This is a genomic window from Nostoc sp. KVJ20, from assembly GCF_001712795.1.
GTDB lineage: Bacteria > Cyanobacteriota > Cyanobacteriia > Cyanobacteriales > Nostocaceae > Nostoc.
Map to the genome: position 1 here is coordinate 1 of NZ_KV757626.1, position 57,671 is coordinate 57,671.

Sequence of the window (57,671 nt, forward strand, 5' to 3'; positions counted from 1 at the left end):
GAAGAAACCAACACTGGAACTGGTTGTAAATTTTTCTGTACCGAAGCTTCGCATAAAGCATCAATAACTATAGTATTCCCCGCTAAATAATGAGCGCGGTAGAAGAGGATGCCGATTTTGGGCATGGGGCATGGGGCATGGGGCATGGGGTATTGGAACCCCTGAGCTTCTGAGGTGGATGAACGGAGTTCTGAGGTGGATTCATCCAGTTCAAAGGTGGATGAACGGAGTTCAAAGGTGGATTCATCCAGTTCAAAGGTGGATGAACGGAGTTCAAAGGTGGATTCATCCAGTTCAAAGGTGGATGAACGGAGTTCAGAGGTGGATGAACGGAGTTCTAACTCTCCCTTACTCCTCTGCCCCTCTGCCCCCCTGCTCCCCTGCTCCCCTGCTCCCCACTCCCCACTCCCCACTCCCCACTCATACAATCCCACACGCGGAATCGGCTGAGGTGGTGCAGGATTATATGCAGTTAACAAGCAACTATCGGAGATAAATTGCAGAGCATTAACGAAATTTTCCACGCCGCCTTCGCTAAAATACTGCCATACCTGGTTAACAACACCCAAGGGCACGGTAGACTGGGAAATTAAATCGGGATCAAAAGCGTCATCCCCTGGCATTACAATGAGGGTTCTACCATTACGTTGCACAATTTCTTGCACTACTTCTAAGCCATAACCCCAGTAAGAACGTCCTCCTAATAGGCGCAAAATAATTACTTGGGCAAGTTCCAAAACTTGCTCACCGTAACTATCAATGCTTAACTGTTGCTGCAACTGCAACAGGTTGGCGACTCTTAATGCCGGAAAGCTTGGGGGTAACTTTGTCACCGCAGCTGCCAAGGTTTGAATGTCAGTATCAGCAGCCGTAATCAACACGAAAGGCGCGGGAGTTTGTTCTAAAAAAATTAAACCCTCTGACTGATTCCATCCACCCGATGTGCTACTTATACGATGCATAATCCTGTGTTACCGTTTTAAACTGTTGGTTAGTAGATAATCAAAACAAACTTTTTTCCCTGCATTCTGCCCCCTCTTACCAAAATGATTGAAAATGCTTAGTTCTCCTGATTTGAGCTTTTCTCGAACCTTACCTATTGTTGTATTTAATCAGCTTGGGGAGTTGTTAGAACAGATGGCTCAAACGGTGGGAAGTGCCGCCCTGATACTGACAGAAGCTATGTTGGTGCGAATTTGCATACCTGTAGAGTGGCAAAGGCAAAGGTTTACGCTAGTGGTTTCTGAGCAGTTTAGTGCGCTCTTGATAGGAAACTGTGAGGAGGAGCAGGGGAGCAGGGGAGCAGAGGAGCAAGAAATTTACTCGGCACTCAATGCTAAGTTGACGTTTAATTTAGAGGCGATCGCAACATTTGTCTATGAATTGAGAGACTTGTTTGAGTGCGATTCCTATACTCACCAAAATCTCGAACGTTATCGCCAAATTATTAAACCCAATGATGCCACGCTCCAAAGTCAATTTACGCTGTTGTTATTAGAATATCTCCTAACTCAGCCAAACCAAGAAATCATAGCACCTCCAAGCCCAACTGCGCCGGCAGTTTATATCTGTCAGCCAGTGGAAGATGCTTTAAAAAAACAGATTTCCCAAGAGCGGTTGTTAAATCAGGTAACAACACAGATCCGCAAGAGCCTAGATTTGCCAGTGATTATGGCAACGGCAATTACACAGGTGCGTGAGTTTCTGGAATTAGACAGATTAGTAATTTATAAATTTGAAGTTTCCAAAGTCAAGACTCAACAATACCAGTCTTCTACAGACGAGGTAAATGGAAAATGCTCAACTTCTATCTCAGTAAATAATCAACCCATACTAGAAGATTACCAACAGTATGGGGGTTATATTGTCTATGAAGCCCGTGCTACAGATGCTATTAGCTCGGTATTGAATTACACAGAAAAAAATTGCTTTATCCGAACCTCTCAATGTTGGGAGAAGTATCGCCAAGGTTTTACCTTAGCTGTGGATGATGTCGAAAAAACGTATGCTTTAGAAGAGTGTTTGTTGAATTTTTTAAGGGAATGCCAAGTTAGGGCTAAGTTTGCTGCACCGATTATCTTTGAAGACAAACTGTGGGGATTGCTGATTGCTCATCAGTGCAATGAGCCACACCAGTGGAATGATAGCGAAAAAAACTTGCTAATTGCGATCGCAGAACAATTAGCGATCGCTATTCACCAAGCTGAGTTAATGCAAACCCTCACCCAAGAAAAACAAAATCTCGAACAACGAGTTATTGAACGCACAATGGCTCTGCGTGATGCTCTCCTCGCCGCTGAAGCTGCTAGCCGGATCAGAAGTGAGTTTCTCGCTACTATCAGTCATGAATTGCTCACGCCTTTAACTTATGTGATTGGAATGTCTTCGACGTTATTACGCTGGCCTTTGGGTGAATTGAGTCAACGACAACGCGGTTATCTGCAAACCATCCACGATAGTGGAGAACATTTATTAGAAATGATTAACGACATCCTCGATTTATCACAAATCGAGGCTGGTAAAACAGCTTTAAATATTTCAGAATTTTCTTTGGTGAATGTTGCCGAAAGTGCTATGGAGTCACTGCGAAAAAAAGCAACAAGCGAACAAATTAATCTTATACTTGATTTGCAAATCGATCCCAGGCGCGATCGCTTTACCGCCGATGCCGAACGAGTAGAACAAATTATCTGGAATCTGTTAACTAATGCCATTAAATTTACCCCTGAAAATGGCAGCGTCACCTTACGTCTTTGGGTAGAAGATGATACTGCTATTTTTCAAGTCGAAGACACCGGAATCGGTATTCCTGATGAACAATTACCATTACTGTTTGAAAAATTTCAGCAACTAGATACACCCTATCGCCGCCGCTACGAAGGCACTGGACTTGGACTAGCTTTAACTAAACAACTGATAGAACTCCATCGCGGTCGAATTGAAGTAGAATCAACTGTTAGTATTGGCTCAATTTTTACTGTATGGATACCAACTCAGGCAATGAGAGTGGTGAGTTAGGAGGCAGGAGGCAGGAGGCAGGAGGCAGGAGGTCTTACCTCAGTTGGGGATTCAGACCCGTCCTGAATAAAAGCCAAATTAAAAATTTGGTGGGATCTTAAACCCAATACAGTTCAGATAAGACCAAAACACTTGTAGAGACGGCGATTTATCGCGTCCCAAAAACCCACAATTTTGTACTATTAGCCCTTAACCCAAGCGTATTGATTTTAAGCCCTTCTTCCCTAATGTCACGGTGGAAGCATTATTCCTTCTGCCCTCTGCCTTTCTTGATAAAAAAACGAGGAAGTGATACTTCCTCGTATTAGCAAAATCGCTACAGTTTAACTAATTTTGAATGTTGCAGTTTCGGCTAAACGACACTAGCAGAAAAAACGAAATCATTTGCTGTGAGGCTAGTTGAAGTAATTCCCAGCAATGAAGCTAACTCTGTATTTCCAGTTTTCACTAAGGTGTCACTACCCTGTTGCAATAGGGTTAGGGCACTAAACTGAGTAACGCCAATCCCACCCAGACCGATTTTATCAATGCCGATCGCAAAATCAGTCACGATGTTTTTGCTAGTTGGCAGACTGGCGTTAGCAATCCAGAACTGATCAGCACCAGCACCACCACTCAGGCGATTGCCGCCTCCTTGACCAGCAAATAAAATATCATCACCATCGCCACCAGATAGAGAGTCATCGACATTGGAGAAGAGTTTGTCATCTCCAGAACCACCATAGAGACGGTTATTACTGCCGTTACTGGTGAGGGTGTCTTTACCTGAGCCACCGAAGGATAATTGACGAGAACCTTCAATTACTGTCAGGGTATCAGCACCAGCTGCCCCAAACAAATTATTACTACCACTGGCTTCAATTACGACAACAAGATCATCGCCATTACCACCATTGGCACTGGTATTTTGAGCCGGGCCATTTTGACCAATGAATATTTGATCGTCACCGTCTCCTGTGGACACTGAAGAGTCATTACCCACAAGCACCGTGTCATCCCCGTTCCCGGTTTGGATGGTGTTACCTTGAGTAGCCTCGACAAAATCTGCTCCATCGCCTGTAAATAAGGTTTGATTTGGCTGGGCTGTAATATCATCACTGGTTGTGGAGCCAAATTTAATTTCTTCGGCTTTTGGTTGACCTACACCAGGAGCAAGGTTGAGGGGATTCTCCAGCTTTAAGAGAATAATTTCATTATTGTCTATGACTGGATTCTGAGGATCACCTCCAGGACGACCTGTTGAGAAAGGATAGTTGTTGTCATTAGCTACCAAAATAGTGTTTTTGTCAACAACTAAAACATTTTCAATGGTTACAAACGGGAAGTCAAAAGTGGTTTTACCATCTCCATTGAGGTCGTTGGGGTCTTGGATATTCAACAAGTCTGCAACTTCTTCTTTGACTACATAGCCATTAGAGTCTGTTTTAGACAGGTCTATTTTGAAAATCTTTTTGAATTGAGCAGAAGTTCCTTGACCACCATCCCGCTCAACGACTAAGTATTCATTGTCATTGATGACTGCTAGATCACCGATCGCATACGCGGGATTTTCCAGCTTGTAGTAAAGTTTATTATCGGTGTACTTGCGGCTGGCAATATCAAATTCGTTAATCCGCAACGCACCGGGAGCATCACCTTGAACCGTACCCTCTAGCAGCATATAGAGCTTGGTTTTGCTGGCGTTGATTGCTCCACCTTCAAAACCTTTTGAGCCACCCAAGTTAGCAAAAGCGTCTCCTGAGAGAACATCGGGGTTTTGTGGCGATCGCACTAAGTTATTCTGAGGATCACTCAAGAAATCTCGAACTTTATCCCCTGTATCTGGGAAGTCTGTGAACAGTGCATCTACCCCTAATTGAAAAAATTGCTGAAATTCTAGTTCTGGATTCCCTTGGTAATCTGCTGCTAAATACAGGTCTTCATCGCGGAAGGTGTAGGGATGAACCTGTAAACCTGCATTGTGAGCATCTTGAACTAAAGTAGTGGGAGGTAACAGTGTTCTGTCAGCTTCATTTACTGTGCCGTCGTTGTTGATATCATCTGCCAAACCATCATTATTAGCATCAGTACCTTTAACACTGACAATTAACCGCTTCCAAGGGCCAATACCATCAGCATAGGTAGCGATTTCAGCCAAACCTTCTGGAGTCCTTAAGTCGCCATAAGTCCGAAGGTCGTTACTGACTTCAAAATCATAAGGCTGAGTCTCTATGATCTCACCGTTTAGCCTAATTCCAGCGGCATCGAAAAGTTGAACCAGGGGAATATCTACCCCTGCCTCTGGCATAATGCGATCGTGGAGATCCTTGAGATTACCCACTTCAAAGGATTGGATGAAGATGCGACTGGGATCGGTAAAATTCTCAGCCTTAAGTGTATCGATCAGGATTTCACTGATGTTTCTGTTAATTTTCTCCGTAGTGCCGACATAAGTAGCTTCTTCGGCAGAATAGGTGGGATGCTTAGTTTCAGGATAGATGCCAATCTTTTTACCCGTCTCGGCTTCTACTTCCTTAACCAAGTCGATGATTTCGGCGAGGGTAGGAATTTCAAATTGACCATTGAAGGATTGGTCGCGGAAAGGTACACGCTGTATCGCTTTTAAAGTCTTGATTTCTTCTAAAGTGAAGTCTTCAGCGAACCAACCTGTGATTTCAGTTCCATCTAGACTGACTGTTTTCTTGCGATCGGCAAACTGTGGATATTTGGTAATATCGTAAACGTCTGTGGTTGTATTGCTTAAATTAAGAGTGCCATCAGCATTCAAAATTGCCAAAGCAGGTTCATGACGAGCAATCAACACGCCATCTTTTGTTACTACTAAGTCAGGCTCAATAAAATCAGCACCGTCCGCAATTGCTTGTTTGTAAGCTTCTAGAGTATGTTCTGGAAGTTTTCCACTAGCACCTCTGTGACCAAGAATTTTAGGTGCTTTTCCATCTAGAGTTTTGAAGAAGTCAGGTGTAGCAATGGGAGCTTCTAACAGCTTACCAGCGGCATCAAAATGTAGTAGGTAGGGGCCAAACTCTTCTCCAATCCAAATTGTCCCGTCTTTATCAAAGACGAATGACTCTACATCCAAGTCTGCACCAGTTAGTAATCTATCGGTAGTTCCTTCATTAACTATTTGGAAAGGAATCTTGTTATTGGGATCAGATAGTTGAATGTAGTCTAAAACTTTAACAGTGCCATCTCCATTTTCTGTTCCCTTAAAACTTGGGTCTAGACGATGGATGCGTAACAGAAAGTCTTCACTATTATCTTTGCTGCCGTAACCATTATCTGACAGAAAGTATAAAGAGTCATTATTAGCAAACTGTACACCACTGAAGCCTTGTATTGGCTGTCCTGGGAAAGGCCCCGTTCTGCCATTGGCTGAAATTCCCTCACCAGAAACAGGCCCATCACCATAGGTATCAGCAGGTAAAGAGGCAAAGCCTACTAATTCAATTGCCATAATTAGAATGTTGGTTGGGTATTTGGATTTAACTGGTTCGCAAACTAATCAAGTTCTCTCATTGCATCACTTGTGAGAAAAACAAATCATGTTCTCACGCTAAAAACCGGAATTACGGGTAAATTTCAGAATTACAATACTACAGTTTGGGCAAGTCCGTTAAGTCCGATTTTGTCATTAACACCGAGAATGCATTTATAAAAAGTGTATTCTCTCAGAGTTATTGAAAGCTTGAGAAATGAGAATGAGATGTCAACTGCTAATCAGTGTTAGTGAGTAATGAGTTTAGATACAGAATTGAAATCTGTTGATAGTAGTAGGGAGAACTTAGCTAGCAGTAAAGATATTTTCATGAGAAGATTAAGAAAACAATAAGCTAGCTGGAAGAAATGATTAAAATCCACTCAATCAAAAAATGGTAATAGTCTTAGAGGTTGTTTGAAAAGTATTTCTCTGTGACTTTAGGCACTTTTAGATCCCCCCTAACCCTCCTTAAAAAGGGGGGAACCGGAGTTAAAGTCCTCCTTTATAAGGGGGATTTAGGGGGATCTAGAACGTTTTGCTACCAAGAAGAGGACTTTTCAAATATCCTCTTAGGTTAGTACCAAAATTTCAGTCTGCTGAGGTTGGTTTGATAAATGAAATCCACCAATTGACGTTTAATCTTGATAGTTTGGCTATTTAATTATTTCTTGATATATTTGAAAATATAAAACTTAATTTTTCAGTCTGAGTTGGCTAGCGATCGCATATTTTTATAAATTGTAAGGGCTTATAAATCAATACGCTTGGCTTAAGGTTTATTGGTGTAGGTAATTGGTATTTGAAGACGCGATAAATCACCGTCTCTACATGAGGGTTTTGTTGCTCATTCTGAACTGTATTGGCTTATAAATTCATGAAAATTTTTGCAATACATGAAATATTTAGATCCCCGACTTCTTTAAGAAGTCGGGGATCTCGTTGTTTAGAAATGATTTAGGACTGGGATAACGCTAGGCAACAAATTAAGCCACGACGCTAGGAGAGAAAACAAAGTCATTTGCAGTCAGGCTAGTTGAGATAATTCCCAACAATGAAGCCAACTCAGTATTTCCTATTTTCACCAAAGTGTCATTACCCTGTTGCGACAGCGTTAGCCCACAAAATTGAGTTACGCCAACACCACCAAGCCCAATTTTGTCAATCCCGACTGTGAAATCAGTCACGATGTTATTACTAATTGGCAGACTACCATTAGCAATCCAGAATTGGTCAGCACCAGCACCACCACTCAGGCGATTACTACCTCCTTGACCGGCAAATAGCACATCATCACCATCGCCACCAAATAGCGAATCATTGATATTTGAGAAAAGTTTGTCATCTCCAGAACCACCGGAGAGACGGTTATTGCTACCGCCACTGCTAAGGTTATCATTACCGGAACCACCGAATAATGATTGGCGAGAACCTTCAATTACTGTGAGAGTATCATCACCTGCCCCACCAAATAAATTATTACTGCCACTGGCTTCTACCACGACAATCAAATCATCACCATTGCCACCATCAGCATTGGTATTTTTAGCCGGGCCATTTTGGCCAATAAATATCTGATCATTACCCTCTCCCCCAAATATTGAAGAGTCACTCCCTGCAAGTACGGTGTCATCACCGTTCCCAGCCTCGATTGTGTTACCTTCAGTACCTTCTACAAAGTCTGCACCATCACCTGCACTAAAGAATTGTCCTGGCTCAAGATTGACAGTATCACTGTTGCTAGAACCAAAACCGTTCGGGAAAGGAGGCTCTACAACTGTTAGGTTATTGGGTAATTCGAGAATGCCGAGTTTTTCAGCAGGTGTATTACCCGTAACGTTAAAGTCGTTGTCGTTAAGCAAAGCCAGAGTGTTGGGTGCTACCAGCGCCAAACCTTCTAATTTTTCTACTCCGGTGTAACCCAACTGAGCGGCATTAGCGATTAGACTTTTGGTGACAGGGGTAATATTGGCAGTAGCTAACTCGGCAGAGGTAAGTTGTTCAATGGTTTTATCAGCCGGTAAGGTAAAGTTAGCAGGGTTGTTGATGTTAGTCGCCCCGGCTAAATCAATTTGGTAAATTAGTTTATTGCCAGCAGACGTACCATTGTCATCTCGCTCAATTACCGCAAATTTGCCGTTACCCAAGGAAACTGCATCGCCAATCTTATCGGTTGCTGGTAGACCTTCTAAGCGATATAAATACTCTCCTGTTACCTGCTTGGTGACAATATCAAACTCTAGAATTCGCAGGTTGAGAGAACTTCTGGAAGTCGCATCATTGGCGACATCTGGATTATCAATTGGACTCTGGATAAAGGCGTATAATTTATCACCTTCCAGGGCGACAGCTTCAAATCCTCGGTTATTGCGGCGTTGGGCATAAACTTCTGGCAATACCTCAGTGCCAAAAGTTCCCACTGGTTGATCTGGGTTGGGTGCTGTGGCGGTTCCTTGAGGGATAAAGCGGTCAATTAATTTACCATCAACATCAAAGTGATAAATTGCCGGACGGTATTCATCTACCAGCCAATAATCTCCATTTTCCGCAATTACAATTCCCTCTAAGTCAGCACCCAAAGGATCGTTAGCGAGAACATTGCTGTCTAAGTCAACGGCAATTTCATCTGTGTAGGCTAAACCGTTTCCTACAGCTTGCAAGTTAGGCAATCCAGTTAATGGCGTTGTCCCATCTTGACGGAATAGCCCCGTTCTCTTGGTAATATTGATTTCACCTGTGGTGCGGTTGAGTTGAAAGCTGACTATTTCTGGTTGAAAGTCGGGTAATAAAAATGGTCTGTTTACACCATCAGGTTCTCCATTGGGGCCCCGGTCTGTGTGAGTGACAAACTTCAGATTCCCATTTGCTGCAAACCCTTGGAAATACAACCCAGAGAAACCACCTAAGAAAATATCTTGATTTTCAGAGGTTGTTCCTAACTTGGGTAGATTTTCAAATTCATAGATAGTCAGTTTGGGTTGAGCAACAGGATTGCGTGGATCGTAACTAGTGGTGTCAATAGTTAGAGAATTAGGGAAAACATTGGCAATATTTTCCCAAGGCACTAGCTTGAAGTTAGAACTGATATTTTCTTCTTCACCTTCATCACTGACTATTGTGGCAGGTTCATTGGAACCATCTTGAGTGACAAATAAACCAAATGGAAAGTTAGGCCCCAGTGGCACGTTAATTACTTCTGCACCATCTGACTCTTGTACGCTGTCAATTGGCCCATTGTTTCCAACGGCAAAGTTACCCACGTATTCGTTGTTACCTTCACGGGTGTAGGCAACAAAGGTATTGTCACCTTGGCTAGATGCTAATAAGTAGCCTGTACCATTTTTGCCGTAATAAATGGTCAGTCCTTCTACGTCATCAGTAAGGTTAGTACCGCCCAAATCTCTGACTTGATCAATTAGCTTGCCAGTTGTGCCGCCGTTTGGTTCTGCTTGGAATTTCCAGATACCGACATTTTCCTGGCCGATGTAGAGGAAACCAGTTTCCTGGTCTACTACCATACCCTCTGTTTGCGGATCGCGATCGCCAATTGTTGGTACAGTAAATTCTCGGACTCGTTCAATACCAATTTTGCCATTACCTTTATCAATCAGTTTAAACTGAGCGACATCTCCAGTTTCGCGGCGATTGGCAAAGACATAATAATCATTGGTGATTGGACTACGGTACAATGCCAGTCCGTAAGCACTCCGAGAAGATGAGGAATAAGGTTCTTCAAAAGGTAGCCCTTGGAAGAGAGTACTAAGACTGCTGTCGGTAATATCTTCCAGGTAATTGCCGTCAGCACCAGGGTTGGGGTTAATTTTGAAGATTGCTAGTTTATCATTGTTGCGATCGCTAGCTACGGCAATATCAATAGATTGATCGCCTAATTTAAAACCGTATTGCAGGTCAATGTTGTTGTAGCGAATACCACCCGGATTAACTGTCTCTAACAAATTACCAGACAAGTCATAAACCCGCAGTCCGCCATTTTTCACTGAGGTTAATACTAGGCTATCAGCAGAATTTGTAGCATTAATATAGATGGCAGGATCATCAGCATCGGCCCGTTGATCGACTGGGAGTGTTTCATCATCCAACAAATCGGGACGGGTTTCTACTGTGGGTGCAGCAGTTGGAACTAAGTCTGCATCGAGCGTGAGGATTTGGGTAAATTGGCTCTGGTTGAAGTTGTTATCACTTACCAACACAATCGACTGACTACCATCTGCTAATTTGGGGCCAAAGGTGATGCCTTCGATGTTATCTGTACCGTTAGGCAAATCCAGATCATTTAAATTTAATAGCAGGCGTTTTTGAGCGGGTTGGATAGCTTCTAGTTGCTCAGTACTCAGATTATTGAGAGAATCGTAGAAGCTAATATCTGTTGATCCTTGCAGAGAAACTTCGTAAATTTTGATAGTGTTGCCTACACCTTGGGCAAAGGAACGCTCTACCGCCAGCAAGGTTCCTCGGTTATCGATCGCAAGTAAATCTACTAAACCATTGTCAGCAAAGCCTGTGCTAGGGTTGGGTACATCCGCGATCGCATCAGTAATGTAGAGGTATTCTTTTTCTGGTTGCCCACTAAGCAGATTGTATTGCAGAATTCGGGAAGGACTGCCGCTGGTGAGTGAAGCCCTTAATCCATCTTGAGAAAGTGCGTTTTCGGTAGCGGTGAATAGGGTTTTCTGGTCGGGTGTGATGGTGAGGCTTTCAAATCCCAAATTATTGTAAACACCCGATGTCTGCGTGTCACCTGCATCGACAAGACCGTTACCGTTGGTATCCTGAACTACTGGCAGGAATTTGCTGGGGACAAATAGCGATCGCAATTCTTGCCCTGTTGTCAGGGAAAATTCCTTAATAAAGGGATCGCTAACTCGACCTGCACCAGGATTAACTTCACCTTCAGAAGAGATGAAAACAGTCTCATTGTTGGTTAAAGCAATGCCTTCTGGGTCAATACTAAATGTTGCAAATAAGTTGTTATCACTATCTTTCAGAGGTGTGACATTGGTAAAAGTCACCTCAGTATCAGCAGTGAAAGTATAGAAGCGGGCGGGGCCAAATTGTGAGCGATCGTCTGAAATAGCGTAGTAGCGGTTATTTGCAGCGTCGTAAGTGACACCAGATAGTCCTCCCAGTGGAGTCTGTACACCATTCACAGTACCCGCCATACCAGCAGGAATAAAGCCAGTAACAAAGGTAGTTTCTTCCACAAATCCTGCACGAGGAATGGTTTTACCTGGTTCATTTGGCCCAGTTTGCACATCTGCGAACACCAAGCGATGGTCGGAACTGGGGAAAGGAAAGGTACCTACCAAGGGGAATGTTGGGTCAGTATTTAGAGGCCAAAATACTCCTGAGTTGGCAATTGTCAGATCAGCGGAGGGCAACACGTAATCAGTCCGCAGATTTCCGGGAGTATTATCAGCAAAGTCTGCGGTGTCAAAGCTAGGATTACCGTTTTGGCTAGCGTTTGCACCACCCTGCAAATCTGATTGTTGGGGCGCACCCAGACTGGTAGGGATGACATTAGTATTGATATTGGGATTTTGCAATAGTTGGCGAATAGCATTGTCAAAACTATCACCATCCAACGGATCAGCATTTTGATCACCCACAATCACAAAGCTTGATCCAGCAGCAATCCCGCCCGTTTTGCCCTCATCATCATAGATGTAATTACCTTTACCAGGAGTAATATAGTCTGACCAAAAGCGAATCTCGTCATGGTTGCGCTTACCGTTGCGGTCTTCTGGCCCATCAAATACTGGTGGTGTGGGATGGCTGGCGAGGATGTGAATTGTCTCCCCATTCACCTGAATGGGTACATCCCAATGACTCTTGGAGGAAAGACGCACAACTTCGAGTTCCTCGTCAGAATACCAATCATTTGGCTGTGGTGTTGCGGGGTCATCGGGAAGCAAGGCATTGGGCATATCCTTCCAAAGGAAGTTTTGGAAGGTGCGAATATTGGCAGTGTCAATGGGATATTTGGACAGCAGCAGCATCCCGAATTGACCAGGAAAATTACCGAATCCCAAGGCATCATCGCCATATCCTGGTTCGCCTGGGGTTGTAACTGCTGTACCGTCGTTGTTTAAGTCAAACCCAGAAGCAATACCCGTATTGGAAGGAGCGATGTAGAAGTAGGGGTAGTCAACGGGAGTTGTACCGTTTTGGCTGATGGCTAGATAATTTTGCTGGAATAGTTGAACTGCCTCCGGGGAGTAGTCAAACTCGTTAATTAGTAGCACATCTGGGTTATTGCGCTGGATGATTTCTGCAACCGCCTTTGCCTGAGCATTATCGGGGGTAGATAAATCACTTAATAACTGACCTTCAGCGTTCCGATTCAAAGAAGCATTGAACTGGGAAAAGCGAATTGTGCTTGTAGTTACCATAGTTGAATTCTCTGGTAGATTCCAGACATGAGACTGCTTTGAAAATTGGGAGTGCGGAATGGGCGTTTCTTGCATTCCAACTCTTACTCACTGGGACTCTGCGCCGAATGGCACTAAGAAAAGATACAGCCCTTGTTCTGACTGGTTCCCAGCCTCCAGGCTGGGAACGAGACGACACAACCTTTTGGGCTTTTGTGCCATTCGACTCTGCGCCTCTGCATGAGCCAAGCGATCGCAGGAATCTGCGTTAAACAAAGACGAAACGAGTATCTGTTGCCAAATTGGTATTGCGGTTTAACCCGTTTTCCACAACAGCAATCAATTCCGCTCCATTGTTGGTGAAAATGCCCACATCCGATCTAACTGACCCTAGTGAGTAATTGTTAGCAACTCCCTTAAGCTGAATCTGATCGTTTGCTTGGAAGTTGAGAATATAGGCGTAGTCACTGTTGCCGGAATTGGCATAGAAAACTGAAGTCACATCACCCAAGACGTAAGTATCTGCACCTTGCTCGCCGTTGAGGAGGTCGATTTCGTTTGTGCCGCCCCCCCAACCAATCAGGCGGTCATCACCATTACCCCCAGAAAGTGCGTCACTGCCAAGTCCACCTAAAATTGTGTCATTGCCATCGCCGCCAAGGAGTACATCTATGCTTCCCTTGCCATCCAGGTAATCATTACCTGCTCCACCATTGATTAACTCACTGCCATTAGTGCCGATAACGCGATCGCTTCCAGCTAGAGCATTGACTATGTATCTGTTCAAACCCGTAAGTTCGCTAACAAAGATGATATCGTTGCCAAATGTCGCCTTGTTATTGGCCACAGTCAGGTCAAAGGTATCGCTAACATTAGCGCCTTTGCCATCAGCAGCGGTAACTGTGACTGCAAAAATCCCAGTTTGGGAGATATTGCCAGATATTACACCTGTGTTTGCAACGATGCTAGATCCAGCGGGTAAGCCCGTAGCACTGTAGCTGAGGGTATCGCCTTGATCGATGTCAGCAAATTTGTTACTGACATTGAAAGAGAAGGGTTTATTAGTAGAGATGATTTGGTCGTCAATCGGTTGTACTACCGTGGGGGCATTGTTTTTAGGGAGATTAAACCGAGCCACGCTAGGGTCATGATCGCTATCCTGATCAGCAAACTCTGAGTTAATGTGAACGACATCATACCCATCTAGCTTGTTGAGCAAGTTGTTACTAACTAAAACGTGGTCAAGGGTTTGGGCGTTACCTTGAAAGTTGTAGGTGTAACGCTCATTTTGCGGTAGCGTTTCAATTAAGGAAGTCAGTCCAGCGCTTTCTATGGTGTTGACGGGGTTGGAAAACTCAAAGTCATTTAAGTCACCCGCCACTACGACATTGGCATTGGGGTCGATCGCTAAAATACTGCTGACAAAGTTTTTTACCAGGGTAGCTTGTTGCTGACGCTGGGTTTCGCTAGTGAGAGTTGGTGGTTGATTCGGCCCAAATAATGGTTGGTCGCCACCTTTAGAGTTAAAGTGATTGCCAATTACATAAACAGTTTCACCGTTGAAAGTAAATTCACCTACTAACGGCTTACGACTGCTGGTAAAAGCGGAGTTGGTGGGGTCGATTAAGCCAGGACTATTAGAAACTGTGGGAACACCAGAGACATTGGTAACTGTGGTACTGGCAGTAGAACTACCACCGGGGCGATCTACAAAGTTGACACGACTGGGATTAAATAAGAAGCCAACCCGGATATTTCCCCCAGGTTCACCGCCGTTCGTATCGTCTACTGGGTTAATTTGCCGATATTGATATGTGGGGCCACCAGCAGCAATGATTGTATCAATTAATTTTTGGAAGGTGGCACTGGCATCAACTACGCTATCATTTGTCGGCCCGTTATTGTCCTGAATTTCTTCCAAACTAATGATATCTGGGGATTTCAGATTATTAACAATGCGGTTAGCCAGGTTGTTAAACTTGGTTGGCTCATCACCTGGGTCAAGGTTTTCGACGTTGTAGGTAGCAACTGTCAGTTGGTCGGTAGTAGGAGTTAAATTAGTTACTTCCCTGGTCAGCGTGTTTGAAGTCACTGTCACTGAGGTAGGTAGAACTTCATAGTTGCTGAAGTTATAATCCACCACACCTGTAATCGTGTCCAAAGTAGCACCGACGTTAACTTTGGGTGAGCTACCAGAGGTAAACAGCGTGTCATCAATTTGGATACGCTCTGGATTAAAATCGTTAGGGCTAATTACGATACCGCCACGGGCTGTACGTCCGGTGGCATTAGCACCATCGTCTGCGAGTACCCAAATTTCCCCAAAAGAATTTGTCGGACTAACTGCCACAGGATTATTTATCTGGACTAGCATTCCTTCTAAGCTTTCGTAGAAATCAATGCCATCCTGGGCTGGGTCAAAGGTGGTTGTTCCAGTTTCGATATTACCAGTAGTATCGTTATCAATTACCGTTGTTGGAATAGTTCTGCCGCCATTACCCAAAATCGTGGCAGTTGGCAAAGCATTTCCACTGGAGAGTTTGACTATCGTCGGGCTAGTAATTTCTGTGGTCGTCAGGTTATTGGCATTATTACCTGGACGAAACTCTGTAACTGTTCCACTGACTAATATGGAATCACCGACGGATACAGTTGGTGCTGATGATGTGAAAACAAAAATGCCTTCGGAAGTGCGATCGTCGCTGTCTGGAGTGGGGTCTTGCAAGTAAAAACCGTTACTTGTTTTAACCGTGACAATTCCCGCTACATTATTGACAGTCTGATTTCTAAAGGATGAAATATGCCCCGTTCCCTGAATATCGCTAATCCGAACGGATGGAGTTACTTCAAACACCGCAACCGTTTTGCTGACTTCGTTTGTGGTAACTAACAAAGGCTTGCCTGTGGGACTGTCAGCCGCCGAGACAAAGGTTAGCCCTTCGATCGCAATATCTTCAGGAGTGTTGATATATTGAACGAAGCTTGGCGCTTGCGGATTTGTCACTTCATAAACGATGACATCGCCAGTCCGTTCTAAACCAACAAAAGCATAAGTGCGGTTGTTGATGACTCCGATCACTACGCCTTCGGGTTCGGGCCCCTTGTTATCACTGCGGCTGTCAAAAGTATCAGCTGCACCATCTGAGTTAAACAGGGTTGGTACTTTAGTTGCGGTGATTTGTTCAAATTGGTCGCCACTGTCGAATATCTGATTACCGCTTGCGTCCCAAATCGAAAAGGAACGCGCCCCCAATGCTTCAATCCGATCGAAATCTCCGTCTCCATCGATATCACCCGTGGCCCCGGTTAATTGCAACCGTCCCAGATTGGTGTTTTGTTTTAGGGTAGCCGCATTTGGGAAAACAGTTGGATCTAAAACATATCCAGCTGCACCCACCCGGATTTCCTCGCTAAAACCAGTGTAGTCGCGGGAATCTCCTTCGTTGGCGGTAATGTAATAGGTTTGTCCGTTGGCACTGAAACTAGCGATCGCATCGGGTTGATATAACCCAAATATCGGCCAATTCTGAATATTGATTTTACCATCGCGATCGCTAGCATCTAATCCATTACCTGGGAGATTGTGATTTTTCGCACCCAGAGGCAAAATGCTGGTGATGGTGGCGCTAGCAATATCCAGAATAGCGATCGCATTGTTTTCTTGCAATGTAATCCGTGCGGTTTTACCGTCTGGATCTACTGCAATGTATTCTGGTTCTAAATCTTGTGCTACCGTCGAGCCGGGCCCAGTAATCCGCACGCCTGCGGCTTTGAGTGTAGCCATCTGGCTATTGAAGCTGGTAAATGAGGCTTGGGCAACGGTTGCGTTAGCCACGCCACCAGAAATATTAATAATACTGACTGAACCTTCAGGATCTACCGAATTTGGTTGCCCGTAGCTGTTGGGTTCTCCTTCATTTGCTACTAATACCTTCGTACCATCGGGGGTAAAGGTGAGCATATCTGGTAATGCACCCACCGCCACCGAGTTCAAGAAGTTGCCACTGGCGGCATTGTAGAAACTCACCTGTCCTATCTGTTGGGCGTTTGTGGTGGTGTTTTGGATGGCGTAAGCGACTGCGACAATGCCATTTTTCACCGCCACGCTGTTGGGAATGGCTTGCGTACCTGCGGGGGGAGTAAATCCTGTTGTCAAAGTACCAGCCGAGGTTACCGCACCTGTATTGCTGACGTTATAAATTTCAATTATGCTGCCAGCAACCACAAACAGGCGATCGCTTCCAGGATCAAAGGCGGATATTTCGGCTCCATTTGTACTGGTGAAACCGCCAATTTTCTGCAAAAAGCTGGAGTTATTGTTGGTAATCGTAATATTTTGGGAAGTGGTGCTGCCCAGGATAATACCTGCGGAGGGTGTACCAATGGTCAATGTTGCGGTTTCTGTTCCTTCTGCGATCGCATCATCGGCAACGATAAAGGTAACAGAACCAGTGGTTTCTCCGCTAGGAATGGTGATGATATTGTTGGTGAGGTAAAAATCTCCGCTAGTGATGCCTGTTCCCGAAACCCCTAAATTAACGGTCTGATTCCCAGATACGGCACTGGATGCAGTAGCCGTAACGGTGATTGCTGTTGTGTTTGCTTCCAAGCCAGTAGTGCTGCTGAGGGATAAGTTGACAATTGGAAACACAGCATCGTTATCAGCGATCGTGATATTTTGGGAAGTAGTGCCCAGTGTAATACCTGCGGAAGGATTACTGATGGTTAATGTAGCGGTTTCTGTGCCTTCAATTACAGCATCATCTACAACGGTGAAGGTGACGGAACCTGCGGTTTGTCCGTCAAGAATTGTGATGATATTGTTGCTGAGGTTGTAATCTCCGGCGGTGATGTCAGTTCCGCTTACGCCTAAGTTAACTGTTTGATTACCGGAAACAGCACTAGAAGCAGTAGCCGTAACTGTAATTTGGGTTGTACCTGCTTCAGTTCCGGAGTTAGCGTTTACAGATAAATTGACTGTGGGATTTCCACTAGCGATCGCAAAGTTTGTGGTATCTGGGACTGTTGCAGCATAACTACCATCTCCACCATCGAACCAATTGGCGATGTTGTTAACCAGCGGTTTGTAGTTGGCAAAACTGGCTTGTCCACTGCGTGAACCATTATATACCCCATAGTCAGAGTCATTCGAGAGTGCGATCGCATTAACTCCATTACTTAGCCCAGCAGGAGTCAGATTTGTTGTCCCCTCACTTGACACACCAGCCAGAAATGTGGTGGGAGCAGTGGCGCTAGTGCCGAGATAAGCATAAAGAGTCTCATCAGATGCAGCAAGACCATAGTTAGCACTACCAGAAACGCTAACCCTACTGAATGTACCAATTGACGCTGCTAGATTAGCAGCATTGTCAACTGCGCTGAAACGAATTACAGTACCAGCAGTAATTGTACTAGCTCCTGAATTCCACTGAAAATAAGACTCCCCAGTGTTAAAAGCTGTCAGGCTAGTAGCTTCGTTATCAGTGAAGTAAATGATTGTATCCGGGTCTATGTCTACAAACGTGACAATAGACCAACCATCTTCATCGGCATTGAAAGAGATAAAAGCAATATCGCCTTGTGTCAAAGCCATTAATAACGTCTCCTTCAATTTATTTTGTATTGTTTGAGAACCACCTGAAAAGCTGATATTCAGGAATAATTGGCAAGCATAATCAAGTCACATTGACAATCGCAATATCACTATCAAAAAAACCTATTTTTTGGTCAAAAAAGCTACGGATTTTACTAGCATTAATCCATATTCAGCAACCTCAAGTTATCTCGGCAACATTAAGAAACCGCTAGCAAAAGGTTAAAAGAACAAATATTTGCTAGTCAGTTGCTCTGAGAAATAAACCTGGATTTAGTTGAAGAAGTCGGAGGGGCAGCAATTTTACGCCCATAAAAAAGCAATAAAGTTCATGTAGAGACGGCGATTTATCGCGTCTTGAAAACCCACAATTTTGTACTATTAGCCCTTAACCGAATGGCACTAAGTTAAGCTGAATGGTAGGCAGCGTAAGGATTGCAGAGGAGCAGAGGGGCAGGGGCGCAGAGGGGAATTTCTAAATATCCGAACGCAATACCTAAAACTTCTTGTTTCTCCCCTGCTCCTTTGCTCCTCTGCACCCCTGCTGCCTCAACGATTTTCCCTTTTCTTAGTGCCATTCGCCCTTAACCCAAGCGTATTGCATAAAAAAGGCGGACAAGATGCCCGCCCCAGAATAAGTAGTTGGATATTTTTTATTTGAAAGTCATTTTGTATTAAAAGCCACTCTTGCTTTACCGGAACTTACCAGGAGCTAGACGAGCACCGTTAGGTTGAGACTGACGACGAATTGCTACTCCACTCCGCAAATTATTTCCAGTACCACCATCTTGGCGATCGAGGAAAGGTTTCAAATTAATCCCACTTCTAGATGAACTAACCCGATTATTGCCACTACCCAGAAGTGTGCGTCCTAAATTATATATTTCGTTGCTTCCACTATTGCGATTGCCATAAGTATTAACAGCTATGGTTTGCTGTCCACTATCAGCAGTAGTCAAGTTTTGAAAAATGCTATTGCGGATAACAAAGGGGTCTTTTCCACGGGGGACTGTCAGCACAATTCTACAGTTTGGGTTCGTTTCAGTTGTGACGCAGACAGTATTTTCGTTATTTTCTACCGATGTCTGGAGTTCTTGTAAGCCATCTGGGCGATAAAGTTCTAAGCGACTAGCGATCGCTGCACAACGCTTTTGTGCGTCCCAACCACCACCCAAAGCCGCAGGTGCCGCCCAAGGAAAGAATTGTCCTGGTTGACTTTGTGGCTGATACATGACAGTATACTGTCCATTGTAAGTCTGACAGCTAAACCGAGTTGTACCGTCAACTGAGGGTGAAGGTGGTATGCCTGTAGATGTGTCAATTGGTACTGATGAGCCACCTGATGGTATTGTTGGTACAACAACGCCATCGCCAGTAGAATCATATTGCGCGATCGCTGCCGAATTTCCCAGACACAAAGATAAGCCAATACTGCCCAAAGAAATCAACCGAATCAGTTGTGATGACATAAATCATCCTCCAGTAGAAGTAAGTAGGGAATTGATAGTTTAAGTGACGAATAATTCTGGCTTTTGATTCAGCAAAAACGCTATTTTTTTCCTCTCTAGCTTTTTTCTCTGCGAGTAGCTTTTTCACCCGTGCTTGAATTTCTGTATGACGCCTGAATCCTTCATCAGCGTAACGGTTGTAGCTACTACGGGTAATCGGATTTTCTAAATCACTCGCTCACCCCCGCCTGGGTGCGAAGAGTTCGTTTCATGCTGGGGCTGGCTACCTATGCATATATGCTAAGGCAAATTAGTTGGATCAATACCTTGAGATTGTAAATAGGCAATTAGCCGTTCTTTTTCCTGGCGTTCCTGTTCAATTTGTTCCACTGCCCAAAGTAACAAATTACCTGCCTCATCCCACCAGCGTAACCAGTAACCAGTTCTGGCTTCTTTTGTTCCTTGCCAAGTTCCCAGAAATAAACCCATTGAATCAATCCAATGACGACCATGTTCATCAGGTTGCTGTAACTCGTAGCGCCTGTTTTCGAGTTGGTAAAATTCTAGCAAACCACCATTTGGGTCAAAAATTACGTAAATTGGAACTTGAAGAATCTGCTCGTAAAAAAACCATTTTCCTGGTGGATAGGTTCGTTTAAAAGAGTATTCTCCACCCTCTGTGTCAGATAGAAATTCCATCACAATTGCCGGAATATCTCCATCTAAATTGGGTGTATAACTTTTGCGTTCTCCTAAAATCTGATTTACCGATGGCACATAAACCCAGTCGGGTGCTTTAGCAACAAATTGCCCGTTTATCGTTGCACAAAGTCCAAAATTTGAGGCTATCAACATCTGCGGTTGGATGAAACCACTTATCTCAAGGCTTTCGCGCAAAGCACCAGCCAATAGTGGCTGACCTGTATTTTCCACTGGTTCATCCTCTAGGTGAAAATCTGCGGGCAATGCTTCCCAAGATATTACCAGTTCTGTTGAAGATTTAGGTTCACCGAGTTGGGTTGCCATAAACACCCTCTTTTATTGATTTGTCTTTATTTTATGGCTGACCAGTGGCTTGTTGTCAGGCGATCGCTGTTATTTGACAACGCAATATCCCATCGGGTTTTGGGGAAAAGGGTAAGGGGAAAGAAAAAACCTTTAACCTTTACCCTTTAACCTTTACCCAAAACCCAATTCCGAGTTCAAAATGCTTTACCCAAGCAGAATTGATATCCCACTCACTTTTTGCGATGTATAAAACACAAAAAACCCCGGCTAAATTAGCCGGGGTAAAGTCGAGAAGTGAGAATGACGATGAGATACAGCGATACCGAAATCAAAAATCTTAGCTAACGGTAAAACCAACCAAAACTAAAGTGGTGACGATTAAGGTTGCAAAAAGACCCTGTAAAACGTATTTACGTTGTTCCCAAATTGCTGGGTACTCAGCGTAGTACATCTTGGGTTCTGCTGCATAGTTGTTGAGAATGCCGTCTTCGTTAGTGGTGGTATACATGGTTTTTTTCTTTGTTTTGTTATCTTATGTAAACAAATATAACAAGTTTGTTACAAATTGTCAATGAGACTTGACAAAAAAAGACTGATGCCAGCGATAAAGCTAACTTATCTAATAACATAATGAAAATTACTAATTTTCAGACTATTTATATCGCACAAACCTCTGAACCATCGCCGTCCCCAATGCCAAAAAGGGAGCAGGAAGGAGTAAACCTACTAGGTGCGAGTTGGGTTCCTTTCTGGCAAACCATAGTCTGCACCGTAAAACCTGCGAACATCGACCACCTGAAGGTGCGAGTTGGGTTCCTTTCTGGCAAACCATAGTCTGGTTAGTGTTTTGGGTTTTTATAATCAGATATATTAATAAAAACTTTAGCGCACAAATTAGTAGCTTGTTTAATGCTTTTATCGCAAGAATCCAAGATGGTTCTCCAGTTAAATTCGGAAATTTTGTGGAGCTAGATGCTCCACTAGCGATCAAAAATGCACAAGTAAGGACTGCAACCTCGGAAGGTGTGAGTGGTATAACTATCCCTGAAAACATTAATGAAAAAGTTCTGAATTATCAAAAACACTCTACAGGAATTGATGAGAGTGTCTATTTAATTCATACATCTGAGGTGATTGTACCCAAAACTTTAGAAAAACGTGGACTTTACCGGGTTAAGGTTTGGCTAGAGGCTTATTCAGAAGTTGATTTTAATAATTGCATTCGCGTTACCTATCGCTTACATGACTCTTTTAAAAAGCAAATTATTGCTACTGAGTCACATAATAATCAGTTTGAACTATGGCTGAATGTTTGGGGAGAGTTTACGCTCATTGCATACGTTGAACGAAAAAATCAAGAAGCGTTATGGCTGACTCGCTATCTCGATCTACCAGGACGCCCACCAGAGTAATTAACACACCCTACTAACTATTAGATAATTTATTTTTTAGGATTCCCTAGATATCTAACCCAACTACCATTAGGTCAGGAGGATGTTCTACATTAAACTGGTAATATACCTCTCGTCGCTCTTGGGGTGGAAGAGTTAACTGCCATTCTAAAATCCCCATTTCACCAACTTGAATCTGTGGGTTGCTGCGACTGAGACGCACTTTAATTTGCTCGTTGCGGCTAACTGGCAATTGTTCAGTTAGTTTCAAATTTACTTCTTTATCGAGTAAGTTAGTAATTATCAGCCGATAACTATAAGTAATCCGGCGCTGGTTGCTAATCAATCTTTTGTCTACCAGACGTTCAACTAAGTCGCGCTCAATTTTTAAACCTTCGTCAATTCCTAAGTTCAGTTTGAATTCTTGCCCTGGTGCAATATTCTCTAACTGAGTTGTCCCGATAAAAACGTTATCGCGGAAAATATTCGCTTTGCCTGGTAACAAAGTCGCACCGTTGGGATTATTTTTCACATTCGCTTGTAGATAAGCAAAGCTTACCAAGCGTGGCATTGCTACATAATCGAAGCTACAAGGATAATCGTCATTAAAAATCGTAGTTTTATGGGGTGCGCCATCACTGGGAATATTGCCACCACTATTCAATTTAAAGGTAACTACAGTCCCTTCTTTGGATACTTCTGCTGTAACGGTTTCTGCTGGGATAAGACTATCCTCTGCAACTTCATCTTGTTCTTGCCAATCCGCTCTGGCAGCAGAAGCAGGCGGTTCTGCTATGGTAGGTAGCAGTGGTGGCTGGGCAGTAAATCGGTGTCTTTGTAACAGTTGTGGACGTGGGGCATCAATATACCAGGGTTCAAGTTTAGGTGGGAGTGTACCTAATCCTGGTTTAGCGGTAGAAAGGGTGAGATTTGCCCCAATCCAGTCTTCGCCAGTGCTTTGAATGATTTCTGCAAGGTAGCTCAGATGTACAATATCGCTGGTAGTGCTAAAGCGTAAGTCATAAAGCGGATTCCAACTAACGCGATTTACTATGTAGGATACCTCTAATTCAAATTTTCCTTCACCCGCTACTTCAACTGCTACAACTAAGTTAAAACTCTCTTTGGGATGGGGCGTTTGAATTTTTTGCAATGAGGTGTGGAGTGCTTGCAGTTGTTTGTCTAATTCCTGCTGTTGGGTTTTGCACTCTCCAGATGCGATCGCATATTCACTATACTGGCTTCCGAGAAAGTTCAAAAAATCCAAAGTTTCGCTAAGGCTGAGATTTTTCCGAGACAAACTCTGTGAAAAGGGTTCTTCTGTTTTTTCACGTAAGCCAGCGATAAAACTAGATTGCAATGCTAAAGCATCCACCTGAGCTTGGAGGTGGCGTTTTTCGGCTTCTAATTGCTGGATTTGCCTTGTCAAATGTGCTACCCGCTCCGCTACTGGTTCATTAGTGTAGATGCGATCGCTACTAACTCCCACCAAGCGCACCCCTACCGTACCAGTACCTCTAACCCTGACAGACTCAGTTTCTAGAGTCATTGGCACTGGGGTAATTACTAATTCCTGTTCAATTCCTGTTAAATCAACTACACCCCGCCGTGTAACTAATGCTCTGTCAGCATACACGGTAACAGCTACAATCTCGCTTTGTACTGTTTTGCGCCAAGATGGTATTTCCGGGTTAACCACTACTAGTTTTCCCCCATTCTTAATGATTCTGCTGGTTAATTGTCAATGTTTACTGGTCTAACAGTCAACCCTTTTAGGTAATTCGTAATTTGTAATTTGTAATTACGAATTACGAATTCTCTTACCCGTGAATTGGTTCAAACGTGCTATAAGCGGTATCAGCTTTTTGCTCGACAAAATTCTTTGCCGCAGCTAGTAGATACTCATAATAGGCACGAGCGACGATAGATAGCTGCTTGCCAGATGGGTAAACCATGTACCAATGTCGCTGAATGGGGAAGTGTTGTACATCTAAAATGCTAAACTCTGAAGTGTCTGACAGTAAGGTATGACGGGATAAAACAGAAATTCCTAAACCACCTGCGATCGCTTGTTTAATTGCTTCATTACTTCCCAATTCTAGCTTGACTTTTACCGTTACCCCTTCTTCTTCAAATAGCTTTTGGACGGCGCGACGAGTTCCTGATCCAGGTTCCCGCATAATAAAAGGTTCGTTAGATAAGCGTTGTATAGGAATATTTTTTTCCTTGGATAAGGGATGATGAGTCGGTGCAAAGACTATCAAAGGATTTTCTAAAAATGGTTCACAAGTCACATCGAGATTGTCTGGAATTTGACTCATAATATATAAGTCATCCAAATTTTGACTCATTCGTTCTAAAATTTGTTCGTGATTTGTTACTTGCAGCGAGATATCAATCCCTGGATAGAGTTCGCAAAAGGGCCCTAACAAACGTGGAATAAAGTATTTTGCTGTTGTAATTACTGCCAAGCGTAATTGTCCCTGTTTTAGCCCTTTTAAATCTGCCACTTTCATTTCATACTGGGCTATATTGTCAAAAATCTGCCGACAAGTGGCAAATAATTCCCGTCCTGCTTCTGTCAGATACAATCGCTTCCCCACTTGCTCAAATAATGGCAAACCTACCGATTTTGTGAGTTGCTTGATCTGCATAGAAACGGTAGGTTGGGTGAGAAACAATTCCTCAGCAGCACGAGTAAAGCTACTGTGCCGTGCCGCCGCCTCGAACACCTTTAACTGGTGCAGCGTCGCTTGGTTCAAGGGTGTATTCTCCTGTATATAGCGATTAAGAGATATAAAACTAGTATTGCTGAACACTGGCAAATGATATGGCAATGCTCACAGAAAGTTACGAGTTTTATTATAGATAAAACTCTATTATTTATATTAAAACAAAAGTATTCTACTTATGGATTGAAGAAGCTATTATCAGAACAGCAAAAGCGTAAGATGCCTTCCATCTAAACGATGAATGATGATTTTTTAAAAATTCATCTATCATCATTCATCATTCCATAATTCTTCCTGAACTTTTGTAGGTAGCTTGGTTAAATCTGGTAACCTTAGTACCTCGATTTCGGCAACTTGTTCTTTAATATTCACTGGTAAGTTTAACGGTTCGCGTTCTTCTATCCAACATCTTGCTAATGGCAAGGTTAGCTCCATTTCGTCGAGGGGTCGGGGAATTACCATGACTGCATTTAATTCCCCAATGCGTTCGGCCTCAAACATTCCCGCTTCTACTGCTACTGCCACATTTGCTACGGAACCACGAATAATAGCTGTACACAAACCCGCACCAATTTTTTCATAGGCTGCTAAATGAACATCAGCAGCTTTGAGCATGGCATCACAAGCTCCTACCATCGCTGGAAATCCTCGCGTTTCTACCAAACCAATTGCTTGATTACTCAGACGGCTGTAATTGCCCTCTTCCATCAATTTAGTAAAACGGGTTGTGATGGGAAGCACTATATCTAGGTTGGGATAAGGCCGGGGAATCACCAAACTAGAAACTAGCTGACCAAACTGTTCAGCCGTTTGCACACCAGATTCTACCGCCAGACGCACGTCAGCAATTCCACCGCGGACGATCGCAGTACAATGACCACTACCAGTTTTTTCATACCCAATGAGGTGAACTCCCGCTGACTTCAGCATCATATCCGCTGTTCCAACGATCGCAGGAAAGCTGCGGGTAGAAACTAAACCCAAAGCAGTATCCTGATAGGTTTCTTGACTACTTGCTCCCTGTATGGTACGAATGGGCCGTTGATTATATGTTTCCATGTCAATTCTCCAAAATACGGAAAAAGCCGACAACTTACAATTAACACTTACTCGGACTGATTGTCAGAGTTTGGGTCGTTCAATGATTGTCTATGAGGAAACAATGTAGTCAACAGTCTGCTTATGCTCCCTTGTCCATAAATTTGAGTCCCGAAACCATTAGGGGATTCTGTGGTTGGCTGACTGGGGTCTGAGTTATGTTCTGTAGAGGTTTGGACGGCTTCTTCCAAGGTGGAGTTAGCATCATGAGCCGGTTCTTCTACTGGAGGAGGCTGGTTTTGTGGAGTGGCGGAAGATTTAAAGTAAGAAATCGACTTGTTTTGTTTGAAATCCACAAAAGCCGAGGCTGAGAGGTTAGTTGAGGAAACTACCTTTTCCTTAACTCCCCCTAAGCCATTTTCTTCTTCCTGCTGCGGTGGTGCATTTGTAGAAGCTGGGTTATTTGTAGATGGTTCCAGTGGCTTTGTTTGAGCAATTTGCCGACTGGTGTCTCCTAGAATTGAACCCGCTGGTATTACTTGTCCAGGTTCAACCGAATAGTTAAAAACTGTTGTTGCTGAACCAATGCAAGCATTTGCTCCAATTTTGCCCTTGCCAACCATCAAAAACCCGGCTCCCAGGTTTGCGCCTGCTTCTACCTCTAGGGTTCCTTCATGGACTTGGAGAATCGCTCCCATGCCAATACAGACCCCTGGTCCAATGATGATCTTGCTGTTTACAGCCGCTTGGAGAATCACACCAGGTGCAAGTACCGCGCTTGGATGAATAGTCACCTCACCACTAATGTAAGAATCAAAGTTATTGCTGAGGCGCAGTGGCGGCACAGACATGGAAATTTTAACCTCGGAAGCCGGAATGGGGAATGGGGAATAGGGAACGGGGAATGGGGAGTAGTGAATGGTGAATGGTAAATGGTGAATATTAAAATTCCCTAATCCCTACTATTAGGGAGTGGTGAGTGGTGGATATTAAAATTCCCTATTTCCTATTCCCTATTCCCTATTCCCTATTCCCTATTCCCTACTATGGTCGTTGAATGATCGTTTCCAATACGCGACGCTTGGCTTTGGGGTCAACACCAATTAAGCGCACATATTCTCCGGGATATTCGCCGAGTTGTTTTTCTACGGCTGCGATCGCTTCTCTTTCTGAGGAGGCTTGAATTTGACCGGTACTAGTCCAGGAACCTGTACGGAAGCGGCGCTGATCTACATGCTCAATGCTAATTTTTGAGCCGCTAGCCAATAATTGCCGGAGTTGGCCTACTACTTCTGTACTCAAGCGGGTAGCTGTTGCTGTTGCTGTTGCTGTTGCTGTTGCGGAGGGTGTACTGCTAGTAAATGATTTTTGACCACCAGAGGAAGCTACTTGACCATTGGGACGTTGGATAATGGTTTCTAATACCCGCCGTTTGGCTTTCGGGTCAATACCAATTAAGCGTACATATTCCCCTTCGTATTCACCTAACTGTCTTTCTACGGCTGCGATCGCTTCTCTTTCTGAGGAGGCTTGAATTTGACCGGTACTAGTCCATGAACCAGTTCGGAAGCGGCGCTCATCTACGTGTTCAAGGCTAATTTTCGATCCGCCAGCCAATAAATGCCGGAGTTGGTCTACTACTTCAGAACTCAAGCGGTTACTGGTAGCTGTTCCCGTACCAGAGGGTGCTGCACTAGTAGTAAATGATTTCTGACTACCAGAGGAAGCTACTTGACCATTGGGACGTTGGATAATAGTCTCCAATACCCGCCGTTTAGCTTTGGTATCAATACCGATTAAACGTACATACTCGCCTTGATGGCTTGCTATGCATTCTTCTAAGGCGGAGATGACTTGATTTGTGGAAGTTGCTTCAATTGGCTTGCAACTAGTCCAAGAACCAGTGCGGAAACGACGTTCATCCACGTGTTCCATGCCGATTTTGTAACCACCTGCCAACAAGTGGCGGATTTGCTCTAGAGTTTCGCCACTGACTTTGCCACTGCTAGAACCGTTACCGTTACCATTACTGCTGCTGTAGCTGCCATTGCTATGACTGCTATTCGGCGCTTTAAAGCTGGTAGCTGGTTTTGCATCATCATCGGGACGTTGGATAATGGCTTCTAGCACACGCCGTCTATCTTTGTCAATGCCAAACAGTCGGACATACTCGCCGCTATGATCATTTACACAGCTTTCTAATGCTGCGATCGCTTCACCGAGCGATCTCGGTTCGATTGGCTGACAACTAGTCCAAGAACCCGTGCGGAAACGTCTTTGATCTACATGTTCCGTACCAATTTTATACCCTTGCCCCAATAGATACCGCAACTGATCTATTGTTTCTGCACCCAAGCTATTGCTCGCCACTTTACTACTCCTTTCCAACTCTAAAACAGTAATACCATTACCTGTATAAGATTTAGCGTTCTCATCCCGAATGGGTGCTATACATTTGCTATCCGCAGCACAGAGATAACCAGCTCGTAATGCCTGATTAATTCCAACCACATGATGAGCAAATTCCTTATCCTGATCTTGCACATCTGGCAAGCGATCGGCTTGCTGCTGGCTGGTAATTATCGCTCCCGAAGGTACATACTTACCAGAGGGAATCTCTACATCTTGAATTAAAGCGTGCATCATCACGATGCAACCTACACCCACCCTGGCATTAAACACCGTAGAGCGAAAGCCAATGAAGGAATTATCACCTACATAAGCTGGCCCATGAATTAGAGCCATGTGGGTAATGCAAGCGTTTTTACCAATCCATACTGAGTATTTATTTTGGTCATCGCCAATTACTCGGCCTTGCTCCAACCCATGAATGACAACACCATCTTGAATATTGGTATTTTCACCCAGATAAAAAGGTGTGCCTTCATCCGCTCTAATCGTAGTCCCCGGAGCAACGATTACATTTGCACCTATTCGTACATCCCCAATTAGATTGGAGAATGAATGTACAAAGGAAGTTTCATGGATTTGGGGTTCAGCTAAATTCCTTGACCACGGGGTTGGGGGTGCCGCCGTGCTGCGGACTGCCATTGCGAGATTCCTCCTGTATTGTCATTTGTCAGTTGCCATTCGTCAGTTGTCATTTGTCGAGAGCTAATGACTAATGACTAATGACCAATGACTAATGACCAATGACTATTGATATTGATCTTTTTTGCTGTAAATCAGGCGATCTTCAACGTAAATGGTATCTATGATCGCCACCACTACTGCATCTAATGGACGTTGTTCATTTCCAGTAACTTGACGAGCAGCACTACCACGACTGACAAGTACCCACTCATCTACTCCTGCTCCCACACTATCTGCTGCTACTTCGTATTGTGGCAGGATGTTTCCATCTTCATCCACTAATTGTAACAACAGTAGTTTCACACCTCTGAGACTTGGATCTTTTTGGGTGCTAACTACTGTGCCGCGAACTTTGGCAACTTGCATTACAAATTACGGTCTTCTACCGAAAGGGCGAATTGCATTCACATTTTCCCGGAACTGCTCTACGTCTTCTGTATAACGAATTGGGAGGACGTATTCCAAGTTTTCGTGAGGACGAGCAATGATGTGAGTAGACAGCACTTGTCCACCATTAACTCGCTTTACAGATTCAACTCCTGCGCCTACAGAAGCTTGCACTTCCGAAACGTCACCACGGACAATGACTGTCACTCGACCACTACCAATTTTTTCATAACCTACTAAGGTGACGCGGGCAGCTTTCACCATTGCATCAGCGGCTTCCACTACTGCTGGAAAGCCTAGCGTTTCAACCATTCCCACTGCAATTGACATTAGTTTTAATCCCTATTTGAAAGTTTTTAGCCTTGGACAAAAGTGATGCTCAATTAGGCAAAGAGCGTTAATTACTTTGTTTAAACAGCTTTTAAGTACGGAATTGTTCTACCGCTTCTGTGTAACGTATCGGCAAGACGTATTCCAGGTTCTCATGAGGACGAGCAATGATGTGAGTGGATAACACTTCACCACCAAATACTCTTTTTGCCGCTTCAACCCCAGCTGCTACAGAAGCTTGAACTTCCGATACATCTCCCCTTACTATCACTGTGACACGAGCGCTACCAATTTTTTCATAGCCTACTAAAGTGACACGGGCGGCTTTCACCATCGCATCAGCAGCTTCCACTACTGCTGGAAAGCCCTTCGTTTCAATCATCCCAACTGCAATTGGCATCGCAGAACTCCTACAAAATGAATCTAATCAGTACTGTTGTTTGAAATTTTTGACGGGGAGAGCTTATCTTAGAGCTAAGAAAACACTTCCAAATTAAGCATAGGAAAGCTTGGCGTCCCTGGCAATATAAATCACTATAATAGTTTATGATAAGAAAGTTTTAAAAAACTTAACAAAAGTTTATCTGTGCTTCTGGGCAATTAAAGTTCACTGATTCCTAGAGCAGCCACTTATGCTTTATAATTTCTTTATCACATTTCCAAAACGGCATTCATAACCAAGGCTAATCCTATCTGGTAAAGGGGAAGCATAGGCTGCGTCTTTTGCTGCATCTATCTTTCCTCAAGAATTACTGTATGTACAAGGACTAGGTGAAAAATAGATAATTTTTTCAAATATATCGTATAAAGTACTTTGCTTAAAGTAGAAATACAAATCTAAAAGGGTCAGTGATGTTAAGGGAAGTAAATGCTTTTGCTTATGTAAAGTTATATTTTACTTATATTTAATAGGGTAACATTAAGTAAAATTACTCCTGGGAATTTAGTTTAAAAAATAGTAAAAAAACATCGGGCTTTTGGTAGATTTATTTTAATAAATAAATAATCGGTTGAAATTTTTTTAAAATCAAGGCTGAGTCGTCAAGGAAAATTTAAATGGATCAATTTCTATTTTCAACAAGTTGGTTTGTGCCTTTTTATAGCTTATTGGGTGCAATTTTGACCTTGCCGTGGGGAATAGGAATAATTCAGCGAACCGGGCCAAGACCTGCGGCATACTTCAATTTGTTGACGACCGTTTTAGCTTTTGTCCATAGCCTGTTTGTATTTAAAAGTATTTGGGATAGAGAACCAGTAAACTTACTAATCAATTGGTTCAAAGCTGCGGATTTAGACTTATCTTTTGCCTTAGAACTATCGCCAGTCAGTATTGGAGCAACAGTTTTAATTACAGGGTTAAGTCTACTGGCGCAAGTTTACGCTCTGGGTTACATGGAAAAGGACTGGTCGTTAGCGCGTTTTTTTGCACTGCTGGGATTTTTTGAAGCGGCGCTGAGTGGTCTAGCAATCAGTGATTCTTTGTTTCTCAGCTATGCGCTTTTGGAACTTCTGACGCTTTCGACTTATTTGCTGGTGGGGTTCTGGTATGCTCAACCACTAGTAGTAACGGCGGCGCGAGATGCGTTTTGGACTAAACGGGTGGGAGACTTGTTGCTGCTAATGGCTGTAGTGACACTTTCCACCTTAGCCGGGAGTTTGAACTTTTCGGATTTATATGAGTGGGCGCAAACAGCTAATTTAAGTCCAATGACATCGACATTGCTAGGGTTGGCATTAATTGCTGGGCCTGCTGGTAAATGTGCCCAATTTCCATTGCACCTGTGGTTAGATGAGGCAATGGAAGGGCCTAACCCAGCCTCGGTAATGCGGAACTCGCTGGTAGTAGCTGGTGGTGCTTATTTACTGTATAGATTTCAACCATTGTTAGCACTATCGCCAGTTGCCTTAAATGCCTTGGTAGTTATGGGCACGGTGACGGCGATTGGGGCCACATTAGTATCCATAGCTCAAATTGACATTAAGCGATCGCTATCTCATTCCACCAGTGCATACATGGGGTTAGTGTTTTTGGCGGTGGGGTTACAGCAAGGGGGTGTAGCCTTGATGTTGCTATTAACTCATGCGATCGCAAAAGCATTATTATTCATGAGTTCTGGTTCAGTCATTTTGACTACCCAAAGCCAAGACTTAACAGAAATGGGCGGTCTGTGGTCACGGATGCCAGCCACCACCACAGCCTTTGTAGTCGGTTCAGCGGGGATGGTAACACTGCTACCATTGGGAAGTTTCTGGGCAATGTTAGCATGGGCTGACGGTTTCGTGAATATTAGCCCTTGGGTAATTGGGGTTTTAGTATTAGTCAATGGTTTGACAGCATTGAATTTGACCAGAGTCTTTAGATTAGTGTTCTGGGGTAAACCGCAACAAAAAACCCGTCGCACGCCAGAAGTTGGTTGGCAGATGGCGCTACCAATGGTGATTCTGACAGTGCTAACTCTGCTTTTACCTCTGATGTTACAGCAATGGTACTTACTACCCGATTGGGAAAGTATTAATTGGTATGTGGTGTTAGCGTTGTTTGCGTCTACCGTGGTGGGCGTAGGTGTAGGGTGTACAGTTTATCTGCACAAAGCTTGGTCAAGATCGAGAATATTGGCGTGGAGATTTCTGCAAGACTTGTTAGGTTATGATTTTTATATTGACCGAGTTTATCTTGTAACCGTGGTAAGTGTAGTAGCACTGCTATCTAAAATCTCTGCTTGGAGCGATCGCTACTTGGTTGATGGTTTCGTAAACTTGGTTGGGTTTGCGACTATTTTTAGCGGACAAACTTTAAAATACAGTATTTCTGGGCAATCTCAGGGCTATATGTTGACCATCCTAGCAGTTGTCAGCGTCCTGGGTTTTTTCATCAGCTGGTCATTGGGTTTACTAGATAAATTACCTTTTTAACGTGTCGCGGAAGTCCCCACCTTCAATGTACCCATCTCTGTGGGGATTGTCAGCGGGGGATGAGGATTACATCTGGAATTGATTTAAAACATCAGTAAAAACAAATTCTGGATGTATGACGAATGCCCATCGCCCTTGGCGTCTCCCCTTGGGAGAAGATTTTCTGGTAAAATACACACTGTCTTGACCATCAATGCCACAAGCGAAAACCAAGCTAATAGGTATATGTTGCAAGAGAAAGATTTGGGTCTTGGGAACCAGGACTTCTGCCCTTGGAGGGAATGTCAGACCAAAAAAAACTACGGAGTTTTTGAGGCTATTCCCAATGAATTGGGAAGCTCAGATTTCAGCCGTAGGCAAGTCTGAGTAGTTCACAGATATTGTCATTGGTCATTGGTCATTAGTCATTTGTGATTGGGTAAGAGTTTTTCCTAGTCCCCAGTCCCCAGTCCCCAGTCCCCAATCCCCCATTCCCCATTCCATACCTACTTATGCTTAGTGTTTTAATTCTAGTGCCGTTAATCGGCGCAGCTTTAATTGGTTTCTCGCCCTCTGGCATCAATGGGAAATTCGCCCGTGGGGTGGCTTTGGTCTTTGCCACTATCGCTTTCTTGTGGACAATCGTACTAGCAATTCAGTTTCATCCAGGGGAAATAACTCAACAGTTTGCTGAATCTATCCCTTGGGTAGATGCTTTAGGTTTGAATTATAACCTTGGGATAGATGGTTTGTCTTTGCCATTGCTGGTTTTAAATGGATTGTTAACTTCCATTGCCATTTACAGCAGCGATGAATCCCTACAGCGTCCTAAATTTTATTACTCTTTGATACTATTATTAAGCGCTGGGGTGACTGGAGCCTTTTTGGCACAGGATTTACTGCTATTTTTCCTATTTTACGAATTAGAACTAATTCCGCTGTATTTGTTAATAGCTATTTGGGGTGGGGAAAAGCGGGGTTATGCTGCTACCAAATTTCTCATTTATACAGCCGTTTCGGGAATCCTGATTTTAGCAAGTTTCCTCGGCATGGTTTGGCTGAGTGGTTCCTCTAGCTTTGCATTAGCAACCTTAAACCCGACAACTTTACCTCTCGCGACACAGCTTTTACTGCTAGCGGGCATTTTGGTCGGTTTCGGGATTAAAATTCCCTTAGTTCCCTTCCATACTTGGTTGCCAGATGCTCACGTTGAAGCTTCTACACCGATTTCAGTGCTGTTGGCTGGGGTGCTGTTGAAGTTAGGAACTTATGGCTTACTGCGGTTTGGCATGAACTTGTTACCAGAAGCTTGGAATTATCTGGCTCCTTGGTTAGCGACTTGGGCAGTAGTGAGTGTACTGTATGGTGCATCCTGTGCGATCGCTCAAACCGATATGAAAAAAATGGTGGCATACAGTTCCATTGGACACATGGGTTATGTGCTTTTAGCGGCGGCGGCGGCTACACCTTTAAGTGTGTTGGGTGCTGTAATGCAAATGATTAGCCACGGCTTGATTTCCGCAATGCTGTTTTTGCTAGTAGGGGTTGTGTATAAAAAAGCCGGAAGCCGTGATTTAGACGTAATTCAAGGATTGCTGAACCCAGAACGGGGTATGCCGGTAATTGGTAGCTTGATGATTGTCGGAGTCATGGCCAGTGCTGGTATACCGGGAATGCTAGGCTTTATCTCGGAATTTATAGTTTATCGGGGAAGTTTTCCAGTTTTCCCAGTGCAAACATTGCTATGTATGCTTGGTACTGGTTTAACAGCGGTTTATTTCTTAATTCTTGTCAACCGCGCCTTTTTTGGCCGCTTGTCTGCACAGGTTACCAACTTACCGCGTGTGTATTGGAGCGATCGCATCCCACCTGCAATTTTAGCTATATTGATCGTGATTTTCGGCATTCAACCTGGTTGGTTAGTCCGCTGGACTGAACCAACGATTACAGCAATGGTGAATACCCAAAACGTAGTAGCAGTGTCCTTGGATAAAGAAATGGGGCTAGTACCGCAAGGCGGAATTAAAAATTAACAATGAATACAGCGTAAGCGTTTCATAGATTGGAAATGGTGAGGCAGTCCGGTCTTGGGGGTTCCCCCCATGAGGAACTGCCGAACCCGAAGGGGTGGTTTACTTCCGTCGTACTGTACTAAGGATTAGGGACAAGGGGACAATGAGAATAACCATGACTAATGACTAATGACTAATGACTAATGAATAATGACTAATGACTAAACTTTTTGGATAAATAGCAATGGTAATTACTAAAAAGAGAGCTACTCACAATCCCTTAGCTGAGTATATTGAACGTCTGCAAAAAGGAGAAGCATTACTCCCCGACAGTCCAGAAAATGTGCTGGAAGTTGTTGGTATCCTTAAAAGCTATGGCGTAGTTTTAGATGCCTACTCAAAAAATCTTAACTATATTGCCGAGTATCAGTTTTTAATATTTTTCCCATTTTTTAAATACTTTAATGGAGAGGTTTCTTTTCAGAAATTACTCCGTCACTGGTGGCATGACCGAATTAATTTTGAATATGCCGAATATTGCATGAAAGCCATGATGTGGCATGGTGGCGGTGGACTAGATACGTATTTAGATACAAATGAATTTAAAGAAAGAGCGCAAGCTGTTATCGCCGCAAAATTTAAAAATAATCCCTTCATTTCCGGTATCAACCAACTGTTTCCAGATTTCTTAACAGAACATTTGCGCGTCTCTGCTTACTACACAGGTTTAGGTCAATTTTGGCGAGTCATGGCTGATATTTTTCTCAGCTTATCAGACCTTTACGACCAAGGCAAAATCAAATCGATTTCCGAAGTTGTAGAACACATTAAAGCGGGGTTAGTGGCAAATGCATCAAATCCAATTACCTACGCTGTAAAAATTAGAGGTAAGGTCTATGAAATCATTCCCAAAAGTGTTGGCTTGACTTTCTTAGCAGATACAGCAATACCTTATGTAGAAGCAGTATTCTTCCGAGGAACTCCTTTCCACGGTACTGTTTCATACAACGCCCAAGGATATCAAATTCCCCCAGATCAAACCCGATTTCAATATGGCGCATTGTATGCCGATCCTTTGCCCATCGGCGGCGCAGGTATTCCTCCCACCTTGCTGATGCAGGATATGCGTCATTATCTTCCAGAGTATTTGCACGAAATTTATCGTCGCAGTCTCCGGGGTGAAGATGATTTGCGAGTCCAAATTTGCATAAGTTTCCAAAAATCGATGTTTTGTGTGACCACAGCAACGATTTTGGGACTAATGCCTTATCCTTTGGATACTAAAGATCCAGATCAAGCAAAAGGTAATCGAGTTTATTTAGAGAAGTGGATGAGTCGGTTAGAAACTTCGCGGTTGCTGGATGTGAATAAATAGATAAAAAAAGATTTTAATTACATTCCGATGAAAGTAAAGACTGCTCAATCTTTGGGGTTTGAGTATAGTTTCTTAGTATCTAACATCGTGATGCGTATTGCTTACACTTTGTTGGGATTGTGCTGTAACTAGTCTTGAGTTTAAGATTGATTGTTTCGCTAGCATTCAACAGATTATTATCCTGCTTTGATATGCTTTTCCATGACAAAGTTTATAAACTTTTGTCCTCTACGCTCAACCTCTTGCTTTTTTATAACAATAAATCCCTGCCTTTCAAAAAAAGGTTTAGCTGTAATACTGACTTCTGTAAATAACTTTTCAACCCCTAAAGACTTCGCTTTTAATTCAATCTGTTCTAAGATTTTCTTACCAACACCTTTCCTTTGAAAATCTTTGTGACAATAAAAACGGTCAATATGACCATTAGCCTCTAATTCTCCAAAACCAATAATTTTGCCATCTTCTTCTGCTATATAAGTAAACTTATTTGCTAAACTTTTAATCCAAACTTCAATATCCATGTTTGCTGGTGCCCAAGCATCTACTTGTTCTGCTGTGTAATCATGAATATTTACTTCATGAACAGTGTCGTAGAACAATTTCATCATTTCTTCGGTATCAGCTATTTCATATATTCTCAATCTCATAAGGGATGTGATTAAAAAAATTCGCAATTTGCACTCTTGCTAACGCCCCGCTTCTCTACGAGACGCTACGCTAACGCTATCGCGGACTCGCTACCGCTACGCTAACGCAATGATGTTTTGTAACGGGGATTTAACCCTGACACAAAACGTGCTGCCTATCTTGCTGGGGACTCAAACCCCCAAAGTTCGTTAAAGGCATTTCAGAGGATACAGTACTTAGCGACCACTGATGTTCAAAATAAATATATTTTTACTTAGTACAAATGTACTAAATTGCTGCTAAAATGCCTTACAAGTCAGCTAGCCTTGCTTGAGGTAGTATGAAAAAAATCCAAGATACGGACAAAAAGCCCATTTTGCTGAAAGTTTCGCTGTTGCAGCCTACATCTGTAACTACTGCTATAGTGCCACTGCGACCCCAAAAGGAAAAAATCATCAGCGAAGGAGAGCGTTTGATTGCACAAGTTGAACGTATCAATCAGATGGCAGGAGAGTTAGAAGCAGCGATATTCGAGTTGAAAGCGATCGCTAATACACTGAATACTCAAAAAGGTTCCCCATTCTTCAAGAAGGAGCAATGCAAAAATATTTGCCAGTATTTCGCAGTTAGCGTCCCTTGGGTAAAACGAAAGCCTGACAAATCTTTTATTCTGACAACGCGAAGAGTTGATTTATTCCGAGCCGAAAGGGAAGCCGCACTGCTAGCACAGCAACTTCGTCATCAAACCAAAAAAAGATTAGCATCGCAGCGACACAGAAAAAACAAGAGCGAAAATCATACAAAACGCTTGTTCAAAAGGTATTAGTCAACAAATCTTAAAATTATCGAAACAGAATTCAGGAGTCAGGAAAGGTATTCGTGCAATTCGTGGATAGCGCAGCATAAAGCCTTCTGGCATGGCTTGTCTGCGACACACTGCGCTTTTAGCCTCTCGTAGAGAGCGTCTTGATTCTGACTTCTGTTAGCGGATAGCTAAGGTTTAGCCCATTCTGACTTCTGAATTCTTCTTCAACAACATTCAACGGCATTTCACCCTTGAGGTTGTAACAGTTATGCTGATTGAAGTGGCAGAAGGAACTTCTTGCTCAAAATTGCATACCATGCTGCCATTGCTCATTGCAACCATATTTAGTGGCAATGAGGCAAAACTGCCCTAAGATTTGCACTTCCGTAAAACCAGAGTGTAACATCAGGGACAATCAATCAGCGCACAGAAGAGGTAAAAAGAAGGTGTTAAAGACACTTTTAGTGATTGCCGTTGGTTTTTTACCGTCCCTGATTTCCCTGTGGGTGATCCGCAAAACCCATTTGCGATCGCGCCTACGGCTCAGACAAGCAGCCATGAATTTTCCAACAGTGCAGGGACAACAAAACTTTAGACCGGTTGAGAGCGATCGCTATTATTTAGAAGGGGTAGGTTACCTGATCGGCGATATCAGCTGCAAATTTAATGCCCGTTCTGGTTACATGCGTTGTGCTGTCAATCCCGAAGGCCCCTGTAATGGTTGTCGTCACTACGAACCCAAAGGATTAGCTGATAGTGAAAAAAGGGCTTAGAGTCCTGACAAAGCAACTTTACAGCACATTCCCAAATAGAACTGGGGAATGATAATATTGTTCATATTTATAATAATTTGTATTTACAAACACTTTGAATATTTGTCTTTGCATGGTCAAATAAGAATGATTTAATATAATTCGTGCAAAAGTGGAAATCTGCGTCATTTTGTTTGCAGATTATGAACTTTAGTATTGACTTTTGCCGAATATCTAATAACTACATGACTATTTAACGATGAATAACGCGATCGCTCGAACAACAGCATTATTATCAACTTGTGCTTTCCTATTAGCAGGCTGTGGTGGCGGTGGTGAACCTGTGGCGGTGACAAATTCTCCAAATGCTACCACAAATAACACTGCAACAGATACCGCAGCGACAACGGGTACATTGTCGGGTGCTATTCCCATCGGTATTGCTGTTGCCCAAACTAGCAATGTGGCATTACTAGGTCAAGAGCAAGTTGCTGGAGCCAAACTTGCCGAAAAGTATTTTAATAGTAAAGGTGGTGTCAATGGGACACCAATTAAATTAGTGTTTCAAGATACTAGCGGTGATGAAGCAGGGACAATTAACGCTTTTCAAACTTTAATTAACAAAGATAAAGTTATTGGAATTGTGGGCCCAACTTTGTCACAGCAAGCTTTTAGTGCTGGCCCTATTGCCGAGCGTGCAAAAGTACCAGTTATTGGGCCATCAAATACTGCTAACAATATTCCCGAAATTGGTGATTACATTGCTCGTGTTTCTGCACCAGTTTCCATCGTAGCGCCTAATTCGGTGAAAGCTGCGCTTAAGCAAAATCCCCAAGTTAAAAAGGTTGCAGTTTTCTATGCTCAAAATGATGCATTTAGCAAGTCAGAAACGGAAATTTTTCAACAAACAGTTAAGGATCAAGGGCTGGAATTGGTAACAGTACAAAAGTTCCAAACCAGCGATACAGATTTTCAAAGTCAAGCTACCAATGCAATTAATCTCAAACCAGATTTGATCATTATTTCTGGTTTGGCTGCTGATGGTGGGAATTTAGTCCGACAATTGCGGGAACTAGGTTACAAAGGCTTAATTGTCGGTGGAAATGGTTTAAATACATCGAATATATTGTCAGTTTGCAAGGCACTTTGTGATGGAGTTTTGATTGCTCAAGCCTACAGTCCAGAACATCCAGGTGAAGTTAACGCGGCATTTCGTAAAGCCTATACTGACGAATACAAAAAAGAACCACCCCAATTTAGCGCCCAAGCTTTTGCAGCAGTGCAGGTTTATGTCGAAGCACTCCAAGCTTTAGATAAAAAGAGCAAAGTTAACAAATTACAGCTACCAGAATTGCGGACAGAGTTAAACAAACAGATACTTAGCGGAACATACAATACACCATTAGGTGAAATTGGTTTTACTCCCATAGGTGAAGTTGTGCAAAAAGATTTCTATGTAGCCCAAATAAAGATGGAAAAAGACGGAAGCCAAGGTAAATTTACATTTTTAAAATAGTTGCTACATGAATATCAATCTGTTTTTGCAGCAATTATTAAATGGTTTATCCATCGGCAGCGTCTATGCGATTTTTGCCTTGGGATATACCTTGGTTTATTCCATTTTGGGCATCATTAATTTAGCTCATGGCGCGATTTTTACATTGGGTGCATATTTCACTTATGCACTCATGGGTGGCAGTTTTGGATTTAATGGCTTATTAGCTAATGCAGCCTTGCCGATACAATTACCATTTGCTATAGCCTTGATTTTAGGAAGTACCTTGGCGGGATTAGTAGGGGTAGTGATGGAACGGGTTGCTTTTCAACCTCTGCGCCGTCAAGGATCTGATCCTTTACTAACTGTTGTTTCCAGTTTGGGGGTAGCAGTGGTAATTGTGAATTTAATCCAATATTTAGTAGGTGCAGAAAGTTACACATATCCAGCCAATAGTTACGGTAATTTGCCACCTGCGATTAACTTTGGTAGTCCAGAAAACCCAATTCCGATTCGCAGTGTTCAGGTAGTAATTTTTACTGTCTCAGTGGTGATTGTGGCAATTCTTACCTATTTTATCAATCGGACTAAATATGGTAAGGCAATGCAAGCGATCGCAGAAGATCCAACTACAGCTAGTTTGTTAGGAATTAATAGCGATCGCTTTATCATCCTAACATTCTTCATCAGCAGTTTTTTAGCAGGATTAGCAGGAACTTTAGTCGCCTCTAGTGTTAGTATTGCAGGGCCATATTTCGGCATTGCTTTTGGGTTGCGGGGTTTAGCAGTAATTGTCTTAGGTGGTTTAGGTAGTATTCCTGGTGCGGTGGTGGGAGGTTTGGTAATTGGATTAGTGGAAGCGTTTGTCCCTGCTGAATTCTCTGGATATAAAGACGCAGTAGCCTTTGGAATTTTGTTTATCATGCTATTAGTTAGACCCCAAGGTTTACTAGGACGAAGATTTATCCAGAAAGTTTAAAGAGACGTAGCGTTATGAAAACATACACCAAACAAAAATTAACTTTTGATCAATTTTTAGAACAGTGTCCAGAGGAAGGTTTATATGAACTTGTAGATGGAGAAATTGTAGAAGTGCGTGCAACGAGAAATCATGATGATGTCGCTAATTTTTTATTATTTGGTTTCAATGACGAAATTAGGCGACAAAACTTAAATTATGTAGTTAATAACACAGCAGTCTTTAAAACTATAACCGTTAATGGCATAGAACAAGGGCGTAAGCCCGATGTAAGTGTCATAGATAAAGATCAATGGCGCTCAAATCGTTCTGCTTATGCTGCACTTGAAGAACCTATCCAATTAGCTGTAGAAGTGACATCAACTAATTGGGAAGATGACTATATTGATAAATTAGATGAATATCAACGCTTAGGTATTAAAGAATATTGGATTGTAGATTATTTGGCAATTGGACTAAGAGAGTATTTAGGAAATCCAAAAGTTCCGGCTGTGTTTGTTTTTCTATTAGATGATGAGGGTAAATACCAATGCACACACTTTAGAGGTTCAGAACTAATTGTGTCACGAACTTTTCCTGAACTAGCACTGACAGCAGAGCAAATATTAACAGCTTAAGAGTTGATAAAAGCGATAATTTGATTAAGCTTAATCAAAATATATTAAATAAAATGGCTGATTTCTTCGCTACTTACGCTTCTTTGATTGTCTCTATGGTATTGGGGGCGTTACTAGGGTTATCGCTTTACTTACCGCTAATGACAGGGCAATTGTCTTTAGCTAGTCCAGGATTTTATGCTTTAGGTGGGTATATTGCAGCAATTTTATCCACAAAAGTTTTGACATCTAGCAGTAGTTTATTTCCGATTCCGTTGTTGTTATTGGAGATGTTAATTGCTGCGATAATTTCTGGTTTACTGGGTGTATTAGTGGGAATTCCAGCATTGAGGTTGCGAGGAATTTATTTAGCGATCGCAACTATCGCTTTTGTGGAAGTTCTGCGCGTCATCTCCCTCAATTTAGATATTACAGGTGGTGCTGTTGGAATTTTTGGTATTCCTCAACCTTTCCAAACACAACTTGAATATTTATGGATTGCTTTGCCCTTATTATTAATTAGTATGGTGTTGCTTTATCGTTTAGAACGTATCCGCGTAGGCAGGGCTTTTATTGCTATCCGTGAAGATGAATTAGCTGCGGGTGCAATGGGAATTAATCCCACTTATTACAAAGTTTTGGCGTTTACGTTAGGAGCTATGCTTGCAGGGGTTGTAGGTGCAATTAGCGCTCACTTCCTTAATACCTGGAATGCTCGTCAAGGTACTTTTGATGCCAGTATTATATATTTAACTTTTGTTTTAATTGGTGGTTCGAGAAGTTTTTTAGGGCCTGTAGTCGGAGGTATGGTATTTACAGCCTTACCAGAAATTCTGCGAAGTCTCGCTGATACTGGTGGTTTGCCTACTTGGCTAGCACAATTTTTACGAGATGGGAGATTAATTATTTTTGGCTTACTAATAGTAATAGGTACAATCTTTTTCCCCCAAGGGCTAATTACTCCAGATATTTTTAAAAGACGTAAAAGCCAAAAGTGAACCATTCGTAAATAATATGCAAAAATGTCATACACTATTTCAGAAGCTAACAGCAGTATTGTCTTAGAAGCAAGAGCATTGACTCGCCGCTTTGGTGGTTTAGTAGCGGTAAATAATGTATCTTTTAGTGTAAATCAACATGAGATTTTTGGACTGATTGGCCCTAATGGTGCTGGCAAAACAACACTGTTTAATTTAATTACTGCCTTCATTCCACCTTCTAGCGGTAAATTAATTTATCAAGGTGCAGAAGTTTCTCAACTGCGTCCCGATCAAATTGCTGCTTTAGGTATCGCCCGTACATTCCAAAATATCCGCTTATTTGGGGAATTATCGGCGTTAGAAAATGTAATTATTGCTCGGCATTTGCACACTAAAAGTAATATGATTACAGGTGTTTTGGGATTACCACCAGCGCCTAGTGAAGAACTTAAAACTAAGCAGAAAGCTTTAGATTTATTAGATTTAGTGGGATTGAGCGATCGCGCTGACGAAAAAGCCAAAAATTTTGCCTACGGTGATCAGCGTCGGCTGGAAATTGCCCGTGCTTTAGCATTACAACCACAAATCTTACTTCTCGACGAACCTGCGGCGGGGATGAATCCCAACGAGAAGCAGCAATTGAGTGAATTTATCCGTAGTCTACGCGATCGCTTCAATTTGACGATTATCCTCATAGAACATCATGTACCCTTAGTTATGGGTTTGTGCGATCGCATTGCGGTATTGGATTTTGGTCAATTGATTGCATTGGGTGAACCATCTGTAGTCAGAAATAACTCAGCTGTAATTGAGGCTTATTTGGGAAATGATTGAATTTATCTAAACAAAATTACCACAAATTCGTTTAAAGAACTCACAGCGATCGCGCTATCCATTAAATTTTCTAATTGTTCCACACTTTCACCCTCAAGTCTTGCTTCTACCTCTTGAGAAATTTCACCAAAGCGCCGTCGCAATACTCGGATTAACTGCTGTCGCGCACCCTGTTGAACACCTTGCTGAATACCTCTTTGCTCAATTTCCTGATACCAAGGCGATTCTCGCAATACTGCCATATCCAACCTCATGATTTGTTGAACTAAAGGCGTGTCTAACACAAAGCTAGCAAAAAATGCCAGCAATGATTCTAATTGGTTTAACTGTACATCTGCTCGTAGCACTTGCAATGCGCGTTGCACAACTGATACCTCTCCCCCTCCTCGCAGGATTGGCACAAAGGGTAATAACGATGGTAGATTATGGGAGTGCAACTAAAATGTCCCATTTCCACTCAGGCTAAAATAGGTAAATCCCCTCACAGAGATGATTTATGAACCAGCCGATATCCGAGAGAGTGCGCTGGACTACCGCCGACTTAGAATTGTTTCCAGATAACGGGAATCGCTATGAAATTATTGACGGAGACTTGTTTGTGACCAGAGCGCCTCACTGGAAGCATCAAAAAACTTGTGTCAGAATTAGCACTTCCTTAGATAATTGGTCACAAACTAATGGTCTGGGAGAAGTTGTGACTGCTCCAGGAATAATTTTTGGCGATAATGATAATGTGATTCCCGATGTCGTCTGGGCTAGCAATGAGAGATTGCCCCTACTTTTGGATGAGGCAGGGCATTTGACTGGTGCGCCAGAACTGGCTGTAGAGGTGTTATCCGCTGGTAGTGAAAATGAAAAGCGCGACAGAGAACTAAAACTTAAGCTCTACTCGTCACGAGGTGTCAGAGAATATTGGATTGTAGATTGGCGTAAGCAACAAGTGGAAGTATATCGACGCGAACAAGCGAGTTTAAAGTTAGTTGCTACGTTATTCAATGGTGATGAATTGACTTCACCCATATTGCCTAATTTTACTTGTGCGATCGCTCAATTATTCACTTAACACAAATTACGAATTACGTTAGCGAGTCCGCGCACTCTGTAAGAGTTGCAAGCTACGCTTTTAGCGTCTCGTAGAGAGCGTCATTACGAATTACGTTAGCGCAGCGGTAGCGAGTCCACGAGCGTCATTACGAATTACGAATTAGTTAACTGTGCTGTAAAAACTCAACTTTGGGCAATAACGGGTCAGTTACAACACCCACACCGCTAAAACCCCAACGTTTGAGCAAGTTTCCCAACTGTGTACGCGCAATAGATTCCACAGCAAAGCGATTTGCTACTTCTGCTGCATGGGTATTGAGATAGCTTAGGGCATCAAAGTTTTCCTGAAACAGCAATAAGTAACCTGATTTTTCGGCATCAGGACGAGCAATGAGATAATTACCGTCAGTTTTTGAACGCACCAAGTAATAGACTTCAGAAAGCATGGAGATTCGGATTTTCAGTCAAGGCTATCACAATTGTAGAAAATGCTTTGGATTACTTTATCACTTAATTGTTGGGATTTATAATTATGACCTTCACAAAGCTAGTTAACCTGAAGTTTTTTAGGCTTACAACTGTAACACATTTTTTGTAAGAGGTTTAATGAAGCGATGCCTGCGGCGGGCTACGCCTACGCTAACCTTGACAAACAAATGAAAAAACTAGAGGAATATCGCACAGCTTTACTTTCCGATTATCCCTCATTGCTCCAGCATCAACGATGTAAAATATTTATCAAATTACCCAAACTTACCACTGACGTAATCTCGTGTATCTTCCTGCTGAGGATTGTTGAAAATATTCTCTGTATAGTTGTATTCGACAAGATATCCCATTTTGCTGCCCGTTTCTGTCGCCTGAGCATTGAAAAAGGCTGTCATATCCGACACCCGCGCGGCTTGTTGCATATTGTGGGTGACGATAATAATGGTATATTGCGACTTCAGTTCTTGGAGTAATTCTTCAACGCGCAAAGTTGAAATTGGATCAAGCGCGGAACATGGTTCATCCATTAACAAAACTTCTGGCTGAATTGCGAGAGCGCGAGCAATGCATAAACGCTGTTGTTGGCCACCAGATATAGATAGACCACTTTGCTTTAGTTTATGCTTAACTTCATCCCATAAAGCAGCTTGCCGCAAACTCCGTTCTACCAATTCATCCATATCACCTTTATAACCATTAATCCTGGCTCCAAAGGCGATATTTTCATAAATTGACTTGGGAAAAGGATTAGGCTTCTGAAAAACCATACCAACCCGACGGCGTAATTCTACTGTGTCAATTCTTTTGTCATAAATATCGGTTTCACCGAAGGTAATTCTTCCTTCAATATGTGCGCCAGGAATCAAGTCATTCAAACGGTTAAAACACCTTAGTACAGTGCTTTTACCGCATCCAGAAGGGCCAATAAAAGCTGTAATTTTGTTTTTGCCGATGTTTAGGTTAACATCACGAACTGCTTTGAAATTACCATAGAAAACAGATAATTGCTCGGCTTGTAAAATGCTCTCGGAAGTAGCGATTCTTGAACTTGATACCATACAAAAGTTTCAGATAAATCCTGAAAATCTACATTTATAATGAGGTTGATTTGTTTAGCGTGACTGCTGGAATTTATTGCGTAAAAATATTGCTGTTGAATTCATCAATAGCAGCACGATCATCAAAACAATAATGCCAGCAGCAGCATTTTGGTGAAACTCTACTTGAGGACGAGAAACCCAATCAAAAATTTGAATTGGTAGTGCTGTGAAAGAACTTTGCAAACCTTGGGGAGAAAGCTGGGGTAAGAAAGTAATAAAACCAACAGCCCCAATTACAATCAACGGAGCCGTCTCACCAATCGCTCGTGAGAGTGCGAGAATTGTACCGGTCAGGATTCCTGGTAAAGCAATAGGAAAAATTTGTTCTCGGATGATTTGCCACCTATTAGCACCAAGGGCAAAACCTGCTTGCCGTAAACTATCAGGAACAGCACGCAGCGCTTCACGAGTAGTAATAATGATAATTGGTAGAATCAACAAACTCAAGGTTAAAGCACCAGCTAACACCGTGCGTCCCCTGGTGATTGGTTCCATCACCCGCACAAAAACTTGCAAGCCCAACAAGCCATAAATAATTGATGGGACTGCGGCTAAATTTGCAATATTAATTTCAATTAACCGAGTAAACCAGTTGTCCTTGGCATACTCTTCTAAGAAAATACCTGCGCCTACTCCTAAGGGAAAGGAAATTAAAGCAGTTATTACCAACAGCCAAATACTGCCAACTAAGGGAGCCAATACTCCAGAAGAGGAGGCACGGCGAGATGAAAAACTGGTAAGAAAAGACCAATTCAAGCGGCCAACACCGTCAGTTAAAACATCTATGAGCAAAACAACTAACACTAGCAATGCAAAGGAGGTTGCAGTCCAAGTAGCGATCGCAAAAATTTTGTCAAGGTTGTAGCGCTTATTGATCGAGAGATCAAAATTCTTATTTTCCCCAGAGTCAGACAAATTTGTAAACTGAGTATTGCTCTTTGTCATTCGTATTTCTCCCGGAAGCGACGAACAAACCAGTAACTAAAAATATTCAGGGCTAAGGTAATAAGAAACAAAGTCATACCCACCGCAAAAATAGTTTTATAGGCTAGTGAGCCTGCTGGTGTGTCTCCTTTACTTACTTGGACAATGTATGCTGTCATTGTCTGAATTGGAATTAGCGGATTTAAACCCAACTGAGGATTTTGACCAGCCGCGATGGTAACAATCATTGTTTCACCAATAGCGCGGGAAATAGCCAAGATAAAAGAAGCTACTATCCCCGATAAAGCCGCTGGTAACACTACTGAAATAATGGTTTCCCGCTTAGTTGATCCCAATGCATAAGCACCTTCTCGCAAACTACGGGGAACGGAATAAAGAGCGTCTTCACTCAAAGAAGCTACCAAAGGAATAATCGAAATTCCCAGCACTATACCTGCGCTCAAAGCATTGAATCCCTGCATCCCTGGGATAAATGATTGGAGGAAGGGTGTAACTGTGAATAGTGCAAAATAACCAAACACAACGGTTGGTACCCCTGCCAATATTTCTAGGGCAGGCTTTAGCCATTTGCGAAGTTTTGCTGGAGCATATTCACTTAAGCAGATAGCAGCTAACAATCCTAGTGGTAATGCTACTGCGATCGCAATTACAGATATAAGCAATGTGGCGCTAATTAGCACCATGATTCCAAACTGCTTATTAGTAAACAGTGGAGTCCATTGTGTGTCTGTTAAAAACTGCCAAATCGAAACTTCTTGAAAAAATTCAACAGTCTCAAAAATCAGCGTTAAGACAATGCCAATTGTAGTTACAACCGAGACAAAAGCAAACAAGGCAAACAGCGCTCTGACGCCAGTTTCCACCCGTTTACTCAAAGCCCGATTGGGCTGCCATAAGTTGGAATTACTTGGTTGATTAGATAACGGGTTGGAAGTCATTTGCGGACAACCTCATAAATTAAAACTCCTTTTGTATTTATGGACACACTACCATTCTATGAGAACTGCCCTAGTACTAGAAATAAAGCTTACTTTCAAGACTATAAACCTTGAATGAAGTAAGTATAAGCAGACTTTTTTTACAATCTACCACTTCCAGCTACTAGGGCTTAGTGCAAATTGTGCAGATAAACTCCTCAAAAAAGCAATTAGTGGATAACTCTTACTTTTCTTGCTTGAGAAGGTCTTTCAGAGTAACGCCCACTTGAGAACCCTTACCCTCAAAAACGGAGCCTACTTTCCCACTATTGAAGCGTCCCTGAACTTCAGTGAGTAAATCGCTAGGTAAAGGCACATAGCCCACTTCTGTAACTAGCTTTTGGTTTGCCGGAGCATAATTGAAATCAACAAAAGCCTTGACTTCAGGACGAGTCGCCGCAGTTTTCTTAACGTAGATAAACTCTGGACGAGCAAGCGGCTGGTAAGTACCATCGCCGATGGTTTGTGGACTAGGCTGAACACAGCCCTTACCAGCATCAATGCCAACCAGCTTTAACTTCTCTTTGTTATTTTCGTAATATGCATAGCCGAAGAAAGCCAAACCGCCTTGGTCAGCACTTACACCCTGTACCAGAGTGTTGTCATCTTCACTAGCAGTAAAATCCCCTCGGCTTTCCCCTTCTTTACCAACGACTGCTTGAGTGAAATAGTCGTAAGTACCAGAGTCAGTACCAGGGCCGTACAAACCTATTTTCTGTGCAGGGAATTGAGGGTTAATTTGGTTCCATTGGGTGATTTTGCCTTGTGCCCCAGGTTCCCACATTTTCTTTAGTTCATCAACTTTGAGGCAACTTGCAAAGTTGTTTTGGGGGTTAACTACTACGGAAAGACCATCGTAAGCAATGGGCAATTCAATGTACTCAATGTTGCCTTTCTTACAGAGTTCCACTTCTTCCGGCTTAATGGGGCGGGAAGCATTAGAAATATCAGTTTCACCCGCACAGAATTTCTTGAAGCCGCCACCCGTACCAGAGGAAGCCACAGTAACTTGCACTCCAGGATTAGCCTTTTGAAACTCTTCTGCCATCGCCTCAGAAATAGGATAGACGGTACTAGAACCATCAATCTGGACTTTTCCAGATAAATTTGATCCGGCTGCTGTATTGGTGGCTGGGGTAGCGCCGCCATCAGCTGGACTAGAGTTGTTAGAAGCTTGATTGTTATCGCCGCAAGAGCTAATACCAATTGCTAGAGCAACTAGGGGAGCAACCAACCGCACCTTTGAAGAGAACATAAGGATCTTTATAGAATGATGCTATGGATTAACAGTATGAACATTAGCACTCTAGAGTAAGAGGAAGGTTAAGAAATGGTTAAATGAACACTAATACATACTTATAATTTTTAAAACTTCAAGTTACTAAAAGCACACGTCAAAAAACATATTATTTGATAGCTTGATACAAATTATACCACTAGTTGCTACTAACTAGATAAATAATTTCGGTACATTTTTAATATTTTTTTGAATTCGCACATTCTTAAATAAATTTACTGCTACACAGTAGCAATCAATTATCAATCAAGAAGCAGCTTTAATGTAGGATATTCCGTATCGAAATGGGAACCCAGACCTCTCCTTTAGGTTCTGTGTACTCCTACTCTTAAGCAAGCTATGGGACTACTATAGGACTAATATTATTTGATTTTTGAAATACACGTAGTGGCGTGGCAAGAACTAATTGACAGATAAATTCCCTATAGAGACGGCGATTTATCGCGTCTCTAACCGTCAAAATGAATTTGACAGACTTACTAGTACAGTACAGCGTAAATAAACAGACCATAATCAAATAGTAATCCTATAGCAGTTATAGGCATAGCTAAGGTGGGAGAGTTTATATATTAATGTTTATACTGGTTGCTGTTGGTTTGCCCTTTTGCCTTTTCCTGGTTGCCTGATAAATGTTTGCTGCTTCCAATCAATTACTATGGTCTATGATTGGCTTACTCCTGACAATGGGTGGCACTTTTCTAGAAGCTTATGGCATCACCTTACCTTGGACTTGGAGTCAGCACGGAATTCAGACTTTTTCTTTAGGTGTCACTTTTCAAATTGGCGCAGTATTGTTGGTGGGCTGTTTAGGGGGCAAAAATGCTGGTGCGCTCTCGCAAATTGCCTACTTAGTCATGGGGTTAACATTATTACCTGTATTTGCCGATGGGGGTGGTATTGGTTATATCAAACTATCTCAGTTTGGCTATCTACTAGGTTTTATTCCTGGAGCTTGGATTTGTGGCTTAGTTGCCTTTAAAGCTAGACCTCGACTAGAAACTCTTGCCTTTAGTTGCGTCTGTGGCTTGTTAACTCTCCACATCTGCGGTATTACTTATTTGATTATTAGCTATTTTTTTCAGTGGAAAGGCACTGAAAACTTAACCTTGATGCAAGCAATCCTCAGATACTCCTGGTTTGCACTACCAGGTCAACTAACTGTGGTCTGTGCGGTTACTGTAATAGCATATATACTGCGTCACTTAATGTTTTATTAGTTTATTGTCCTTCGTCTTTTGTCATTTGTCAAAAGCTCATGACCAATGACCAATGACCAATGACCAATGACCAACGACCAATGACTAATTCGCCATGCGTTTAAAAAATCGTCTTTTCTGGATCGCTGCCTTCATCGCTTTTTTCTTAGACCAGATAACAAAATACTGGGTAGTGCAAACCTTTAGCTTAGGGCAGACACTACCACTCTTACCTGGGATATTTCACTTCACCTATGTCACTAACACTGGTGCCGCCTTTAGTTTATTAAGTGGGAAAGTAGAGTGGTTGCGCTGGCTATCTCTAGGAGTGAGTTTAGTATTGATAGGGTTGGCGTTGTTTGGCCCAGCATTAAATTTGTGGGATCAGTTGGGCTATGGCTTGATTTTAGGTGGAGCTATGGGCAACGGTATTGATCGTTTTGTTTTAGGCTATGTCGTTGATTTCCTTGATTTTCGCCTGATTAACTTTGCTGTATTTAATGTGGCAGATTCATTTATTAGTATTGGTATTGTTTGCCTGTTAATTGCTTCGTTGCAAAAAACACCGACTTCAAATGGCAGATCGCATTAAACTATTAAGCCTGGGGTGATTAATCCCAGGCTTGTTATTACTGAAACCCTTAGTCAGTCTTATATGCGAAGACTGGATATGTATGGTTTCAGCTGTTTTTATTTGTCATCTTACACCTGGTTGCATGACTGGCGTAAGAAGTCAAGAAAGATGCACCTGCGATCGCTGATGGCAAAATAGTACTCAGATTATGCCCCAGCTGTTAATTTAATTACCTGTTGCAGGAGTATTTGGTGAACTAGAGCCAGGAGTACTGGGAGAGAGACCTGGTTCGGTAGTGCTGCCAGGAGCGGCTTCAGGAGGGGTGACACTTCCTGGTGCTGGAGTCAAGTTGCTAGGAGCACCTTCAGGAGGAGTGACACTTCCTGGTGCTGGGGTCAAGTTGCTAGGAGCACCTTCAGGAGGAGTGACACTTCCTGGTGCTGGGGTCAAGTTGCTAGGAGCGCCTTCAGGAGGAGTGACACTTCCTGGCGCTGGAGTCAAGTTGCTAGGAGCATCTTCAGGAGGGGTAACACCTTCTGGTGTAGTTGTGCTATCAGGAGTGGTGGTATCTGATGGCGTAGTTTCTGCTGGTACTGTAGTGCTACCAGGAGCGCTAGGGGTGACTGCTGTGCCGCCGGCACACCGAGAGTTAAGGGGGAAATTCTGGCAAAGAATTTTCATCCCTTCTGGCGACATCTTGATTTCCGTTGGTGCACTAGTGGATGAATCGCTACTGGATTGAGCTATGGGGGATTTACTGGATTCGGCTACAGCAATGTTAGCGGTGAGCGCCAAAGATAGAGCTGTACCAATCATGGTCAGAGATTTTCCCATCATTCTGAAATTAACCTCAACGGAACACTCGACCTATTAAAACAGACAATGAGATTTAGAAAATCTTCCTAAATGAATATATTTAGGTTTGTTTCAGAATATGTGGATATGTAAAATTGGTAAAAATTAAATCTGTTGTTTATTGGTAACTAGTGTTTAAAAATACAAAGCCAAAAATTATGTTTGTAGTTGTTGAACTAGTAATAGTAGATTAAATAAACATTTGAGAATGGAAAAAAATTTGTGCCTATGTACAATAAGTGATGAAAACAACAAGTGAGTTTTGAGTAAAAGCAAAATTTAAAGTATAAATTAGCTCAAAAAGTTCCGTATAGCTAAATTATGCTTTGGCTTAAGAGTAAAATGATGAAAGACTAACATCTAAAATTGTAATTTGCCTGATTCTTCATTAAAAACTGTGATGTGAATAGCCGATGAGTTCTCCCCAACCCCCTCACAAGCCACAAACGTTACTAGGTCAACTGACTCAAGCAGTACATACGATTCAAGCTAGGGTCGATTTTTCAAAATTGGCGCTCAAGCCTAATGCCAAAGTACCGGAACTTTGGGTGCAGGATGCGGGGGCGGATAAAGCAGAGGTATATCCACTCTTGGGCGATCGCTATATTCTCGGTCGTAGCTCCAAATCCAGCGATATTGTCATCCGTAACCCTGTTGTCAGCCAAATTCACCTGTCGCTATCGCGCAATTCTACTCAACACACACCAGTTTTCGTAATTAAAGACGAAAACTCCACCAACGGCATTTATCGTGGCAAGCGTCGTGTTAGTTCCCTAGAACTGCGTCACGGCGATATTCTCACCCTGGGGCCTCCAGAACTCGCCGCTTCTGTGCGGTTGCAATACGTCGATCCACCAGCCTGGTATGTCAAAGCTGCAAGTTGGACAGCTTATGGTGTCGGTGGTGTCAGTGCCCTGTTAGCATTAGTGATTGGCGTCGAATGGCTGAAATTTCAAGTTAAACCCTTACCTACAGCGACACGCGCCCCAGTAGTTGTTTACGCCCGTGATGGAGCCACCCCCCTGAGAGAGCCTCGGACTATCTCTCATGTAGACATGAAGCGATTAGAGGAATTTGGCCCTTATTTGCCTGCTGCCGTAGTGGCTTCCGAAGATAGTCGTTATTACTGGCACTTTGGGGTTGACCCTCTGGGGATTTTACGAGCCGTGTTGATCAATAGCCGCAGTGGCGATGTGCAACAAGGAGCTAGTACTGTTACCCAGCAAGTTGCCCGCAGTTTGTTCCGCGAGTATGTAGGCAGACAGGATACCCTTGGACGCAAATTGCGAGAGGCAATTGTCGCCCTGAAGCTCGAAACCTTTTACAGCAAAGATGATATTTTGCTGATGTACTTAAATCGGGTTTTTTTAGGGGGAGATACTTCCGGCTTTGAAGATGCAGCCCAATATTACTTTGAAAAGTCGGCTAAAGAATTAACTTTAGCAGAAGCAGCAACACTAGTAGGAATTTTACCAGCCCCCAACGCTTTCGATTTTTGTGGGGATGGGCCAAATAAGCTAGAAGCGGCTGAATACCGGAATCGCGTGATTAAGCGGTTGCTGGAGATGGGCAAAATTAAACCTGATGATGCAAACCGAGCCAGACGTTCCACCGTCCAAGTTAGTCCTAAAGTCTGTGAACAGCAAGCTAAAACGATCGCTCCTTATTTTTACAGTTACGTCTTCTCTGAGCTTGAATCAATCTTGGGGGAGGGAGCCGCAAGAGAAGGAAACTATATCATTGAAACCAAGCTCGATCTAGCGATACAGAGCCAAGCAGAAGCAGCGTTGAATAATTCAGTGAATAACGCTGGTAGAAATTTTAATTTTTCTCAAGGGGCAGTAGTCACCCTTGACTCCAGTACAGGCAGTATCCTCGCAATGGTTGGCGGGACTGATTACAGAAAAAGTCAGTTTAATCGTGCTGTTCAAGCCAAAAGACAGCCTGGTTCCACCTTCAAAATCTTTGCTTATACCGCCGCTATTCAACAGGGATTTTCAGAATCAAAAAGTTATTCTTGCGCTCCTTTAACTTGGCAAGGTTTTACTTATAAACCCTGTCGTGCGGGTGCTGGTGGTAGCTTAGATATTGCCACCGGGCTGGCGCTTTCAGAAAATCCCATCGCTCTGCGAGTTGCACGTGAAGTTGGGCTGGATAAAGTCGTGGCAATGGCGCAGCGTTTGGGGGTAAAGTCAAACCTCGATCCCGTTCCTGGCTTGGTATTGGGTCAAAGCGTGGTCAATGTTTTAGAAATGACTGGTGCTTTTGGCGCTATTGGTAATCGCGGTGTATCCAATCCTCCCCATGCCATTAACCGAATTTTAGACAGTGGTGATTGCCGCGATCGCAATGATATCAAAACCTGCCGTGTGATCTACTCCTTCGACCAAGATCCAGATGCCAACAAACGAGTGCTGACAAATGGTGTAGCCGATGAGATGACTAGTTTGATGCGTGGTGTAGTTACAAGAGGTACTGGTCGTAGTGCCGCCATTGGATTAGGGGAAGCTGGTAAAACTGGCACGACTGATAAAAACGTTGACTTGTGGTTTATTGGTTTTATCCCTAGTCAGCGCCTTGTAACTGGCGTTTGGCTGGGAAACGACAATAATTCCCCAACATCTGGTAGCAGCGCTCAAGCCGCTCAATTGTGGGGAAATTATATGCGGCGGATTACAAGGTAATTGGGCATTGGGCATTGGGCATTGGGCATTGGGCATGGGGCATGGGGCATTGGGAACTATTGATCAATAAATGATCAATGGACTTTTGTGAGAAGACCTGATTTTGAGGACTTAGAAGTTTATCGACTCGCCGAAAAGTTAGCTAATGAAATTTGGCGTATTGTTAAAGGATGGGACAATTTCACTAAAGATACACTGGGCAAGCAAATTGTTCGGTCTGCTGATAGTATTTGCGCGAACATCGCAGAAGGTAGAGGTAGATATAGCGACCAAGACAATCGGTGTTTTGTCAAGATCGCGAGAGGGTCTTTGTATGAAACTATCAGCTGGTTGAGGTTAGCCTACGCCAGACAGTTATTGACAAATGAACAGGTAAGCAGATTTAAACCAATCCTTGATGAACTGTTGCCCAAGCTTAATGCTTATCTAAAATCCATAGGGAATAGGGAATAGGGAATAGGGAATAGGGAATAGGGAATAGGGAATAGGGAATAGGGAATAGGGAATAGGGAATAGGAACTTAATTCTCTTCACCATGCCCGATACCCGATGCCCGATGCCCGATGCCCCATGCCCAATTACTGATATCCCTGCCAAGGAGTGACTTCAAGTTTGCCGTTAGGCTTGAATATTACTTGAAAGTGGGCGAGAGGTTCTTTGTTATTGGGAGCAGCTACATTAGAACCGTAGATATCGTTGAACATCTTGGGAAGGGGTGTTTCCCGGAAATAGTCAAAGGCGACTTGGTTTAATGGTTCATAGTCAGCGATTACACCCTCTTTATTGACCGCTACTCGATATTTCAAATCTCGCGTAAAGGTGGGGGTACCATTCCAGGTTTGGCGAACTGTATTATAAAGTTTTTGATTTAAACCTTTAGTTATATTAGAGTCAGTAATTTTTGCACCTACTACCTCTGGTGTCCTAGCATATCCCCGCCAAGGGCTAACTTGCAGCACACCTTGTGTAGTAAACACTATTCGGAATTGGGCGATCGGTTCATTAGAAATGGGAGCGCGGTTAGCAGGATTATAAAGTAAGTTAGGCAGAGGAGTTTGCCCGACTCCCTGATTTGCCTCTTTATTCACCGCCTTGTAACCAACGATCGCTCCATCAGCAGCTACACCCAGACGATAGATTAAATCCTGTTGCAATCCTGAGCGATTAGTCCAAGTTGGATGAATTTGGTTATATACTTGGCGATTCAATGCACGCAGCTGGGATGGATCAGTAATTTCCGAAACTGTATTTAAAAGCGCTTCTAAATCTTGAACTACTGGCTTTGCACTAGCTGTAGGTGTTGGTGTGGGCGTTGCAGCCTCGATAGGTGTTGCAGCAGCTGATGCTGGAGGAGTAATGCTCTGTGTTGTAGAGCTAGTTTGCTCATCTGTCTTAGGCTGCGGTGGACGTATTTGGGGAGGTGGAATCAAGTTAAATGCGATCGCTGCTACTGCTAAACTTGAAACTCCTACAGCAGCAGGAACAGCTTGCTTGATTAAGGCTTGACTAGCACCGCCATAGCGTCTGGTAACTGGTTGTAGTTCTAGGGATAGTTCGGGTAAAGTCTGGGTATCAGCAAAAAACTGATCCACTGCTTCCACTAAATCAAACAACTGCACCGTATTTAAATCTATTTCAATAGGCGGGCGTTTGGAATTATTAGACTGAGACTCGAACCCCTCTGGAGCGCCTTCTGAATGGATGATTAACCTGTGTCGGTTGCTGTCAATTTTTTGAAACTCTACCAGTTCCGATTCCTGGTTATGTGCTTGTGGGTTAGGTACACTACTTAAAAATTCTTGGGCATAGCCACTAACAGCCCTCACCAAACTTTCAAAAAATTCTCGCCCTCCCGTTATCGGTTGGTTGTAACCAGATAAATAGCATTCTGCATTTACCAATATTGATAATTCTGGGCGCATTTCCTGGAAGTGTGCGGCCCTGGTGACATCACTTAACCCTTCTAAAAGCAGTGTACAATTAGGTAGACTGTACTTACGTTGAATATTCATTCCACTTCACCGTCAAAAAGACTAATCCAGAACCGCTGCATTCCAGCTGTACCAGTACAAAAGAGTAATTGTCCTAACAAATTTATCGCTAGCGCATCTAATTTTTCATCAGAAGTTAATGCTAGGACACCAGAACGTCGAGCATTCATCCGGCTCTTAAAATGCGCTCTAAACCGTTCTAGATAATTAGATAGCCGCAAATTCTGTTCTAATGGAATCTGCTTTTCTTCCATTTGTTCACATATCATTAGTAACTGGCGGATGACAACAGTTAAACGCCGCGCTATGTAGCAAGCAATGACCACCAGAGCTTTTGCTTCCATAATAGTTAAGGGACGGCGCATGTGCGCCCTTCGTAGCGGGTTAGAGCTACGCATCCGCCATAAATTCACTCTGTCTTTAACAATTCCTTTAAGATCCAACTCTTGAGCAAAAGCCAGGATTGCTTCTGAACCACCAAGCTCTAAAGCTTCAATTGCCAGTAAAATCAGGTCAATTTGTAGCCTGGTTCTCCGAGGACAGGTTTTGGAAGCGATCGCAGGATCTGGTAAAGTGTCCAGAATCATCGGCAGTGACTCTTGGGTTGAACTGTTGAACGGCGTTAAACTTGCGGAGACATTCATTCTATAAATACCTTGTGCGGTTCCAACAGATTAGGTAAAACAAATTTAAGATCGGTAGCCAAGACTTGAACACTAGATTCGTGGCAATAACATGACTACCTGATATATACATTAGTTAGCTCTTTCTACTCAAAGGTTTCCCTATATTGAAATCAAAATTTTAAAATATCAGTTAATTCACCTCATTTGTAAGTGCAATCCCTTTTCTAGCTTGGTTTAGATTCTAATTATCGTCAATAAAGGACGAAGCTTCAGCCTCGACCCCCAGCGTATGACATTATAGTGTACGATTTTTCAGGTATCTGAAATTGGGGACTGAAAACTGGAGACTGGGGACTGGGGACTGCCATAGCTATGAATTTGAATTAATAACTCCTCACTCTTCACCGGAGGCGGAGTGTCTCCGGCTCCGCTCCTAACTTTCCCTAATCCCTACTCCCTACTCCCCATTTTATGGATTTAAAGTCTCTCGTTCGTGACATCCCAGATTTCCCAAAACCCGGAATTTTATTTCGGGATATTACTACGCTGCTTCGCAATCCACAGGGATTGCGTTACACTATTGACTTTTTAACACAAAAATGCAACGAAGCTGGAATAACAGCGGATTATGTCATTGGTAT

The 57,671-nt window shown here is 42.9% G+C and carries 45 protein-coding genes and 2 pseudogenes (1 of these 47 running past the window's edge); 20 read left to right on the forward strand and 27 right to left on the reverse strand.

From position 1 onward, the window contains the following. A partial coding sequence (locus A4S05_RS40355; RefSeq protein WP_176727030.1) for a cobaltochelatase subunit CobN occupies positions 1–962 on the reverse strand: 962 nt, incomplete at its 3' end. 94 nt (positions 963–1,056) lie between these two features. On the opposite strand from A4S05_RS40355, the gene A4S05_RS17490 reads away from it, so the two are divergent. Then, the gene (locus A4S05_RS17490) at positions 1,057–3,018 is read left to right on the forward strand and encodes a GAF domain-containing sensor histidine kinase (RefSeq protein ID WP_069071076.1); all 1,962 of its coding nucleotides are present in this window, start codon (positions 1,057–1,059) and stop codon (positions 3,016–3,018) included. A 352-nt stretch (positions 3,019–3,370) separates the two neighbouring features. Here the strand turns inward: A4S05_RS17490 and A4S05_RS17495 are convergent, their stop codons facing one another. Continuing rightward, entirely contained in the window at positions 3,371–6,475 is a 3,105-nt protein-coding gene (locus A4S05_RS17495) for an esterase-like activity of phytase family protein (protein ID WP_370684463.1), read from the reverse strand. Positions 6,476–7,482: 1,007 nt separating this feature from the next. After that, complete coding sequence (locus tag A4S05_RS17500; RefSeq protein WP_069071078.1) at positions 7,483–12,906, reverse strand: phytase; 5,424 nt, start codon at positions 12,904–12,906, stop codon at positions 7,483–7,485. 38 nt (positions 12,907–12,944) lie between these two features. Here A4S05_RS17500 and A4S05_RS17505 point away from each other — a divergent pair, with 38 nt between their 5' ends. Then, a complete protein-coding gene (locus A4S05_RS17505) occupies positions 12,945–13,157 on the forward strand; it encodes a hypothetical protein (RefSeq protein ID WP_141699741.1) in 213 nt (70 codons plus the stop codon). On the opposite strand, the gene A4S05_RS43390 is transcribed toward A4S05_RS17505, so the two are convergent. The 5 genes from A4S05_RS43390 to psb34 form a co-directional block, all read right to left on the reverse strand. Next, complete coding sequence (locus A4S05_RS43390) at positions 13,154–18,478, reverse strand: choice-of-anchor I family protein (RefSeq protein WP_084227145.1); 5,325 nt, start codon at positions 18,476–18,478, stop codon at positions 13,154–13,156. The two genes, A4S05_RS17505 and A4S05_RS43390, sit on opposite strands and share 4 nt — an antisense overlap. A 407-nt stretch (positions 18,479–18,885) precedes the next feature. Further along, entirely contained in the window at positions 18,886–19,056 is a 171-nt protein-coding gene (locus A4S05_RS41695) for a hypothetical protein (protein ID WP_176727031.1), read from the reverse strand. Between the two features lie 114 nt (positions 19,057–19,170). Then, positions 19,171–19,947: a COP23 domain-containing protein gene (locus A4S05_RS17515; RefSeq protein ID WP_069071080.1), complete on the reverse strand. Its 777-nt coding sequence runs from the start codon at positions 19,945–19,947 to the stop codon at positions 19,171–19,173. A 279-nt stretch (positions 19,948–20,226) separates the two neighbouring features. Next, positions 20,227–20,952: a Uma2 family endonuclease gene (locus A4S05_RS17520; protein ID WP_069071081.1), complete on the reverse strand. Its 726-nt coding sequence runs from the start codon at positions 20,950–20,952 to the stop codon at positions 20,227–20,229. A gap of 319 nt (positions 20,953–21,271) precedes the next feature. Then, positions 21,272–21,442, reverse strand: a complete 171-nt coding sequence (gene psb34, locus A4S05_RS40365; protein WP_141699742.1) for a photosystem II assembly protein Psb34 — start codon at positions 21,440–21,442, stop codon at positions 21,272–21,274. 122 nt (positions 21,443–21,564) lie between these two features. Between psb34 and A4S05_RS42620 the strand changes: the two genes are divergently transcribed. Together A4S05_RS42620 and A4S05_RS17525 are read left to right on the forward strand one after the other, a co-directional pair. Beyond that, complete coding sequence (locus A4S05_RS42620) at positions 21,565–21,768, forward strand: hypothetical protein (RefSeq protein WP_141699743.1); 204 nt, start codon at positions 21,565–21,567, stop codon at positions 21,766–21,768. A 68-nt stretch (positions 21,769–21,836) separates the two neighbouring features. Further along, positions 21,837–22,346 carry a pYEATS domain-containing protein gene (locus A4S05_RS17525; RefSeq protein WP_141699744.1) on the forward strand — a complete coding sequence of 170 codons (510 nt, stop codon included), beginning with the start codon at positions 21,837–21,839 and terminating at the stop codon, positions 22,344–22,346. 46 nt (positions 22,347–22,392) lie between these two features. Here A4S05_RS17525 and A4S05_RS17530 read toward each other — a convergent pair whose 3' ends face one another. The 9 genes and pseudogenes from A4S05_RS17530 to A4S05_RS17565 all read right to left on the reverse strand — a co-directional run bounded on the left by A4S05_RS17530 (position 22,393) and on the right by A4S05_RS17565 (position 30,305). Then, positions 22,393–24,024: a mucoidy inhibitor MuiA family protein gene (locus A4S05_RS17530; protein WP_069071083.1), complete on the reverse strand. Its 1,632-nt coding sequence runs from the start codon at positions 24,022–24,024 to the stop codon at positions 22,393–22,395. Positions 24,025–24,145: 121 nt separating this feature from the next. Further along, complete coding sequence (locus A4S05_RS17535) at positions 24,146–25,087, reverse strand: LysR family transcriptional regulator (RefSeq protein ID WP_069071084.1); 942 nt, start codon at positions 25,085–25,087, stop codon at positions 24,146–24,148. A gap of 240 nt (positions 25,088–25,327) precedes the next feature. Beyond that, the gene (locus A4S05_RS17540) at positions 25,328–26,116 is read right to left on the reverse strand and encodes a beta-carboxysome assembly protein CcmO (RefSeq protein WP_069071085.1); all 789 of its coding nucleotides are present in this window, start codon (positions 26,114–26,116) and stop codon (positions 25,328–25,330) included. A gap of 47 nt (positions 26,117–26,163) precedes the next feature. Further along, complete coding sequence (locus tag A4S05_RS17545; RefSeq protein ID WP_069071086.1) at positions 26,164–26,946, reverse strand: beta-carboxysome scaffolding protein CcmN; 783 nt, start codon at positions 26,944–26,946, stop codon at positions 26,164–26,166. Between the two features lie 193 nt (positions 26,947–27,139). Further along, positions 27,140–27,397: a RuBisCO small subunit-like domain-containing protein gene (locus tag A4S05_RS44235; RefSeq protein WP_370684464.1), complete on the reverse strand. Its 258-nt coding sequence runs from the start codon at positions 27,395–27,397 to the stop codon at positions 27,140–27,142. A gap of 96 nt (positions 27,398–27,493) precedes the next feature. Continuing rightward, positions 27,494–29,146, reverse strand: a pseudogene (locus A4S05_RS17550) (ribulose bisphosphate carboxylase small subunit); the annotation flags it as partial. 105 nt (positions 29,147–29,251) lie between these two features. Continuing rightward, entirely contained in the window at positions 29,252–29,554 is a 303-nt protein-coding gene (locus A4S05_RS17555; protein WP_069071088.1) for a beta-carboxysome shell vertex protein CcmL, read from the reverse strand. Positions 29,555–29,560: 6 nt separating this feature from the next. Next, positions 29,561–29,905, reverse strand: a complete 345-nt coding sequence (locus A4S05_RS17560; RefSeq protein WP_039748664.1) for a carbon dioxide-concentrating mechanism protein CcmK — start codon at positions 29,903–29,905, stop codon at positions 29,561–29,563. 91 nt (positions 29,906–29,996) lie between these two features. Then, positions 29,997–30,305 (reverse strand): carbon dioxide-concentrating mechanism protein CcmK, encoded by a 309-nt coding sequence (locus A4S05_RS17565; RefSeq protein ID WP_012410633.1) that lies wholly within the window; start codon positions 30,303–30,305, stop codon positions 29,997–29,999. Positions 30,306–30,961: 656 nt separating this feature from the next. Here A4S05_RS17565 and A4S05_RS17570 point away from each other — a divergent pair. From A4S05_RS17570 to A4S05_RS17580, 3 genes are all read left to right on the forward strand, one after another. Beyond that, complete coding sequence (locus tag A4S05_RS17570; RefSeq protein WP_069071089.1) at positions 30,962–32,818, forward strand: NAD(P)H-quinone oxidoreductase subunit F; 1,857 nt, start codon at positions 30,962–30,964, stop codon at positions 32,816–32,818. Between the two features lie 491 nt (positions 32,819–33,309). Next, the gene (locus A4S05_RS17575; protein WP_069071090.1) at positions 33,310–34,830 is read left to right on the forward strand and encodes an NADH-quinone oxidoreductase subunit M; all 1,521 of its coding nucleotides are present in this window, start codon (positions 33,310–33,312) and stop codon (positions 34,828–34,830) included. A 223-nt stretch (positions 34,831–35,053) separates the two neighbouring features. Then, positions 35,054–36,184, forward strand: a complete 1,131-nt coding sequence (locus A4S05_RS17580) for a CO2 hydration protein (RefSeq protein WP_069071091.1) — start codon at positions 35,054–35,056, stop codon at positions 36,182–36,184. 176 nt (positions 36,185–36,360) lie between these two features. Here A4S05_RS17580 and A4S05_RS17585 read toward each other — a convergent pair whose 3' ends face one another. Next, complete coding sequence (locus A4S05_RS17585; protein WP_069071092.1) at positions 36,361–36,831, reverse strand: GNAT family N-acetyltransferase; 471 nt, start codon at positions 36,829–36,831, stop codon at positions 36,361–36,363. A gap of 320 nt (positions 36,832–37,151) precedes the next feature. Between A4S05_RS17585 and A4S05_RS17590 the strand changes: the two genes are divergently transcribed. The 7 genes from A4S05_RS17590 to A4S05_RS17620 all read left to right on the forward strand — a co-directional run bounded on the left by A4S05_RS17590 (position 37,152) and on the right by A4S05_RS17620 (position 43,252). Continuing rightward, the gene (locus A4S05_RS17590; RefSeq protein ID WP_069071093.1) at positions 37,152–37,637 is read left to right on the forward strand and encodes a hypothetical protein; all 486 of its coding nucleotides are present in this window, start codon (positions 37,152–37,154) and stop codon (positions 37,635–37,637) included. Positions 37,638–38,062: 425 nt separating this feature from the next. Further along, positions 38,063–38,389, forward strand: coding sequence for a DUF6464 family protein (locus tag A4S05_RS17595; RefSeq protein WP_069071094.1), 327 nt, complete (start codon positions 38,063–38,065; stop codon positions 38,387–38,389). Positions 38,390–38,627: 238 nt separating this feature from the next. Next, entirely contained in the window at positions 38,628–39,884 is a 1,257-nt protein-coding gene (locus tag A4S05_RS17600; RefSeq protein WP_069071095.1) for an ABC transporter substrate-binding protein, read from the forward strand. 7 nt (positions 39,885–39,891) lie between these two features. After that, positions 39,892–40,842 carry a branched-chain amino acid ABC transporter permease gene (locus tag A4S05_RS17605; protein ID WP_069071096.1) on the forward strand — a complete coding sequence of 317 codons (951 nt, stop codon included), beginning with the start codon at positions 39,892–39,894 and terminating at the stop codon, positions 40,840–40,842. 14 nt (positions 40,843–40,856) lie between these two features. After that, the gene (locus A4S05_RS17610; RefSeq protein WP_069071097.1) at positions 40,857–41,459 is read left to right on the forward strand and encodes a Uma2 family endonuclease; all 603 of its coding nucleotides are present in this window, start codon (positions 40,857–40,859) and stop codon (positions 41,457–41,459) included. Positions 41,460–41,512: 53 nt separating this feature from the next. Next, positions 41,513–42,436 carry a branched-chain amino acid ABC transporter permease gene (locus A4S05_RS17615; RefSeq protein ID WP_069071098.1) on the forward strand — a complete coding sequence of 308 codons (924 nt, stop codon included), beginning with the start codon at positions 41,513–41,515 and terminating at the stop codon, positions 42,434–42,436. Between the two features lie 24 nt (positions 42,437–42,460). Next, positions 42,461–43,252, forward strand: a complete 792-nt coding sequence (locus A4S05_RS17620) for an ABC transporter ATP-binding protein (RefSeq protein WP_069071099.1) — start codon at positions 42,461–42,463, stop codon at positions 43,250–43,252. A 2-nt stretch (positions 43,253–43,254) separates the two neighbouring features. On the opposite strand, the pseudogene A4S05_RS39005 reads toward A4S05_RS17620, so the two are convergent. Further along, a pseudogene (locus A4S05_RS39005) lies at positions 43,255–43,674 on the reverse strand (DUF4351 domain-containing protein); the annotation flags it as partial. A 74-nt stretch (positions 43,675–43,748) separates the two neighbouring features. On the opposite strand from A4S05_RS39005, the gene A4S05_RS17630 reads away from it, so the two are divergent. Next, complete coding sequence (locus A4S05_RS17630) at positions 43,749–44,315, forward strand: Uma2 family endonuclease (protein WP_069071100.1); 567 nt, start codon at positions 43,749–43,751, stop codon at positions 44,313–44,315. A gap of 145 nt (positions 44,316–44,460) precedes the next feature. Here A4S05_RS17630 and A4S05_RS17635 read toward each other — a convergent pair whose 3' ends face one another. The 5 genes from A4S05_RS17635 to A4S05_RS17655 form a co-directional block, all read right to left on the reverse strand. After that, positions 44,461–44,742 (reverse strand): hypothetical protein, encoded by a 282-nt coding sequence (locus A4S05_RS17635; protein WP_069071101.1) that lies wholly within the window; start codon positions 44,740–44,742, stop codon positions 44,461–44,463. A gap of 297 nt (positions 44,743–45,039) precedes the next feature. Beyond that, a complete protein-coding gene (pstB, locus tag A4S05_RS17640) occupies positions 45,040–45,843 on the reverse strand; it encodes a phosphate ABC transporter ATP-binding protein PstB (protein WP_069071102.1) in 804 nt (267 codons plus the stop codon). Positions 45,844–45,897: 54 nt separating this feature from the next. After that, positions 45,898–46,830, reverse strand: coding sequence for a phosphate ABC transporter permease PstA (pstA, locus tag A4S05_RS17645; protein ID WP_084227146.1), 933 nt, complete (start codon positions 46,828–46,830; stop codon positions 45,898–45,900). Beyond that, the gene (pstC, locus tag A4S05_RS17650; protein ID WP_069071103.1) at positions 46,827–47,768 is read right to left on the reverse strand and encodes a phosphate ABC transporter permease subunit PstC; all 942 of its coding nucleotides are present in this window, start codon (positions 47,766–47,768) and stop codon (positions 46,827–46,829) included. The genes pstA and pstC overlap by 4 nt, the downstream gene beginning before the upstream one ends. A 223-nt stretch (positions 47,769–47,991) precedes the next feature. Then, a complete protein-coding gene (locus A4S05_RS17655; protein ID WP_069071104.1) occupies positions 47,992–49,062 on the reverse strand; it encodes a PstS family phosphate ABC transporter substrate-binding protein in 1,071 nt (356 codons plus the stop codon). A 671-nt stretch (positions 49,063–49,733) separates the two neighbouring features. Between A4S05_RS17655 and A4S05_RS17660 the strand changes: the two genes are divergently transcribed. Next, on the forward strand, positions 49,734–50,321 hold the full coding sequence (locus A4S05_RS17660) for a biotin transporter BioY (RefSeq protein WP_069071105.1): 588 nt from the start codon (positions 49,734–49,736) through the stop codon (positions 50,319–50,321). 94 nt (positions 50,322–50,415) lie between these two features. Then, a complete protein-coding gene (gene lspA / locus A4S05_RS17665; RefSeq protein ID WP_069071106.1) occupies positions 50,416–50,892 on the forward strand; it encodes a signal peptidase II in 477 nt (158 codons plus the stop codon). A gap of 207 nt (positions 50,893–51,099) precedes the next feature. Here lspA and A4S05_RS17670 read toward each other — a convergent pair whose 3' ends face one another. After that, positions 51,100–51,711 (reverse strand): hypothetical protein, encoded by a 612-nt coding sequence (locus A4S05_RS17670; protein WP_069071107.1) that lies wholly within the window; start codon positions 51,709–51,711, stop codon positions 51,100–51,102. A gap of 431 nt (positions 51,712–52,142) precedes the next feature. On the opposite strand from A4S05_RS17670, the gene A4S05_RS17675 reads away from it, so the two are divergent. Both A4S05_RS17675 and A4S05_RS17680 read left to right on the forward strand, forming a co-directional pair. Continuing rightward, complete coding sequence (locus A4S05_RS17675) at positions 52,143–54,413, forward strand: transglycosylase domain-containing protein (RefSeq protein WP_069071108.1); 2,271 nt, start codon at positions 52,143–52,145, stop codon at positions 54,411–54,413. Positions 54,414–54,500: 87 nt separating this feature from the next. Then, complete coding sequence (locus A4S05_RS17680; protein ID WP_069071109.1) at positions 54,501–54,866, forward strand: four helix bundle protein; 366 nt, start codon at positions 54,501–54,503, stop codon at positions 54,864–54,866. A gap of 125 nt (positions 54,867–54,991) precedes the next feature. On the opposite strand, the gene A4S05_RS17685 is transcribed toward A4S05_RS17680, so the two are convergent. Beyond that, positions 54,992–56,425, reverse strand: a complete 1,434-nt coding sequence (locus A4S05_RS17685) for a DUF4335 domain-containing protein (protein WP_069071110.1) — start codon at positions 56,423–56,425, stop codon at positions 54,992–54,994. After that, a complete protein-coding gene (locus A4S05_RS17690) occupies positions 56,422–57,048 on the reverse strand; it encodes a DUF3038 domain-containing protein (RefSeq protein WP_069071111.1) in 627 nt (208 codons plus the stop codon). The genes A4S05_RS17685 and A4S05_RS17690 overlap by 4 nt, the downstream gene beginning before the upstream one ends. 453 nt (positions 57,049–57,501) lie before the next feature. On the opposite strand from A4S05_RS17690, the gene A4S05_RS17695 reads away from it, so the two are divergent. After that, positions 57,502–57,671, forward strand: partial view of an adenine phosphoribosyltransferase gene (locus tag A4S05_RS17695; RefSeq protein WP_069071112.1) — the start only. The gene runs 349 nt beyond the window's last position; only the first 170 of its 519 coding nucleotides appear in the window; its start codon is at positions 57,502–57,504; its stop codon lies beyond the right edge, outside the window.

What these genes read in the sequence shown, in the direction of transcription:
- lspA (WP_069071106.1), top strand. Translation starts at nt 50,416, where the DNA reads ATGCGTTTAAAAAATCGTCTTTTCTGGATCGCTGCCTTCATCGCTTTT.
- pstB (WP_069071102.1), bottom strand. Translation starts at nt 45,843, where the DNA reads ATGGTATCAAGTTCAAGAATCGCTACTTCCGAGAGCATTTTACAAGCC.
- A4S05_RS43390 (WP_084227145.1), bottom strand. Translation starts at nt 18,478, where the DNA reads ATGGCTTTGACACAAGGCGATATTGCTTTTATCTCTTTCAATGCCGAT.
- A4S05_RS17605 (WP_069071096.1), top strand. Translation starts at nt 39,892, where the DNA reads ATGAATATCAATCTGTTTTTGCAGCAATTATTAAATGGTTTATCCATC.
- A4S05_RS17540 (WP_069071085.1), bottom strand. Translation starts at nt 26,116, where the DNA reads ATGGAAACATATAATCAACGGCCCATTCGTACCATACAGGGAGCAAGT.
- A4S05_RS17655 (WP_069071104.1), bottom strand. Translation starts at nt 49,062, where the DNA reads ATGTTCTCTTCAAAGGTGCGGTTGGTTGCTCCCCTAGTTGCTCTAGCA.
- A4S05_RS17565 (WP_012410633.1), bottom strand. Translation starts at nt 30,305, where the DNA reads ATGCCAATTGCAGTTGGGATGATTGAAACGAAGGGCTTTCCAGCAGTA.
- A4S05_RS17635 (WP_069071101.1), bottom strand. Translation starts at nt 44,742, where the DNA reads ATGCTTTCTGAAGTCTATTACTTGGTGCGTTCAAAAACTGACGGTAAT.
- A4S05_RS17690 (WP_069071111.1), bottom strand. Translation starts at nt 57,048, where the DNA reads ATGAATGTCTCCGCAAGTTTAACGCCGTTCAACAGTTCAACCCAAGAG.
- A4S05_RS17630 (WP_069071100.1), top strand. Translation starts at nt 43,749, where the DNA reads ATGAACCAGCCGATATCCGAGAGAGTGCGCTGGACTACCGCCGACTTA.
- A4S05_RS17520 (WP_069071081.1), bottom strand. Translation starts at nt 20,952, where the DNA reads ATGGCAACCCAACTCGGTGAACCTAAATCTTCAACAGAACTGGTAATA.
- pstC (WP_069071103.1), bottom strand. Translation starts at nt 47,768, where the DNA reads ATGACTTCCAACCCGTTATCTAATCAACCAAGTAATTCCAACTTATGG.
- A4S05_RS17590 (WP_069071093.1), top strand. Translation starts at nt 37,152, where the DNA reads ATGAAAAAAATCCAAGATACGGACAAAAAGCCCATTTTGCTGAAAGTT.
- pstA (WP_084227146.1), bottom strand. Translation starts at nt 46,830, where the DNA reads ATGACAAAGAGCAATACTCAGTTTACAAATTTGTCTGACTCTGGGGAA.
- psb34 (WP_141699742.1), bottom strand. Translation starts at nt 21,442, where the DNA reads ATGTATACCACCACTAACGAAGACGGCATTCTCAACAACTATGCAGCA.
- A4S05_RS17560 (WP_039748664.1), bottom strand. Translation starts at nt 29,905, where the DNA reads ATGTCAATTGCAGTGGGAATGGTTGAAACGCTAGGCTTTCCAGCAGTA.
- A4S05_RS17610 (WP_069071097.1), top strand. Translation starts at nt 40,857, where the DNA reads ATGAAAACATACACCAAACAAAAATTAACTTTTGATCAATTTTTAGAA.
- A4S05_RS42620 (WP_141699743.1), top strand. Translation starts at nt 21,565, where the DNA reads ATGAAAATTACTAATTTTCAGACTATTTATATCGCACAAACCTCTGAA.
- A4S05_RS17685 (WP_069071110.1), bottom strand. Translation starts at nt 56,425, where the DNA reads ATGAATATTCAACGTAAGTACAGTCTACCTAATTGTACACTGCTTTTA.
- A4S05_RS17615 (WP_069071098.1), top strand. Translation starts at nt 41,513, where the DNA reads ATGGCTGATTTCTTCGCTACTTACGCTTCTTTGATTGTCTCTATGGTA.
- A4S05_RS17580 (WP_069071091.1), top strand. Translation starts at nt 35,054, where the DNA reads ATGGTAATTACTAAAAAGAGAGCTACTCACAATCCCTTAGCTGAGTAT.
- A4S05_RS17515 (WP_069071080.1), bottom strand. Translation starts at nt 19,947, where the DNA reads ATGTCATCACAACTGATTCGGTTGATTTCTTTGGGCAGTATTGGCTTA.
- A4S05_RS41695 (WP_176727031.1), bottom strand. Translation starts at nt 19,056, where the DNA reads ATGGCACTAAGAAAAGGGAAAATCGTTGAGGCAGCAGGGGTGCAGAGG.
- A4S05_RS17585 (WP_069071092.1), bottom strand. Translation starts at nt 36,831, where the DNA reads ATGAGATTGAGAATATATGAAATAGCTGATACCGAAGAAATGATGAAA.
- A4S05_RS17490 (WP_069071076.1), top strand. Translation starts at nt 1,057, where the DNA reads ATGCTTAGTTCTCCTGATTTGAGCTTTTCTCGAACCTTACCTATTGTT.
- A4S05_RS17675 (WP_069071108.1), top strand. Translation starts at nt 52,143, where the DNA reads ATGAGTTCTCCCCAACCCCCTCACAAGCCACAAACGTTACTAGGTCAA.
- A4S05_RS17570 (WP_069071089.1), top strand. Translation starts at nt 30,962, where the DNA reads ATGGATCAATTTCTATTTTCAACAAGTTGGTTTGTGCCTTTTTATAGC.
- A4S05_RS17500 (WP_069071078.1), bottom strand. Translation starts at nt 12,906, where the DNA reads ATGGTAACTACAAGCACAATTCGCTTTTCCCAGTTCAATGCTTCTTTG.
- A4S05_RS17495 (WP_370684463.1), bottom strand. Translation starts at nt 6,475, where the DNA reads ATGGCAATTGAATTAGTAGGCTTTGCCTCTTTACCTGCTGATACCTAT.
- A4S05_RS17555 (WP_069071088.1), bottom strand. Translation starts at nt 29,554, where the DNA reads ATGCAAGTTGCCAAAGTTCGCGGCACAGTAGTTAGCACCCAAAAAGAT.
- A4S05_RS17575 (WP_069071090.1), top strand. Translation starts at nt 33,310, where the DNA reads ATGCTTAGTGTTTTAATTCTAGTGCCGTTAATCGGCGCAGCTTTAATT.
- A4S05_RS17545 (WP_069071086.1), bottom strand. Translation starts at nt 26,946, where the DNA reads ATGTCTGTGCCGCCACTGCGCCTCAGCAATAACTTTGATTCTTACATT.
- A4S05_RS17600 (WP_069071095.1), top strand. Translation starts at nt 38,628, where the DNA reads ATGAATAACGCGATCGCTCGAACAACAGCATTATTATCAACTTGTGCT.
- A4S05_RS17660 (WP_069071105.1), top strand. Translation starts at nt 49,734, where the DNA reads ATGTTTGCTGCTTCCAATCAATTACTATGGTCTATGATTGGCTTACTC.
- A4S05_RS17670 (WP_069071107.1), bottom strand. Translation starts at nt 51,711, where the DNA reads ATGATGGGAAAATCTCTGACCATGATTGGTACAGCTCTATCTTTGGCG.
- A4S05_RS17620 (WP_069071099.1), top strand. Translation starts at nt 42,461, where the DNA reads ATGTCATACACTATTTCAGAAGCTAACAGCAGTATTGTCTTAGAAGCA.